Annotated in this window: 54 protein-coding genes and 1 riboswitch (1 of these 55 cut by a window edge); of the genes, 26 read left to right on the top strand and 28 right to left on the bottom strand. The window is 59.1% G+C overall.

The genetic code is table 11. From position 1 onward, the window contains the following. Both CHU70_RS03585 and CHU70_RS03580 read left to right on the top strand, forming a co-directional pair. Positions 1-568, top strand: the 3' portion of a protein-coding gene (locus tag CHU70_RS03585) for a DUF2993 domain-containing protein (RefSeq protein ID WP_016421385.1). It extends 290 nt beyond the left edge of the window; the window shows 568 of its 858 coding nt (coding positions 291-858); its start codon lies beyond the left edge, outside the window; it ends in the stop codon at positions 566-568. A gap of 101 nt (positions 569-669) precedes the next feature. Next, complete coding sequence (locus CHU70_RS03580) at positions 670-1350, top strand: FABP family protein (RefSeq protein ID WP_016421386.1); 681 nt, start codon at positions 670-672, stop codon at positions 1348-1350. A gap of 77 nt (positions 1351-1427) precedes the next feature. Here the strand turns inward: CHU70_RS03580 and CHU70_RS03575 are convergent, their stop codons facing one another. Next, positions 1428-2315 carry an aminodeoxychorismate lyase gene (locus CHU70_RS03575; protein WP_049190238.1) on the bottom strand — a complete coding sequence of 296 codons (888 nt, stop codon included), beginning with the start codon at positions 2313-2315 and terminating at the stop codon, positions 1428-1430. Between the two features lie 80 nt (positions 2316-2395). Here CHU70_RS03575 and CHU70_RS03570 point away from each other — a divergent pair, with 80 nt between their 5' ends. Together CHU70_RS03570 and CHU70_RS03565 are read left to right on the top strand one after the other, a co-directional pair. Then, on the top strand, positions 2396-3550 hold the full coding sequence (locus CHU70_RS03570; RefSeq protein WP_049173066.1) for a folate-binding protein YgfZ: 1155 nt from the start codon (positions 2396-2398) through the stop codon (positions 3548-3550). Between the two features lie 260 nt (positions 3551-3810). Next, complete coding sequence (locus tag CHU70_RS03565) at positions 3811-3993, top strand: DUF3073 domain-containing protein (protein WP_005511943.1); 183 nt, start codon at positions 3811-3813, stop codon at positions 3991-3993. Between the two features lie 311 nt (positions 3994-4304). Here the strand turns inward: CHU70_RS03565 and purM are convergent, their stop codons facing one another. The 3 genes from purM to CHU70_RS03550 all read right to left on the bottom strand — a co-directional run bounded on the left by purM (position 4305) and on the right by CHU70_RS03550 (position 7587). After that, on the bottom strand, positions 4305-5369 hold the full coding sequence (gene purM / locus CHU70_RS03560) for a phosphoribosylformylglycinamidine cyclo-ligase (RefSeq protein ID WP_016421389.1): 1065 nt from the start codon (positions 5367-5369) through the stop codon (positions 4305-4307). 158 nt (positions 5370-5527) lie between these two features. Beyond that, positions 5528-7096 (bottom strand): amidophosphoribosyltransferase, encoded by a 1569-nt coding sequence (gene purF / locus CHU70_RS03555; protein ID WP_049173068.1) that lies wholly within the window; start codon positions 7094-7096, stop codon positions 5528-5530. Between the two features lie 50 nt (positions 7097-7146). Then, on the bottom strand, positions 7147-7587 hold the full coding sequence (locus tag CHU70_RS03550; RefSeq protein ID WP_016421391.1) for a sterol carrier family protein: 441 nt from the start codon (positions 7585-7587) through the stop codon (positions 7147-7149). Between the two features lie 29 nt (positions 7588-7616). Here CHU70_RS03550 and CHU70_RS03545 point away from each other — a divergent pair, with 29 nt between their 5' ends. Beyond that, entirely contained in the window at positions 7617-8624 is a 1008-nt protein-coding gene (locus tag CHU70_RS03545; protein WP_016421392.1) for an acyl-CoA thioesterase, read from the top strand. Here CHU70_RS03545 and CHU70_RS03540 read toward each other — a convergent pair. Further along, positions 8621-9328, bottom strand: coding sequence for a hypothetical protein (locus CHU70_RS03540; protein WP_070546860.1), 708 nt, complete (start codon positions 9326-9328; stop codon positions 8621-8623). The two genes, CHU70_RS03545 and CHU70_RS03540, sit on opposite strands and share 4 nt — an antisense overlap. Positions 9329-9447: 119 nt before the next feature. Here CHU70_RS03540 and CHU70_RS03535 point away from each other — a divergent pair, with 119 nt between their 5' ends. Beyond that, positions 9448-10386 carry a hypothetical protein gene (locus tag CHU70_RS03535; RefSeq protein WP_224783816.1) on the top strand — a complete coding sequence of 313 codons (939 nt, stop codon included), beginning with the start codon at positions 9448-9450 and terminating at the stop codon, positions 10384-10386. Between the two features lie 6 nt (positions 10387-10392). On the opposite strand, the gene CHU70_RS03530 is transcribed toward CHU70_RS03535, so the two are convergent. The 5 genes from CHU70_RS03530 to CHU70_RS03510 form a co-directional block, all read right to left on the bottom strand. After that, the gene (locus CHU70_RS03530) at positions 10393-10884 is read right to left on the bottom strand and encodes a glutathione peroxidase (RefSeq protein WP_049173070.1); all 492 of its coding nucleotides are present in this window, start codon (positions 10882-10884) and stop codon (positions 10393-10395) included. Positions 10885-10930: 46 nt separating this feature from the next. Next, entirely contained in the window at positions 10931-11740 is an 810-nt protein-coding gene (locus CHU70_RS03525; protein WP_222865562.1) for a polysaccharide deacetylase family protein, read from the bottom strand. Between the two features lie 133 nt (positions 11741-11873). Beyond that, the gene (gene bluB, locus CHU70_RS03520) at positions 11874-12545 is read right to left on the bottom strand and encodes a 5,6-dimethylbenzimidazole synthase (protein ID WP_049173072.1); all 672 of its coding nucleotides are present in this window, start codon (positions 12543-12545) and stop codon (positions 11874-11876) included. Positions 12546-12549: 4 nt separating this feature from the next. Then, a complete protein-coding gene (locus CHU70_RS03515; RefSeq protein WP_370449653.1) occupies positions 12550-14781 on the bottom strand; it encodes a S9 family peptidase in 2232 nt (743 codons plus the stop codon). 5 nt (positions 14782-14786) lie between these two features. Next, positions 14787-15680 (bottom strand): phosphoribosylaminoimidazolesuccinocarboxamide synthase, encoded by an 894-nt coding sequence (locus tag CHU70_RS03510; protein ID WP_049173073.1) that lies wholly within the window; start codon positions 15678-15680, stop codon positions 14787-14789. A gap of 296 nt (positions 15681-15976) precedes the next feature. Here CHU70_RS03510 and CHU70_RS03505 point away from each other — a divergent pair, with 296 nt between their 5' ends. From CHU70_RS03505 to CHU70_RS03475, 7 genes are all read left to right on the top strand, one after another. Then, positions 15977-17299, top strand: a complete 1323-nt coding sequence (locus CHU70_RS03505; RefSeq protein WP_016421400.1) for an acetyl-CoA C-acetyltransferase — start codon at positions 15977-15979, stop codon at positions 17297-17299. A gap of 47 nt (positions 17300-17346) precedes the next feature. Further along, positions 17347-18705, top strand: a complete 1359-nt coding sequence (locus tag CHU70_RS03500) for a 3-oxoacyl-ACP reductase (RefSeq protein ID WP_126108185.1) — start codon at positions 17347-17349, stop codon at positions 18703-18705. A gap of 53 nt (positions 18706-18758) precedes the next feature. After that, on the top strand, positions 18759-19721 hold the full coding sequence (locus CHU70_RS03495) for a MaoC/PaaZ C-terminal domain-containing protein (RefSeq protein ID WP_147719480.1): 963 nt from the start codon (positions 18759-18761) through the stop codon (positions 19719-19721). A gap of 351 nt (positions 19722-20072) precedes the next feature. Further along, positions 20073-20537 (top strand): class Ib ribonucleoside-diphosphate reductase assembly flavoprotein NrdI, encoded by a 465-nt coding sequence (nrdI, locus tag CHU70_RS03490; RefSeq protein WP_080971522.1) that lies wholly within the window; start codon positions 20073-20075, stop codon positions 20535-20537. Further along, positions 20534-21538 (top strand): class 1b ribonucleoside-diphosphate reductase subunit beta, encoded by a 1005-nt coding sequence (gene nrdF / locus CHU70_RS03485; protein WP_076773175.1) that lies wholly within the window; start codon positions 20534-20536, stop codon positions 21536-21538. The genes nrdI and nrdF overlap by 4 nt, the downstream gene beginning before the upstream one ends. Positions 21539-21580: 42 nt before the next feature. Then, positions 21581-22156 carry an NADPH-dependent FMN reductase gene (locus CHU70_RS03480; RefSeq protein ID WP_016421405.1) on the top strand — a complete coding sequence of 192 codons (576 nt, stop codon included), beginning with the start codon at positions 21581-21583 and terminating at the stop codon, positions 22154-22156. Positions 22157-22276: 120 nt separating this feature from the next. Further along, positions 22277-22972, top strand: coding sequence for a VOC family protein (locus CHU70_RS03475; RefSeq protein WP_049173075.1), 696 nt, complete (start codon positions 22277-22279; stop codon positions 22970-22972). Between the two features lie 2 nt (positions 22973-22974). Here CHU70_RS03475 and CHU70_RS03470 read toward each other — a convergent pair whose 3' ends face one another. The 4 genes from CHU70_RS03470 to CHU70_RS03455 all read right to left on the bottom strand — a co-directional run bounded on the left by CHU70_RS03470 (position 22975) and on the right by CHU70_RS03455 (position 28317). Continuing rightward, positions 22975-24951: a VWA domain-containing protein gene (locus CHU70_RS03470; RefSeq protein ID WP_016421407.1), complete on the bottom strand. Its 1977-nt coding sequence runs from the start codon at positions 24949-24951 to the stop codon at positions 22975-22977. Between the two features lie 336 nt (positions 24952-25287). Then, positions 25288-26217: an alpha/beta fold hydrolase gene (locus CHU70_RS03465; protein WP_016421409.1), complete on the bottom strand. Its 930-nt coding sequence runs from the start codon at positions 26215-26217 to the stop codon at positions 25288-25290. Between the two features lie 185 nt (positions 26218-26402). After that, the gene (gene purB / locus CHU70_RS03460) at positions 26403-27833 is read right to left on the bottom strand and encodes an adenylosuccinate lyase (protein WP_069359129.1); all 1431 of its coding nucleotides are present in this window, start codon (positions 27831-27833) and stop codon (positions 26403-26405) included. Positions 27834-27867: 34 nt separating this feature from the next. After that, a complete protein-coding gene (locus tag CHU70_RS03455; RefSeq protein WP_049172172.1) occupies positions 27868-28317 on the bottom strand; it encodes a MarR family winged helix-turn-helix transcriptional regulator in 450 nt (149 codons plus the stop codon). A 259-nt stretch (positions 28318-28576) separates the two neighbouring features. Between CHU70_RS03455 and CHU70_RS03450 the strand changes: the two genes are divergently transcribed. From CHU70_RS03450 to CHU70_RS03430, 5 genes are all read left to right on the top strand, one after another. Then, positions 28577-29857, top strand: a complete 1281-nt coding sequence (locus CHU70_RS03450; RefSeq protein WP_147719479.1) for an MFS transporter — start codon at positions 28577-28579, stop codon at positions 29855-29857. 120 nt (positions 29858-29977) lie between these two features. Then, positions 29978-30706 (top strand): amino acid ABC transporter ATP-binding protein, encoded by a 729-nt coding sequence (locus CHU70_RS03445; RefSeq protein WP_042388208.1) that lies wholly within the window; start codon positions 29978-29980, stop codon positions 30704-30706. Between the two features lie 15 nt (positions 30707-30721). Beyond that, positions 30722-31663 (top strand): glutamate ABC transporter substrate-binding protein, encoded by a 942-nt coding sequence (locus CHU70_RS03440; RefSeq protein ID WP_070429293.1) that lies wholly within the window; start codon positions 30722-30724, stop codon positions 31661-31663. Positions 31664-31682: 19 nt separating this feature from the next. Continuing rightward, entirely contained in the window at positions 31683-32369 is a 687-nt protein-coding gene (locus tag CHU70_RS03435) for an amino acid ABC transporter permease (RefSeq protein WP_042388211.1), read from the top strand. After that, positions 32369-33307, top strand: coding sequence for an amino acid ABC transporter permease (locus tag CHU70_RS03430; protein WP_016421416.1), 939 nt, complete (start codon positions 32369-32371; stop codon positions 33305-33307). The genes CHU70_RS03435 and CHU70_RS03430 overlap by 1 nt, the downstream gene beginning before the upstream one ends. Positions 33308-33523: 216 nt before the next feature. On the opposite strand, the gene CHU70_RS03425 is transcribed toward CHU70_RS03430, so the two are convergent. Then, on the bottom strand, positions 33524-35335 hold the full coding sequence (locus tag CHU70_RS03425) for a BCCT family transporter (protein ID WP_147719478.1): 1812 nt from the start codon (positions 35333-35335) through the stop codon (positions 33524-33526). Positions 35336-35544: 209 nt separating this feature from the next. On the opposite strand from CHU70_RS03425, the gene CHU70_RS03420 reads away from it, so the two are divergent. Next, positions 35545-37131, top strand: a complete 1587-nt coding sequence (locus CHU70_RS03420; RefSeq protein WP_070595804.1) for an alkaline phosphatase — start codon at positions 35545-35547, stop codon at positions 37129-37131. Between the two features lie 36 nt (positions 37132-37167). Here CHU70_RS03420 and CHU70_RS03415 read toward each other — a convergent pair whose 3' ends face one another. From CHU70_RS03415 to thiO, 4 genes are read right to left on the bottom strand one after another with little or no spacing between them, the layout of a single operon-like run. Continuing rightward, the gene (locus CHU70_RS03415) at positions 37168-38367 is read right to left on the bottom strand and encodes a ThiF family adenylyltransferase (RefSeq protein ID WP_049172156.1); all 1200 of its coding nucleotides are present in this window, start codon (positions 38365-38367) and stop codon (positions 37168-37170) included. Then, positions 38367-39251, bottom strand: a complete 885-nt coding sequence (locus CHU70_RS03410) for a thiazole synthase (protein ID WP_197737677.1) — start codon at positions 39249-39251, stop codon at positions 38367-38369. Before CHU70_RS03410 ends, CHU70_RS03415 begins: the two co-directional genes overlap by 1 nt. 2 nt (positions 39252-39253) lie before the next feature. Further along, positions 39254-39487 carry a sulfur carrier protein ThiS gene (gene thiS / locus CHU70_RS03405; RefSeq protein ID WP_070560520.1) on the bottom strand — a complete coding sequence of 78 codons (234 nt, stop codon included), beginning with the start codon at positions 39485-39487 and terminating at the stop codon, positions 39254-39256. A gap of 13 nt (positions 39488-39500) precedes the next feature. Next, the gene (thiO, locus tag CHU70_RS03400; protein WP_222865563.1) at positions 39501-40664 is read right to left on the bottom strand and encodes a glycine oxidase ThiO; all 1164 of its coding nucleotides are present in this window, start codon (positions 40662-40664) and stop codon (positions 39501-39503) included. Between the two features lie 7 nt (positions 40665-40671). Then, positions 40672-40794, bottom strand: a riboswitch (TPP riboswitch). A gap of 70 nt (positions 40795-40864) precedes the next feature. On the opposite strand from thiO, the gene CHU70_RS03395 reads away from it, so the two are divergent. Further along, positions 40865-41623: a thiamine phosphate synthase gene (locus CHU70_RS03395; RefSeq protein ID WP_147739774.1), complete on the top strand. Its 759-nt coding sequence runs from the start codon at positions 40865-40867 to the stop codon at positions 41621-41623. A 270-nt stretch (positions 41624-41893) separates the two neighbouring features. On the opposite strand, the gene CHU70_RS03390 is transcribed toward CHU70_RS03395, so the two are convergent. Continuing rightward, positions 41894-42595, bottom strand: coding sequence for a TrkA family potassium uptake protein (locus CHU70_RS03390; protein ID WP_070833248.1), 702 nt, complete (start codon positions 42593-42595; stop codon positions 41894-41896). Continuing rightward, entirely contained in the window at positions 42588-44018 is a 1431-nt protein-coding gene (locus CHU70_RS03385) for a TrkH family potassium uptake protein (RefSeq protein ID WP_147719475.1), read from the bottom strand. Before CHU70_RS03385 ends, CHU70_RS03390 begins: the two co-directional genes overlap by 8 nt. Positions 44019-44440: 422 nt before the next feature. Between CHU70_RS03385 and trpB the strand changes: the two genes are divergently transcribed. Further along, positions 44441-45766: a tryptophan synthase subunit beta gene (gene trpB / locus CHU70_RS03380; protein WP_147739773.1), complete on the top strand. Its 1326-nt coding sequence runs from the start codon at positions 44441-44443 to the stop codon at positions 45764-45766. A 66-nt stretch (positions 45767-45832) separates the two neighbouring features. Here the strand turns inward: trpB and CHU70_RS11215 are convergent, their stop codons facing one another. From CHU70_RS11215 to purD, 3 genes are all read right to left on the bottom strand, one after another. After that, positions 45833-45988, bottom strand: a complete 156-nt coding sequence (locus CHU70_RS11215) for a hypothetical protein (protein ID WP_162837147.1) — start codon at positions 45986-45988, stop codon at positions 45833-45835. 813 nt (positions 45989-46801) lie between these two features. Further along, positions 46802-47929 carry a pyridoxal phosphate-dependent aminotransferase gene (locus CHU70_RS03375; RefSeq protein WP_147719482.1) on the bottom strand — a complete coding sequence of 376 codons (1128 nt, stop codon included), beginning with the start codon at positions 47927-47929 and terminating at the stop codon, positions 46802-46804. A 239-nt stretch (positions 47930-48168) separates the two neighbouring features. Continuing rightward, on the bottom strand, positions 48169-49443 hold the full coding sequence (gene purD / locus CHU70_RS03370; RefSeq protein ID WP_049172166.1) for a phosphoribosylamine--glycine ligase: 1275 nt from the start codon (positions 49441-49443) through the stop codon (positions 48169-48171). Between the two features lie 80 nt (positions 49444-49523). On the opposite strand from purD, the gene CHU70_RS03365 reads away from it, so the two are divergent. The 3 genes from CHU70_RS03365 to CHU70_RS03355 all read left to right on the top strand — a co-directional run bounded on the left by CHU70_RS03365 (position 49524) and on the right by CHU70_RS03355 (position 51599). Beyond that, the gene (locus CHU70_RS03365) at positions 49524-49946 is read left to right on the top strand and encodes an HIT family protein (protein ID WP_049172147.1); all 423 of its coding nucleotides are present in this window, start codon (positions 49524-49526) and stop codon (positions 49944-49946) included. A gap of 170 nt (positions 49947-50116) precedes the next feature. After that, entirely contained in the window at positions 50117-50836 is a 720-nt protein-coding gene (locus CHU70_RS03360) for a triacylglycerol lipase (protein ID WP_049172143.1), read from the top strand. Then, positions 50826-51599, top strand: a complete 774-nt coding sequence (locus tag CHU70_RS03355) for an alpha/beta fold hydrolase (protein ID WP_016421432.1) — start codon at positions 50826-50828, stop codon at positions 51597-51599. Before CHU70_RS03360 ends, CHU70_RS03355 begins: the two co-directional genes overlap by 11 nt. Positions 51600-51608: 9 nt before the next feature. Here the strand turns inward: CHU70_RS03355 and CHU70_RS03350 are convergent, their stop codons facing one another. Next, the gene (locus CHU70_RS03350; RefSeq protein WP_147739772.1) at positions 51609-52451 is read right to left on the bottom strand and encodes a PaaI family thioesterase; all 843 of its coding nucleotides are present in this window, start codon (positions 52449-52451) and stop codon (positions 51609-51611) included. 138 nt (positions 52452-52589) lie between these two features. Continuing rightward, positions 52590-52964, bottom strand: coding sequence for a hypothetical protein (locus CHU70_RS03345; RefSeq protein WP_016421434.1), 375 nt, complete (start codon positions 52962-52964; stop codon positions 52590-52592). 567 nt (positions 52965-53531) lie between these two features. Here CHU70_RS03345 and CHU70_RS03340 point away from each other — a divergent pair. Beyond that, positions 53532-55034 (top strand): hypothetical protein, encoded by a 1503-nt coding sequence (locus CHU70_RS03340; protein WP_016421435.1) that lies wholly within the window; start codon positions 53532-53534, stop codon positions 55032-55034. 812 nt (positions 55035-55846) lie between these two features. On the opposite strand, the gene CHU70_RS11350 is transcribed toward CHU70_RS03340, so the two are convergent. Further along, the gene (locus tag CHU70_RS11350) at positions 55847-56209 is read right to left on the bottom strand and encodes a DoxX family protein (protein WP_016421436.1); all 363 of its coding nucleotides are present in this window, start codon (positions 56207-56209) and stop codon (positions 55847-55849) included. Then, entirely contained in the window at positions 56209-56781 is a 573-nt protein-coding gene (locus tag CHU70_RS03330; protein WP_016421437.1) for a TetR/AcrR family transcriptional regulator, read from the bottom strand. Before CHU70_RS03330 ends, CHU70_RS11350 begins: the two co-directional genes overlap by 1 nt. A 353-nt stretch (positions 56782-57134) precedes the next feature. Here CHU70_RS03330 and CHU70_RS11210 point away from each other — a divergent pair, with 353 nt between their 5' ends. Continuing rightward, positions 57135-57368 carry a tyrosine-type recombinase/integrase gene (locus CHU70_RS11210; protein WP_350309398.1) on the top strand — a complete coding sequence of 78 codons (234 nt, stop codon included), beginning with the start codon at positions 57135-57137 and terminating at the stop codon, positions 57366-57368. The last annotated feature ends 38 nt before the right edge of the window (positions 57369-57406 follow it).

Genomic DNA, 57406 nt, shown 5'->3' with positions numbered 1-57406 from the left:
CCCGGCATCGGCGGTGCTCAGCGGTAATTTCCCAGAATCGCCGACGAAGCAGTACTTCACTAAGCTCTCGCTCGACGGTGTCTCTCTGGGAAACAAGCTGGGACTGACAGACTTGAGTATCCAGAGCCTGAAGGACTCCTCCCCCACCGGCGGCTGGGAGACCGAGGCTATCTTCGAGGCCACGCCAGCCGGATGGCAGGGAAAAACCCAGGTTACGGCGAAGTTGCGCATTGTCAGCCGCGACGTGGTCATTACGCCGATGGAGATTATTTCTGCGCCCTCGTCCCCAACGGATTCTAAAAGCCACATCAAACCTGAGCTGTCTGAGGCTGATACGCAGCACATCATGGACACCTTCGCTCTGACGCTGCGGGATTCAGAGATACCGATGGGCATGCCGGCGACTCGCGTGTACGTGTCGGGCGGTTCTATCACCATCGAAGGCGAACAGATTCTGTGCACCGTGTCGCCAACAAACTTCATGCCGCCGACATCCCAGCAGGATGCCGAGGCGTCAGCTCAATCCACGGAGAAGCTGCCGGAGAAGAACTGTCGGGTGCGTCGCTAAGGCCGTCGTCAAGCATCGCCGTTAAGCGTCGGTGCAGCGTTAGCACCATGCGACAACAGCCCATACATGGCCACAAGAGCTTCAGCGGTAGAGTGTGAAGCATGACCGAGAAGAATGGCAGCAACCAGACAGACGCCGCTGCACAGGAGCCTGCAGCTGCGGAAGCCCCTCGCCTCGACGGCAACGAGGCCATCAACCGCGCGGCCGAACAGGCCAAGAGCACCGCTACGCGCAACATCACTGAGCTTGAGGGGCTCCCGATCCCCGACGAGACCGCTAACCTGCGCTTCGGCCCGAATATTCACGACGGCCTGCTGGCACTACTGCCGCTGGTCGGCGTGTGGCGCGGTGAGGGGCAGGCGAACACTGTCGTCGACGGCGAGTACAACTTCGGCCAGCAGCTCATTTTCAGCCACGATGGCGAGAACTACCTGAAGTATGAGTCGCGCATCTGGAAGCTGGACGAAGAAGGCAAGCCGACCGGCCCTGACCAGCGCGAAACAGGATTTTGGCGCATTAACAACGAGGACGAGATTGAGTTCATCTGCGTCCACTCCACCGGCGTCACTGAGATTTACTACGGCAAGCCGGTCTCCGAGCGCGCATGGGAGCTGCAAGCAGCCTCCACAATGGTCACTGCTACCGGTCCTGCATCCCTTGGCCCGGGCAAGCGCCTCTACGGGCTGATGCCGAACAACGATCTCGGGTGGGTAGACGAGCGCCTGCGGGATGAGGAGTTCGCTCCCCGCATGTCCGCGCAGCTCAAGCGCTACGCGGGCTAGGTTCTCCCCGCTTTACGACGGGCGTTGTGTGGCCTTACTGCGGCGCCCAACTGCATCAAGCCCTACTGTTTGGGGCCCTACTGCGTCGCCAGCGCCTTGTCACACAGGTCGCGGAATTCCTTTTCCGCGATTGCATCCGGCTGCCGGATGGGTTCACCATCGATGGACTTAACCACGACCGCGATACGCACCGAAGACACTAGCCACACCGCATCGGCGGTGAATAGGTCCCCGGGCACCAGGACCGTCGGGGTGACTTTCCAGCCGCAGTTGGCGGCTGTTTCAAACAGCGCTGCCTGAGTTGTGCCCGGCAGCACTCCTTCACCGGGGTTGGGAGTCAGCAGCTCATTGCCGCGCTGAACGATGATGGTCGATGTTGGGCCTTCCAAGAGCTTGCCCTCTGCGGAGGTGAAGATGACATCGTCAAACCCCTTGGACTTGGCATAGCGCAAAGCGGCCATATTAGCTGCGTATGACAACGTTTTCGCGCCGATGAGCGCCCACGGTGCACGGGAGCCAAGGTCGAGCGAGAAACCGCGCTCTGCAAGCATGACCGATACCGGCTTCAGACGGTTTTCCGCCACCTTTTCCGCGGAGCTAGCCAAAACGTAGCCAGTCGGCTCTCCGGTGGACTCGCGACCACGCGAGTACACCCACCGCAACGTCGCATCCCCCTCAATTGACCTATCGCGCAACTCCTGTAGTGCGACCTCGGTAGCCGCCCGCCACTGCTGCAGATCTGGGGTTGGCAAATCCAGCATTAGCGCTGACGATGCGAATCGCTTCTCATGCCGGTCGGTATTACAGGTATGACCACCCCTGACCAGGAGTGTTTCAAAAACTCCGTCGCCGCGAATAGCTCCGAGATCATCCGCGTAGAGGAACGGCTGTCCTGCCTCGACAGCAATCGGGCCGCCGTCTGCGAAGACGTCGATAAGCACTAGAGAAGAAAGCGAATCCGTCATACACACAAGCTTAATCCATGCTTAATTTGAGGATTTCTGGTTAACATGAGGGAGTGAGTGTTGAGTATGTAAGTCCTTTGATGTCTCACGTGGCTGGCGCCGCTGCCCTCGAACTGGGCGGACAGATGGAAGGTTTGGAGAAGGCCTCAGAGAACGCCCCAGACGGAAACTCAGCGAAAAACGTTGAGCAAACCGCAGGGCAAGCTAGCGTGGCATGGCACTACGGCCGTCCGCTGGTAGAGCAACGTCATCTGCAGGAGGACTGCGGCGTAGTAGATCGCTCGTACTACCGCGTTATTGAGGTCACTGGCGAGGATCGCCTGACCTACCTCAACACACTTTTTTCGCAGAAGGTCGACGAAGCCGCTCCCGGCACTGTCACTGAAGCACTGAACCTGGATGCAAACGGTCACGTTCTCCATCACATGACGTTGACTGTTTTGGACGATTCCGTGCTTATCGACGTGCCCCCTGCTGGCTTCGACTCCCTGTTGAAGTACCTGAACATGATGGTGTTCTGGTCCAAGGTGGAAATTGCTGAAGTAGAACGGGCGATTATTTCCGTCATGGGGCCGAATGCCCCTGAGGTACTGGTAGCCGCTGGCCTCGCATTCCCGCAGGTGGGCAAAGCTACGACTGTGGGACATTCCTACGTCCGGCACCTGCCGTGGCCACGCGGCGGGCGTGTGGATGTGCTCGTGCGCCGACAGGATGTAGTCGGCGCTTGGGACGCGTTGGTAGCTGCTGGCGCTTCCCCCGTTGGTCTGATGGGCTGGGAGGCCGAACGCGTAGTCTCCTTGCGCCCAGAGCTGGGAATCGACGTAGACGAGAAGATGATTCCGCATGAGGCTCCGCGCTGGATCGCCTCTGAATTCGACACGGCTGCCGTGCACTTGGACAAGGGCTGCTATCGCGGCCAAGAGACGGTATCACGTGTCCACAATGTTGGTCGCTCCCCACGAGTTTTGGTGATGCTGCAGCTCGACGGCTCGGCCACGCTGCCGGAAACCGGCGATCCAGTGATGATGGGCAAGCGCGCCGTGGGCCGCGTGGGCACCGTCGTGCAACATGCCGATTACGGCCCGATTGCATTGGCGCTGCTTAAACGCTCAGCTCAGGAGCGCGAGGGCCTTGTGGTGGGTGACTGCGCCGTGGCCGTCGACCCCTCCTCCATCGACCGCGTTGAGCAGCTGCCGCCGGGCCGTGTGGCCATCAACCGCCTGCGAGGGAAATAGGTAACAGGAAATAGGTAAAGCCACCAGACAGAGTGGTGAAAAAATAACTTTTTCCATTCTTTTTCAGAAAGGATATTTCCCCAGGTCACTACACATATTGAGTTGCCTGAGCGCGAGGACACAACCCACTATGGGCCTCCCCGCGTAACCCCTTCGTCTAAAAATCGGCTATGGTGTCTTACAGGAATTAACGCAATAAGACATAAGTGGGTCGGCCGTATCCCCGTGCCGTCCCACGGATTACACAAGGGGGTCAGGCCATGGGTCGCGGCCGTGCGAAAGCAAAGCAGGCGAAGGTTGCCCGTCAGCTCAAGTACGATTCACCAGAAATGGATTTGGAACGTCTGCAGCGGGAACTCGTCGGCAAGTCGAACGAGTCCGATCGAGACGACTATTACTCTGACTGGGAGGAATGGGCCTCAGGCGCTGGTCGCGACAGCTAGCGCAAGCTAACCGCTGTCGTATTTTCCGCAAAGCGTTTCTATTTCAATAAAGCAAGCACCCACCAACGATTCCGTTGGTGGGTGCTTGCTTTTGCTTAGTCGACTGCGTTTATGTTCCGCCGATTATGTTCGGCGGTGGCGGATCAATCCGAGTTACTGACTGCGTTTATGACAAAAATCGCCCGAAAAACGGCTCGAAAGTGTCATAAACTCATACAGTTTCACATTTGCAGCCCGTGGTTTTCTGGGATCTCCGTTGTGCAACCCGCATCCCGGCCGCCCGTCGCAGTAAACCGACGGCCGGCCGACGCTTAGAAGCGCGGGTGGCTGCCGCGCAAAACAGCCCCGTCCTCGCCAGCCTCGCTCTTGCGGACAGTACCCAGCTCCCAAGCGTTGATGTGGCGGGCAGTCAGCAGAGCCAGGGCACGATCGCGGTCCTCTGCGGAAACAATCGCAACCATGCCAACACCCATGTTGAAGGTCTTCTCCATCTCCTCGCGGGAGACGTTGCCGAGCTCAGCAATGGTCTTGAAAATCGGACCCGGGGTCCAAGTTGCGCGGCTCATGTCGGCGGTCAGGCCTTCCGGCATGATGCGAACCATGTTGCCAGCCAATCCACCACCGGTGACGTGGCAGAAAGTGCGGACCTCGGCCTCGTTCATGAGAGCCAGGCAATCCTTCGCATAAATCTTGGTTGGCTCCAGCAGCTCCTCACCGAGGGTGCGCCCGAAATCCTCGACATAACCGTCGAGCTCCAGACCGGCCTTCTCCAGGAGAACGTAGCGAGCCAGCGAGTAGCCATTGGAGTGAAGTCCAGAGGACTCCATGGCGATAATGACATCGCCCTCACGCACGCGGTCCGGGCCGAGAAGCTTGTCCTCTTCCACGACACCGACGCCGGTAGCTGAGACATCGTACTCACCCGGTTCCATCACACCCGGGTGCTCTGCAGTCTCGCCACCCAGGAGCGCGCAACCCGCCTGGACACAACCCTCGGCGATGCCGGAAACGATCTCGGCGACGTGCTCCGGCACGACCTTGCCAATTGCAATGTAGTCCTGCAGGAACAGCGGCTCGGCACCGCACACGACCAGATCATCGACGACCATGGCGACCAGGTCCAGGCCAATGGTGTCGTGCTTGCCGACGGCCTGCGCCACGGCCAACTTGGTCCCCACACCATCGGAGGATGCGGCCAGCAGCGGCTTTTCGTAGTTGCCCAGTGCAAACAGGCCGGCAAAACCACCGAGCCCGCCACGGACCTCTGGGCGAGTGGCCTTCTTGGCAATCGGGGCGAATAGTTCAACAGCGCGGTCGCCGGCTTCGATGTCGACACCGGCTGCAGCGTAGGAAGCACCAGAAACGTTCTCGGTCATTAGAGGCTCTCGCTTTAAACTTTCTCCCCCGGGCGGCGTTACTGCCGTATCCGGGAGTATTGGCGGACCAGGAACAAAGCAACGGCTGCACTCCACGGCACCGCTTGCGCTTCGTTCTCGGTTCAGTTCTCGTAGTTCATTCTAAGGAGGTTTCGAGGCTAATTGCTCGTTGCGGCTTTGGCAGCCTGGGCTGCCTGCATCCTCTCCACAGCTGCCGCATTCGGATTGCCCTCCGGCAGCCCCAGTGGGTATTTGCCATCGAAGCAGGCACAGCACACTTCGCTCTTTGCCTGTTCGGAAGCGGCGACCATGCCATCGATGGAGACAAATCCCAGGCTGTCGGCGCCAATCGCGGTTGCGATACCGGCGACGATGTCATTCTCATCTACGCCGTTGGCCAACAGCTCGCCCGGAGAGGCGAAGTCAATGCCGTAGAAGCACGGCCATTTCACCGGCGGCGCGGCGATGCGCACGTGCACTTCCTTTGCACCGGCCTCACGCAGCATGCGAATCAGGGCACGCTGAGTGTTGCCGCGGACGATGGAGTCATCGACCACGACCAAGCGCTTACCGGCGATAACTTCCTTCAGCGGGTTCAGCTTCAGTCGGATGCCCAGCTGACGAATCGTCTGCGAAGGCTGAATGAAGGTACGCCCCACGTAGCCGTTTTTGGTCAGCCCCTGTCCAAACGGGATGCCCGATTCCTGGGCGTAGCCAACAGCGGCCGGGGTACCGGATTCCGGCACCGGCATCACCAGGTCACCGTCAGCCGGGAACTCGCGGGCCAACTGGCGGCCCAGCTCAAGACGCACCGCGTTGACGGAGCGACCACGGATGTTGGAGTCCGGGCGCGCCAGGTAGACGTACTCAAAAATGCATCCAGCGTGGGTGGTCTCGGCAAAACGCTGCGAACGCACACCGGAAGCATCAATGGTCACCATCTCGCCTGGCTCGATCTCGCGGACGAACGATGCACCGACGATATCCAGCGCGCAAGTCTCGGATGCGACTACCCAGCCACCGGACAGGCGCCCCAGGCACAGCGGGCGCACACCGTATGGGTCACGCGCGGCGTACAGCGTCTCGCCATCGGTGAAAGTAAGACAGAAAGCGCCCTTCAAACGCGGCAGCAGTGCCATCGCGGCCGCTTCTACATTGGTGCTGCAGCCGTAATCTTCGGGGTGGTCAATCTTGCCGGTTTCGTCGGCAAGCAAAGTGGTCATGATTGCGGAGTCACTGGGCAGCTCGCCCTCTTCACGCAGCAGGCCCTTGTCGACCGCCTCATGGAACAGCGTGAGGTGGTTGGTCAGGTTGCCGTTGTGCCCCAGCGCGATGTCCGTGCCGTCGGAGGCCATCTGGAACATCGGCTGTGCATTCTCCCACGCAGGAGCGCCAGCGGTGGTGTAGCGCGTGTGCCCCACCGCTACGTGCCCCTTCAGAGCGTCGAGCGTCTGCTCATCAAAAACCTGGGAAACAAGGCCCAGGTCCTTGAATACGAGAATTTGGTCGCCGTCGCCGACTGCGATACCGGCGGCTTCCTGGCCGCGATGCTGCAGGGCAAACAGGCCATAGTAGGTGAGTTTGGACACGTCTTCGCCAGGTGCCCAAACGCCAAAAACGCCACATTCTTCGCGCGGGGATGTCTCCCCCAAATCGTCGTATGGCGAAATTGGCAAAAGTTTGGTCTTTGGTGCACCTGAAATGTTGGTATCGGCCACGACATTCACACTAATAGCCCCACCCGCCTGGGCACCAATTCAGCATCCCCCCACGGGCTTTAAGAAATGCGCGCCACCGGCAGATGATTCCCAATTTCCGCCGCGCGCGTTCCCGACATATCGATGTGCGCCTGCACCTGCTCTAACGTGATCATTCCGCACGCGAGTCCCAGCCAAATCTCCGGCGACATCTCCACGACATTGGGCGGCGTACCGCGCGTGTGCCTGGGGCCCTCAATGCACTGGACCGCGACGAAGGGCGGCACGCGCACCTCGACGCTATGCCCCGGAGCCTCTTGGGCGAGCATCCGCACGGACAGACGTACCGCTTTGGCAAGGCTCGCACGGCTTAACGACGACCCCTGCGCCCCATCCGGCCCGATGAAGGAGGCAGCCTCTTGGTCAGATAGCAATTCGCGGCCGAGAAGCCGTTGCGCCGCCCAGGGTGCGGCGGTGGAAAGAGCGCTGCGAACGTCGAAAGGCGAGATTTTGGATACCATAACCTCATCCTAGAGTTATGCTTTCATATATGGATACGCAGTCAACTGAAAAAGCTGAACAGGTGCATGCTCCAGCGTCACCATCTCTTGTACTCCGTTTTATGGCATCGCCGACCGATGTCATTATGGCCGGAACCAATTCTGTCCACGGCGGCCGTGTGTTGCAGTGGATTGACAAGGCCGCTTACGCCTGCGCGACCGGCTGGTCGGGACGCTACTGCGTGACTGCGTACTTCGGTCACATTCACTTCACTCGCCCGATTCCCAGTGGCCACATTGTCGAGGTGCGCTCCAAGATTGCGCATACCGGCCGCAGTTCCATGCACATCGTCAACGAAGTGCTCTCGGCTGATCCGCGCGAGGGCAAGTTCACCCGCGCAGCTGACTGCCTGGTGATCTTCGTGGCCATGGATGAAAACGGTAAGTCGACTCCAGTGCCGAAGTGGGTGCCGCAAACGGAGGAAGAAGAGCGCGTTGAGAAGGCCGCTCTTTCCCGTTTTGAGCTTCGCCGCGACATCGAGGCCAGCATGCGCGCGCAGACCTACTCCGCGGACTCTTCCGCACCCGAACTGACCACTCGTTTCCTGGCAAAGCCGACCGATGTTAACTGGGGCGGAAACGTCCACGGCGGCACCGCCATGGAGTGGATCGACGAGGCTGCGACGGCAGTTACCACCAACTGGGCAGGGCGCCAGACCATTTCTGTCTACGCAGGTGGTATTCGCTTCTACAGCCCAATCCACATTGGCGACCTGGTTGAGGTGCGCGCACGCATCCTGCGTACAGGCACGACCTCGATGCACCTGTCGGTGCAGGTCTACTGCTGTGAGCCCCGCAAGGGTGTCGGTGGACTGCGCAAGGCACTGCACTCGACCATGACGTATGTCGCCATTGATGACGATTTCAACCCGCAGCCCGTACCGCACTTCCAGCCGACGACGGATGAGGACAAGCGCCTGCACGCTCACGATCTGTCACTGAAGGCGTTGCGTGACAAGTACAGCCCACTGCCGCTGATTGAGCGCGAACAGGACTAAGCCGCCTGGCTACCCGGCTTCCTGTTTTTCCACCAGATGGATAGGAACATCCAGCCAATCAGCGCGAAGGTGATGTAGGTGACGTACCGGTCAATCGTCTGCAGGGAGCCCTGGATGCTTGGGCCAAACTTCAGGCCCAAGTACAGGTAGAAGCACTTGAGCATCGCGGCACAGAGGAAGAGGTACACGCCTACTACCCAGCCGCGCACCTTCGCAATACCACCGATGGCCACGACAATCGTGGCCGGAATCGGCGAGAATGGCACAAACGATGCCAGCACACTCAGCCCGATGCGTTCATAGATGAAGTTCTCCATCTTCTTAAACCATCGCGGTGGGTGTCCGCCGAAACTCATCGTGATGAATTCCGTGCCCCACTTCTTGCCCATCCAGTAGAAGAACGGCATGAACTTGATTGTCGAAAGCGCCGCAATCACTACAACAGCGAAGAGGAGGAGCGGCCGGTCCTCGTTTTCCGACGCGAGAATCAGCACCGACAGATTCGATCCTGTCAGCCATGTGTGCAAGAACGTGTACTTGAGCAGCAAGACCGCACGGAACGGGATGATTGCAAAGCCGTACACGGCAACCAGCATCAGCGATGCATAGAGAAGCTTGTCTATTTTGTCCGGCTCACGCAGGAAGCTCGGCAGATCCTCACGAGGGTCGTGCTCGGCCTCGTTACGCATGTCGGGTGAAGTCATGAACCACAGTTTAACTGCACGCCCTCTTCCGCAGCAGGAGCCGCAGACTAGGCCATTACGTACGGCTCAGACGCACTCGCCAAGGACGAGCGCAGCGCCGCCTACTATCCTGAGAAGATATGACCACCGATTCACCCGCGCCTGTGCCCGCACAGCAGCCTCACGCAGCACGGTCTGAGTCTTCCTCACCATCGCTTGACGACGGCCAGGAGAACGCATCCTCACCGAGCATGCTGCAACGTGTTCGCGCCGCTATCCCGCCTGTTTCCATCCTGGTACTGACGGCGGTATTCCTCTTCGCCGGGTGGTTCACGCTCTTCGGTCCTATCAATGTTCTGGCGTGGCGTGGTGGCACGTTCCCCCGCACCGAGGCAGACCGCCCTTACTATCAGCAGGCTCTGAAGGATGTTGCGCGCTATCAGTACGAGGAGCAGCCCTCCCCTGAGGTTTACTTCGGCCTGGCGTGTGGCGCTACTGATGACGACATCCGCAGCGTTATCCCCAAGGTCGGCGAGCACCCGAATTCAGACGCAGACCCAACTGCTGATGCAGATGCCGTCGCCGCCGCTGCTGCCACCAGGCCGGGTTCTGCACCCACAGCTGCGAACCAGACCGCGAAGCTGAATCCAAACCTTGACGCATTCGGCAACACGGTCGACTGCTCCGGTTCCTGGACTGCGCCATTCTTGTCATTCCTGCTCGCGTCCGCGGGTGTTCCGGTCTTTGATACGCCCGAGGATTCGGCTGCCGCAGCCGAGAACCCATGGCTGGTTACGGATGTCGAACAGCTCATGGATGCCTACAAGGCACATGATGCTTTCGTCACCGACAAGGACTTCTCTCCTCAGGTGGGTGACATCATTTTCTACCGCTACCCCGCAGGCCTTGGGGTGCACGCCAACATGGTTGTCGCGGTTCAGGGTGACTGGGTCACCATCGGTGGCGATGAGCTTGGCAAGGTCGGTCTAGCTAGCATGACCCTGCGCAACCGAGGTGGCATCGTGGGCTACGGTGCCACGGGCTACTTCGAGCAGGCACCGCTGGACGCCACCAAATAGCCAAGTTTAAATAGGCAAGTTTTCCTCGATGAGGTCGCGCAGAGCATCGTCGTCAGGCGAGACCTTGGAGCGGAAACGGCCGATGACCTCACCCTCGGGCGAGACAACGAACTTTTCGAAGTTCCACTTCACATCCCCAGCCTCGCCGTCGGCGTCCGGGGTTTCCTTCAACAGCTTGTACAGTGGGTGCGCGCCATGGCCGTTGACCTTCGTCTTTTGGAAGAGCGGGAAGGTAACGCCGAATTCGCGCTGGCAGAACTGCTTGATTTCCTCGGCGTTGCCGGGCTCTTGCCCACCGAACTGATTGCAGGGGAAGCCGAGGACGAAGAAGCCACGGGGTGCGAATTCGTCGAAAAGTCCTTGCAGATCGTCGTACTGATCCGTGAAACCGCACTCCGAGGCGGTGTTGACGATAAGCAGAACGTGGCCTGCCCAGTCATTCATCGTTGCTTCGTTGCCGTCGATGGTGGTCACTGGGATGTCGAAGAGATTGCTCATAAACCCCACACTAGGGCAGTCCCCCGATAGCCGTCAGAGGTAGCGACTAGCCGACCTGCTCCATGCCTTCAAAGAGCTCGCGGCCCAGCGGCACCGAAGAGTGGTTGACCGGCTGCGCACCCCCATCGACCGCCTGGTCAATGATGCCGACAACATCCTGGCGCAGCTTGTGCTCCCGCAGTTTCGAAGCGTTAACGGAGATGCGCACCGCGCGGCCCTTCTCCAGCGAGCGCTGCACCGAGGAGCGCACCGCACGGCGCCACCAACCGGCGCCGCCGAAGCCCTCGCCGATAGCCAGCACGCGAGTCGGATCAACAGCACCAGTGGTCAGGTCGCGGACACCATTTCGGTCCGCTGCCACTCGGAAGCCCAGCTCCGGCAGCACGTTCATGGTCTCGGGCGACATGGTCCACTTCGGTGGTGCAAAGACGTCCGTCTCAAAACCCATCGCACGCATCTGGCGCGTTGCGGCGGTCAGGCGCAAACGCGCTTCATGTTCGCTTAACGACGCAAATTCCGCGCCTCGGCCTCGAACTGACTGATCGAACCCCGCGAGAACAATCTCGATGCCGTCATCGCTACGACGGCGGAGCCAATCCAGCACCGCCGGAGCTTCCCGCAACGACCAGTTTTTACCCGCATGCGGCGCTACCAGCAGAGACGGTGTAATACCGCGCTGTTCCATCGCTGCCACGAAACGAGCGACGTCGAGCAATGTGCCATCGCGCAAACCCGACACCGACACCAAAAGCGGCGAACCGACCACACCACCGTCAACAGTTACGAGCTCTTTGCCCGCTGGACGAATGACCTGGTCGGTCGTCCGAATCTGTTCTTGCACCCCACTGCCTGCCATGGATTCAACAAAAACAGGCGTATGTAAATTTTTGGTAACGGAGAGGACAAGGCTTGGAGAATACTCAGAAGCCTTTCAAATAAGAGTTCAAAAAGCGCCATCGCAGCACATCAATGTGCGTCTGCAGCGCGGATTATCCCCAATGCACAACCTCATCGAGAGCCAGTCCCTTGCGCCAACCGAACTTCTCCAAGTCACGCTCCTCGGCCAGGTGCGTTACTGGACCAATGCACAGCCAGGCCACCGGGCGCACGGGTGCCTCGACACCGACAAAGTCAGCCAGGAAATCCTCATGGTAGAAACTGACCCAGCCGACGCCGAGCCCCTCTGCCGTAGCAGCCAGCCACAGATTCTGAATAGCCAGCGCGACTGACATGAGGCCGGTGTCATCGACGGTGTCGCGGCCGAGAATGTTCTTGCCGCCACGGGTCGGGTCATAGGTGACGACGATGCCCGTTCCCGAGTCCACGATTCCTTCAATCTGAATCGGATTGAAGGTCTCACGCCGCTCGCCTTCGAGCTTGGCCGCGAATTCAGCGCGACGTCCGGCTACGTGGTCGGCAAACTGCTGCAGGCGGTCCGGATTCTGAATGATATGAAAGTCCCACGGTTGGGACAGCCCCACCGACGGGGCTGCATGGGCCGCCGCCAACACGCGCATCAATCGCTCCCTGTCCACCACTTCTCCGGCGAATTCGCGGCGCACATCCCGCCGCCGAAAAAGGGTGTGGTAGACGGCCAACTGATCGTCGGAAAGCGAATCGGTGTCAAAACCCTGCGCGGACAGCAGCGTGCGCATATCCATGCCGTTACTCCACCGCACCAGCAGTGTGGACAATCCAGGCGTACTCGAAGGCAGTCTGACGCCAGCGTTCGTAACGACCGGAAACACCACCATGACCTGCGGACATCTCGGTCTTGAGCAGGAACTGCCCCGGCTGACCTCCGACAACCTCGCGCAGCTTGGCGATCCACTTTGCCGGCTCCACGTAGAGCACGCGGGTGTCGTTCAAACTAGTAATCGCGAGAATCTTCGGGTACTTCGCATCGGCCGAGATGTTCTCGTACGGCGCGTAGGAGGCCATGTAGTCGTAGACCTCCGGGTCGTGGTAGGGATCGCCCCACTCATCCCACTCCACCACGGTCAGCGGCAGCTCTGGCATCAGCATGGATGTCAGGCAGTCGACAAACGGGACCACGGCCTGAATGCCCGCGAACCTATCGCCAGCAATGTTCGCGACCACGCCCATCAGCATGCCGCCCGCCGAACCGCCGAGTGCTACCAGCTGCTCGCGTGTGGTCCACCCAGAATCCAGCAGGTAGTCAGCGACGGCGACGAAGTCAGTGAATGTGTTCTTCTTCGTGGTTGCGCGACCGTTCTCCCACCAGCCGCGGCCCATTTCGCCACCACCGCGGACGTGTGCAATGACAAAAATCATCCCACGATCCAGCAGCGACAGTCGCGCGATGGAAAAGCCAGGATCCATCGAGGCTTCATAGGAACCGTAGCCGTAGAGCAGCGTCGGATTCGGCTTGCTCAGGTCCAGGTCCGCGCGGTGGATAATCGATACCGGAATCTGGGCACCGTCGGCTGCACTCACCCATTCACGCTTGGCGACGTAATCACCGCGATTAAACTTCCCGCGAATCTTCTGCTCCTTGAGCAGCACCCGCTTGCCCGAGGCAATATCAATCTGCCAAAGCTGCGACGGCGTGGTGAAGGAGCCGTAAGCGTAGCGCAACACCGGGGTGTCCCATTCAGCATTGCCGGTAGTGCCTGCAGAGTAGAGCTCTTCGTCGAAGTCGAGCTCGACGAAGTTCACAGCGGACGCTGGCACTGGAGCAGCAGCATGGCTTGTATCAGAGGCATCACCAGCGGAGCCAGCACCATCCTCATCCTGACCCAATACCGCCAGCGCCACACGGCCAATACCGCCACGACGGTAACCAAACGCGATGTGCCCAGCGAAGCAGTCGACGCCCTCAACGCGGACGTCATCGCGGTGCGGAACCAGCTCAGTGAGATCCGAAATGCTGTCGAAAGACCCCGCCGGCACCATGGCCAGTGCGAAGTTCGAACCAGTCATATTGTGTGTAATCAGCCACATATCCCGGCCGCTAATGACGGCGTGATCGATGTCGTATTCAACACCGGCCTCACGCGGGCGCACGCAGGTGAACTCACCGGTCGGGTCACTGGCGTCCAGGTACCAAACCTCGGAAGTAATCTTCGAGGAGCTCTCAATAATCAGGTACTTTTCGCTGCGTACCGTGCCGACTCCAACCCAGTAGGCCTCATCGGGCTCATGGAAGACACAGACATCATCCTCGGTGGAGGTGCCCACGCGGTGACGCCACACGGAATCCGGCCGCCAGGCTTCGTCGACCTTCTGGTAGAAGATCCACTCGGAGCCGACCCAGGTAGCACCTGCGGCGATGCCCGCAATTTCGTCATCAAGCAGTTCACCCGTGCGCAGATCCTTTACGCGCAGCGTGTAGCGTTCGTCGCCTGTGACGTCGGTGGAATAGGCCAGCAGATTGCCGTCCGCGGAGACGCTCGCTGCGCCGAGGGCGAAGAAATCATGGCCTTCGGCCAGCTCGTTGGCATCCAGGATGACCTGTTCTCCTGGTGCTGGGGCATCGTCGGCGATGGTCGGCGGCGTCCACGCGGCAAGACCGTCACCGGCCTCCGCACGCACGCGACAGCTCATCCCGTAGGACTTGCCCTCCTGCGTGCGCGAGTAGTACCACCAGCCGTTAAGGCGAGTTGGGACCGACATGTCGGTCTCCTGCACGCGCGACTTGATCTCCTTAAAAATCGCGTCCGCGGTGCCGTCAAGATCGGAGGTAAAAGCCTCCGTATAGGCATTTTCAGCCTCTAGGTAGTCGATAACCTCGGAGTTTTCCTTATCGCGGAGCCACTCGAAGTTATCGGTGAAGTCCCTTCCGTGGAAGGACCGAGTCACCGGCTTCCGTTGTGCACGGGGTGCGGGCAAATCCTTTTTTGCAGGCTTGCCGACGGATGCCGAGTCCAAGGTCACTTCGCTCACGCAGGTTCTCCAATCCAGTCCGAGAAGCGGCGGCCCGACAGTCGTTCGTAGGCCTCGACGTACCGCTCGCGAGTTGCTTCCACAACACTACCCGGCAGCGCCGGCGGCGGAGTGCCCTCGTCCTTCTTCCAGCCGGACTTGGAGCAGGTCAGCCAGTTTCGGACGTACTGCTTGTCGAAGCTCGGGTTAACCGAACCCTCCTGGTAGGAGTCGGCTGGCCAGTAGCGGGAGGAGTCCGGGGTGAGAACCTCGTCGGCCAGCACCAGGTTGCCGTCGGAGTCGAGGCCGAACTCAAACTTGGTGTCGGCCAGGATGATGCCGCGCTTAGCAGCCAGTTCAGCAGCCTGGGAGTAGATGCGCAGGGTGGCATCGCGAAGCTCTTCGGCGCGCTTCTGCCCCAGGGACTCCACAACGGCGTCGAAGGAGACATTCTCGTCGTGCTCGCCCAGCTCAGCCTTGGTGGCCGGGGTAAAAATCGGTTCTGGCAACTTGGAGCCCTCGACGAGGCCCTCTGGCAGCTCAATGCCACAGACAGTGCCGTTTTCCTTGTACTCGACCAGGCCAGAGCCTGTCAGGTAGCCACGTGCGACGCACTCGAATGGCAGCATGTCCAGCTTCTTGCACACCAGCGCACGACCTAGGCACTCCTCCGGAATGCGCTCATCGTCAGCCGGGCCAGCCATGTGGTTCGGGAAGTCAATCTCATCGAAGAAGAACACGCTCATCGCGGTGAGCACTCGACCCTTGTCAGGAATCGGGGTCTCCAGAATGTGGTCGAAGGCAGAAATACGGTCACTGACCACAAGCAGCAGAGTCTCAGGGTCAATCTCGTAGATTTCCCGGACCTTGCCCGCGGAAAGATGGTTATACGAGGAAAGTTCAGGTCGCATGGCGATAAAGTCTAAACCCCTATACGCCTTTGCACTCTATTGATACCTCCGGCCGCCACCCCAACTAGTGGGGATTGACGCAATTACCGTCGTCAAGCGGGAAAAATTTTGCGATTTCGGAGTGCTGTCTGCCGAACTTTTCACAGATAAATGACAGCGTTTACCCCTACCCTCCCCCACTCGGTAGATGACTGGGCAAAAATATTTCTAAAAACGTGACAGAAAACACCGATACCAGTATTGTCTAAATTTAGTAATTCACGTCACACTTCAAGGATTTTGAAGGGAACAATCACATGGCAGCTCAGGCCAACAATAACTCTCTGCGCCGCGCAGTCGTCGTCGGCGGTAACCGCATTCCGTTCGCTCGTTCTAATAAGGAATACGCTAACGAGTCGAACCAGGACATGCTGACCGCTGCAATCGACGGTCTCGTCGCCCGCTTCGGTATCGGCGGCGAACGCCTCGGTGCAGTCTCCGCCGGCGCTGTGCTGAAGCACTCCCGTGACTTTAACCTCACCCGTGAGTGTGTCCTCGGCTCCGCACTGGCGCCGGACACCCCGGCTTTCGACATTCAGATGGCATGTGCCACCGGCATGGAGGCCCTCAACTCTGTCTCCAACATGATTAAGCTGGGTCAGATTGACTCCGCTATCGCCGGCGGTGTGGACACCACCTCCGACGCTCCTATTGCTGTCAACGACCGTCTGCGCAAGATCCTGCTGGAGGCCAGCCGCCAGAAGTCCACTCTGGACATGGCAAAGGTCTTCCTGAAGGCTCGTCCGTCCGACCTGGCTCCGGACACTCCGTCGACCGGCGAGCCGCGCACTGGCCTGTCCATGGGTGAGCACCAGGCCATCACCACCGCCAAGTGGGGCGTTACCCGAGCTGAGCAGGATGAGCTCGCCGCCGCTTCCCACCAAAACATGGCAAACGCTTACGACGAGGGCTTCTTCACTGACCTCGTCACCCCGTACAAGGGCGTTTCCCGTGACACCAACATGCGCCCGGACTCCACCCCGGAGAAGCTGGCCAAGCTCAAGCCGGTCTTCGGCCGCGGCCTGGAAGCAGAGCCGACCATGACCGCCGGTAACTCCACTCCGCTTACCGACGGCGCCTCTGCCGTCCTCGTCTCCACCCCGGAGTGGGCCGCTGAGCGCGGTCTGCCGGTGCTTGCCGACGTCGTCGATTCCGAGGCAGCCGCAGTTGACTTTGTCCACGGCGACGAGGGTCTGCTGATGGCTCCGGCTTACGCCACCCCGCGCCTGCTGGCCCGCAACGGCTGGACCTTCGACGACTTCGACTTCTTCGAGATCCACGAGGCTTTCGCCGGCACCGTCCTGTCCACCATGAAGGCATGGGAGGACGAGGAGTTCTGCCGCACCAAGCTTGGGCTGGAAGGCCCGCTGGGCTCCATCCCGCGCGAGAAGCTCAACGTCAAGGGCTCTTCCCTGGCAGCCGGCCACCCATTCGCCGCTACCGGCGGCCGCATTGTGGCAGCCCTCGCCAAGATGCTGCGCCAGAAGGCAGACGAGACCGGCAAGACCACTCGCGGCCTGATCTCCGTCTGTGCCGCGGGCGGCCAGGGTGTTGTCGCAGTTCTCGAGGCTCGCGTCTAAAAGCGCACCACCGATAAAGACACTTTTACTTTCAAGGAGAATTTTCCATGACCGATAAGTACCAGGAACTCGTCAACGGTGGTCCGCTCACTGGACTGGCTAAAGCCGCTGGCCTGCCACAGCCACCGTTCCTGCGCCGCCACAAGCCGGGCGGTCCGCTGCTGAACAACGACAAGGTGCTCGTCACCGGCGAGGGTGCAGATGCAGACGCAGTTGCAGCTCAGCTGACAGAGTGGGGCCTGCAAGTTCGTCGTGGCAACGCCGCTGACGACAAGATTGGTGCCATTGTCCTCGTCGCCACCGAGGCTAAGCGCCCGTCAGAGCTGCAGGGCCCAGTGCTCGCTGCTGCAAAGCACATGCGCAAGCTGGACAAGGGTGGCCGCATCGTCACCGTCTCCCGCGCCAAGGATGCTCACCACAACGCAACTCCGGCCGAGATTGCTGAGAACGCTGTCGCCGGTGGTATCGAGGGCCTGATTCGCTCCCTCGGCCACGAGGTTCGTGGCGGCTCCACCGCTAACGGCATCCTCGTTGCTCCGGGTGTCTCGGTCACCGCCCCGTCCGTGATTTCCTCCCTGCACTTCTTCCTCTCCGGCCGCTCGGCCTTCATCGACGGCCAGTTCCTCCGCGTCACCTCCGACGCTGGTGAGATTCCGGCCGACTGGGATAAGCCGCTGGCTGGCAAGGTTGCCGCTGTCACCGGTTCCGCCCGTGGTATCGGCGCCGCTATCGCTCGTCAGCTCAAGGCTGACGGCGCAGAGGTCATCGTCATCGACGTTCCGCAGGCTGGCGAGGCGCTGTCCAAGGTTGCCAACGAGCTCGGTGGCCTGGCTCTGCAGCAGGACATCACTGCCGACGACGCCGGCAACGCCATTGCCGATGCTGCTGTGGCCCGCTACGGCCGCCTGGACATCGTCATCCACAACGCAGGTATCACCCGCGACAAGATGTTCGCCAACATGGACGACGCCAAGTGGGGCTCGGTCATCGCCGTCAACATCGAGGCTCAGCTGAAGATGAACGAGCAGCTGCTGAACCACAAGGCCTTCGAGAAGGCTCCGCGTATTGCCACCATGGCTTCCACCTCCGGTATCGCAGGTAACCGCGGTCAGACCAACTACGCCACCTCCAAGGCCGGTGTTATCGCAATGGTCGAGGCTTACGCTGAGGAGTTCGCTAAGCGCGGCGGCAACATCAACGCTGTTGCTCCGGGCTTCATCGAGACCGACATGACCGCTGCTATTCCGTTCGTCAACCGCCAGGTTGCTCGACGCGTGAACTCGCTGCAGCAGGGTGGCCAGCCGGGCGATGTCGCCCAGGCAATCGCCTTCCTGGTCTCCGACCGCGCTCTCGGCGTCAATGGTCACGTCCTGCGCGTCTGCGGTCAGAACATCGTCGGCGCCTAAGCGAAGTCGCGGCTTCCGCATAGGCTCCCGATAAGGAGGAAAGAGGAAAACTTATGGCTAAGACCCTGGATGCCATTCCCAATCTGGTTCCGCTCTACGCCAAGGCAGCTGCTGGTTCGGCGAAGAAACGCCCGAACTCCACCGAAATCAAGGTCGATGAACTAGTGGTCAAGGGCGTCACTGTCGATGCCGACCGTGACCAGGACTTCCGCGACGTCGTTGGCGCCCCGAAGTCTGAACAGGCTTTCTTCGGCCACATCCACGCCCTAATCATGCCCATCCAGATGGAGCTAATGGCTGCGGATGATTTCCCGCTGCCGATGATGGGCCTGGTCCACACCGAGAACACCTACCGCGAAATCTCGCCTGTCACACTCGGTGGCAAAGTTGATATCGCGGTGAAGGTTGCCGCATTCCGCGCTCACCGCTCGGGCACTGAGGTTGTTCTGGAGTCAACTGTTACATCGTCCGCATCCGGCGCCACCTTGGTCGAGGAGCAGTCGGTGTATCTGGCCAAGGGCGTTCGCCTGAAGGATGCCGAGGGCTTCGAAGAGGTCCAGGCACAGCGTGAGGCCATCAAGTCCGGCGCCGAGACCATCAAACGCGAGCAGTTCAAGGTTCCCTTCCCCACCGCTCAGTGGAAGCTGGCTGGCAACACCGGCCGCAAGTGGGCCAAGGTTTCCGGTGACTGGAACCCGATTCACATCACCTCTGTCTCCGCGAAGGCTCTGGGCATGCCAGCAGCGATTGCACACGGCATGTACACCGCCTCCCGCGCGCTGGCTGAGGCACAGGTTCTGCCGGGTCAGTCGTACGAGTTCCAGATTTCCTTCGGTGCGCCGGTCGTTCTGCCGACCACCATCAATGTCGCACTCACCCACACCGGTGACGGTGCAGGTGCTGCTCACAACCTGACTGAGGGCAGCTCCAACATCGGCCGCGCAGTCAACATTGTCGCGTGGGATCGCAAGAAGAAGCGTCCGCACTTCACCGGAAGTGTTCGTCCGCTGAAGTAGTTGATGCGAAAGCGCTGTAGAAAACGCCGCGCTTTGGAAAACCAGTCTCCTCATCGACTGGGCCTTTCCAAAGCGCGGCGGTTTTGTTTCCCTGTTGTGCTTTTGCCCGGGGCACGACTGGAGCCCCCTCCGAGAGACACCACCTCCTCCCTCTCCCCCCGGCCGGCAACCCCGCCACTTTCCCGCCTTGAAGATCAGCTGCTGGGTTTTTCCGCCGTTAATGAAGAGTCGCGGCTTTACTTCGCAATTGCGTGACTAAGCACTTTTCAACCGCATGTAGGCAACGCCTTGTTGACACCCCATTCACTCCTCTATTTTATGTTCAATCCATTGAACATAGGAGGTAATCGAGTGTCTTCATCATCGAAGACGCCGCTGACTTTCACGGAACTCCCACCGGAGGAGTCACCCCGAATCGTGTACTTCTCCAGTGCTTCTGAAAACACTCACCGGTTCGTCCAAAAGCTGGCTCAACCAGCAGCACGCATCCCGTTACATCCGCGAAAAGACGGAATGATTCGCGTTTGCAGCCCATTTGTCCTGATCACACCGACTTATGGTGGCGGATGTCGGCGCCGCGCGGTACCTAAGCAAGTCATCGCTTTTCTCAACGACGAAACCAACAGGAGTTTCATCCGCGGTGTCATCACCTCGGGCAACACAAATTTCGGCACCGACTTTTGCATAGCCGGAGCCATCATTTCTGCAAAATGCCAGGTCCCGGAGCTATACCACTACGAGTTACTGGGGACAGACCACGATGTGGAAAACGTCAAAGAGGGCCTGGAAAAATTCTGGAGGAGCGCTACTTCTTGAACATCTACAGCTATTCAACTACGCCACCGTCTTTTCGCAAGGACCCAGCTGCCCGCCTTCGGCCAATCAACTGGAACCGAGTGCACGATGACAAAGATCTCGAAGTGTGGAATCGCCTAACAGCAAATTTTTGGCTGCCCGAAAAAGTCCCACTGTCCAATGACCTTGCAGACTGGCGACGCCTCACCGATCTAGAACGCGAGCTGACCATGAAGGTCTTCACCGGACTGACCATGCTCGACACAGTCCAGGCGTCTGTCGGAGAGATTTCCCAAATTCAAGATGCCCGCACAGAACATGAAGAGGCCGTCTACACGAATATCGCTTTCATGCAAGCAGTGCATGCAAAGTCCTATTCTTCAGTATTTTCCACGCTGTCCAATACCCCTGACATCGACGCTGCCTACCAATGGGCAGTCGCCAATGACATCCTGCAGGCTCGGTCAAAAGCTGTGCTCAAACACTATTATGGCGACGTTCCGCTCAAGCGAAAGGCGGCAGCAACGCTTCTTTCGTCCTTCTCGCTCTACGCCGGCTTCTACCTCCCGCTGCACTTCGCATCACGAGGCATCCTGACCAACACCGCCGACATGGTGCGCCTGATTCTGCGCGACAAAGCTGTTCACGGCTATTACTCCGGCTACAAGTTCCAGCGAGGCGTAGAAACCTACGACAGCGCCACGCAAGCGCAGATGAAGGCTTTCGTCTTCGAGCTTCTCGACGAGCTATACCAGCTCGAACTAAGGTACTCCGAAGCCCTATACCAACCACTCGGGCTTTACGACGACGTTGCCAACTTCATTCGATACAACGCCAACAAAGCGCTCATGAACTTGGGTTACCCGCAGCGGTTTAACCATGATGAGACCGCATTCAAGCCCGAGATTCTCGCCGCCCTCACCCCGGGGTCAGATGAAAACCACGACTTTTTCTCCGGTTCTGGCTCCGCATATGTCATCGGAAAAGCCGAAGACACCGCAGATGAAGACTGGGATTTCTAAATCCACGTCTTTCCCCATACATCCTAAGAAAGGAACATTCGCATGACTGCACAGATTTCTATCCTGGTAGGAAGCTTGCGTCGAGCCTCCTATGCACGAAAGATTGCACTCAAGGCAGCCACGTACTTCCCCGATGACTTCAAAGTCGACATCGTCGAGATTCGTGACCTCCCTCTCTACAACTTCGACTACGACGACCCCGCAGTGTCCGATATTGCGACTCCCGCGGAATACACCAGTTTCCGGGAAACCATTAAAGCCAGCGATGGCATCCTATTTGTCACCCCAGAAAACAACCGCACAATTCCTGCAGCTCTGAAGAATGCCGTTGACATCGGATCTAAGCCCAACGGTGATGTGGCATGGAAGAACCTGCCCGCGGGAATTATCAGCCACTCCGTCGGCCGTATGGGCGGTTATAGCTCTCAGAAGAACTTGCGACTCGCGCTGTCGTACTTCGACATGCCGATGCTCGGTCAGCCAGAGGTCTTCCTGGGACAATCGCCAACACTCATTGACGAACAAGGAGAATTCACGTCGTCAAGCACTGAGGACTTTGTTCGCGACTACATCAACAGATTTGCAGACCTAGTTCGCGAGCAGAGCCCACGCCACTAACTGAAATCCCCTAATCAGCGCAGCGTTACTGGGGATATCGCCGTATGAAGATTCTTCACTGACTAGGATCAAACGCTGCGTTCTCTGCGCGGTTAGGCGCTCGTCGTTAGGCTCATTTTCATGACTGTTTCTATCTCGGCCGTGATCGCGCTTAACGACGACCCCCGCGCCGCTGCGCGGTTTTACGCCGAAGGTTTTCACTCCAACATCAAGCCCAACTCCACCACGCTCACCATCGGCGGGATGGACTTTGAACTCATTGAGAACGGGAACCGCCGATTAACCCCCGCTGTGTCTTTTATGGTGCGATTTGCCCCTGGTCAGGAAAACCAGCTGCGCAGACTGTGGGAGCATCTGATGGCGGGTGATGAAACCATCAGCGGTGGTGCTACGCTCATGCCCCTGACCAGCTACGATTTCTCGCCGCTCTTTGGCTGGTTGGTCGACGGCAATGGGGTCAACTGGCAACTGATGATTGATTCCTTAACCAGCGGGGCTGCAAGCACGGACGCTGCCGCAAAGACAGCGAATCCCGCCGTTATTCCCTACTTCATGTGGACAGGCGACGAACCACAGGCTGCCGCCGCCACCGAGGTATACAACCGGCTTTTCGGGTCAGGGAATTTCATGACGCTCGACTCGCCGGGCATGCACAATTTCACCTTCGGCGACGGTGTGGCGATGCGCCTCTCCAGCGATTCGGCCGAAGAGGTCGAAAGCGCCTGCCAAGCGCTTGGCCTAACAGGCGCTGAGGTTGCCGAGGGCACGGAAGCCGTCGTCAAGCCTGACCGATTCGGCGTGTACTGGACGCTCTAGCGTTACTTACGGGTCAACGCGATTGCCGCGCCGACGACGGCTAACAGAACTGCACCAATAGAGAACCACATCATGTTGGAAGAGCCGTCATCCTCGTTTTCTTCGGTGCCCTTCGGATTCTGCTGGCTACTAGTCGGGGCCTCGCTACTTGGCGACTTGTGCGCGACCTGTTCAAAAGCTGGGCCCGGAATCTTCTCGCCGACCAACTCCGTGGTCAGCTGGTAAGTCACCGGGACGTTTTGAACACCCGCGACATCGTGGGATTGACCGGCACCCCAGCTGTTGTTGAAGAAGACAACGATGTACTGGTCGCCATCCAACCAGGCTCTTTCAGCCTCGTAATCGCCCGACTTTTCACTATCTTCGCCGATCCGATTGCGATAGTTAATCCGGGCCGAGTTACCAAATGTAGTCTCTTCACCGATCTGGTGTTCATTGGCCGGACGGTTTTCCTCGCTGCCGGCGAGCTGGCGTGCCGAGTTCAGCGTCTTGATATCCAGGCCGGAGATCTGTGCAAGCTTGTCCGCTTCTGGGGCGTCAATGAGTTTGACGGCGCCGCGGAGCTGCTGCCCATACTCGGACTTGATCTTGTACACGTGCGTCTCACCAGGAACAATGTCGGCCGTGACGCTGCTGATGTTGTCGGCAGTAAGTTCCGTGGCGTCATCGAACCACGAACCTGGGGTGACCTTCTTAGCCTGATCTGCTTCCGGTGTCGCGGGCGGAGGGTTCAAGCTCTCCTTGTCGGACGGGAACGCCTCCGGCACATCAATCAGGTTTTCGTTGGCGAAACGCTTGATGGTTACTTCTGCAGGAATGTCCTGGCCCTCGAAGGAGCCGCCTTTCCGAGCCACGGAGAACACCACATTGCCCGGCTTACAGTCCCCCTCAGCTCCCCCGGACTGCTTGGTTGTTATCGATGCGAAAAAGGGGCCATTGGAGTCGATGATGCCATTGCCGAAATCATTGGCCAGGAAGCAACTGCTGTCATCCAAATGCATAGTGAGCGCGAAGTTACGAACATCTAGGTCCATCAACGTCGCGCCTGACGACGCTCCCGGCACGGTAGCCGCACTAATTGCAAGCCGCTCTCCCTCAGCAACCGGGACGGAGAAGTACTCAGCACCGTCGCCTTCCTGATTACCGATGCTGCGCTCGGACTCAGGAGTCTTTTCCCGCAGCTTGGTCGAGAACGTTTCCACGTCGGCAGGCACCTTGGTAGCGCTCGTAGGAGCGTCGCCGCCCTGTATCTCTTGCGCGCTGGACTGCGCGGTGCGTGCGGTGCGGGTCGCCAGCGTCTTCATGGACTCAGCCAGCGAATCGGAGTCCTGGGCGTCCAGGTACTCACCGCCAGTGGCCTCAGCAATGCACTCCAGTTCAGCACGTGCACCTGCATCAACAAGGAAACCAACTGTGTTGATGACCAGGTCAATGCCCTGCTGCTTGAGTTCCTTGGCTACCTCGCACACCGGTGGCGGAGCACAGGTGTCCTCACCATCGGAGACCAACACAATCGAACGTTGCCCTTCTTTCGGCAACTCATCGGCAGCCTGACGCAGCGCAGGCCCCATCGGGGTGTGGCCGGAGGCTTGGACCTTTCCTACTTCAGCAGGAATCTTCGCCGAGTTACCCGCCTGCACGGGCAGCAGCGTGGTGATGTCCTGACAGCCAGCTTCCCGCTCCTCCGGCGAATTGCCAACTTCCGTGCCGTAGACCATGAACCCAATTTCGGAGTCCTCTGACACCGATCCCGCGAACTTACTCGTGGCAGTCTTCGCTGCCTCCATTCGGGTCTGGCCGCCCGCGTCGTCGGCAAGCATTGACCCTGAAGCATCCAGGATCACCATGGTTGGCGAGATAGTACTCGCGGCCTCTTGCGCCTGTGCACGCCCTGTTGTGATTCCCGCAAAAGAGCCTACGAGCACCAGCAGCATGGAGATGGTGAGCACGACCGCTGAGAGTTGTCTTCTTCTGATCATGTGGTCGGTTCCTTTTCTTCAAGCGTAAATCTTCAAGCGTAAAAAGAACGTTACATGACAAAAGTATGTCTGATTCTCAAGATAATGACTGGGCAGACCCCAAAAATTACGGGCGCCAAATATGATTACGGGCTGCAAATGTGAAACTGTATGAGTTTATGACACTTTCAGGCAATTTTTCAGGCCATTTTTGTCATAAACGCAGTCAGTAACTTGCATCGCCCTGCCGCCGCTGACATAAACGCAGTCAGTAACTCGCATTGGGATAAGTAGCAAAAGATGCCCACCGGTCGACCCGCCGAACGGGCATACTTTTTGTCTATTAACCAGCTCCCCCTAGCGGGACTCCAACCACGCCACAATGTCGGAGTAGACCTCTTCCTTATTCAACTCGTTGAGAATCTCATGGCGACCATCCGGATAGACCTTAAAGCGCACGTCCTTCTTGCCCGCGTTCAGGTATTTGCCCACGACCTCAGTCACACAGGCAGCGCCACCCGCCGGATCAACGGCACCGGAAACCACGAAAAGCGGCAGCTCATCAGGCGCTTTCTCATAGACTTCAGGCGAGTTCGCGTAGTGCGTGCCGACGAGAAGGTCGCGGAAAAAGGCATTGGTGGGAACGAAACCACACTTGTCGTCCGCAATATAAGCATCGACAATCTTGTGGTCGCGGGTGAGCCAATCAAACTTAGTGCGGCGCTCAAAGTCCTTGTTGTAATCAGCAAAGGTGAGAGTGTTGAGCAGCTTGCCCGGCGCGGTAGGACGAATCTTAGCCAGCAGGTTTGCCACCTTCATTCCCGCGTCGCCCTTAGCCCCTGGCCACGACACAGTGCCCATGATAATGACACCGGTGAGCCCCTCGCCGTACTTGGCGATGTAGTTACGAGTCAGAAGCGACCCCATGGAGTGGCCGAGAATATAGTGCTTGCTACCTGGGAATTCTGCATCAACGTACTGGCGCACCGCGTGGAGGTCTTCGAGAATCAGGTTCCAGCCACCGTAGTCAGCGAAGAAGCCCGGGATGCCAGCATCCGTCTTGGTCATACCGTGGCCGCGATGGTCGTGCGCGACGACGGCATAACCCTGGGATACGAGGTACTCGGCGAACTTGGCGTAGCGGTTGGCGTACTCGACCATGCCGTGGACAATCTGCACCACTCCCTTAGGAGTAATGGGCGCGCCCTTGTCATTTTCTGGAACCCAGCGCAGCACATTCAATGTGGCACCTGGGCGAGAAAGCGAAGTCCTAACAGCCGATGTCACGTCGGGCACCTTTCGAGTAGAGGTTTCGATGCTTATCGCTCATCGTACCGAGGAACTTGGCTGCTCACTGGTGCTTTCGTCAACAAACAAAGAAAAACTCTGCCACCAACGTGACAGAGTTTTTCAAGGGACCTTACGTCTTTACGTTTTTTCGTTTACGTGTTTCGCGCGTGACGCTCGCGAAGCTACAGAATCTCGCCCGGCTTGTAGGCCGCGGCCTCTGGGTACTTGTCCACGACAGCCTGCACACGTGCAACTACGCGGTCAACCTGGGATTCCGCGGCACCGATGAACGCATGGCGGTTCGCCAGAGCGTCGGCAAGCCCTGCGGCATCCAGCGGGAAACGCTCATCTGCAGCGAGACGTTCAGTGAGATTCTGCTCAGCACCCTTTTCGCGCATATCCAGTGCGGTGGCGACGGCGTGCTCCTTGATGATCTCGTGGGCTTCCTCGCGGCCCATACCAGCGCGAACGGCTGCCATGAGGATCTTGGTGGAAGCCAGGAACGGCAGGTAGCGCTCCAGCTCACGGTCGATCATGGCCGGGAATGCACCGAACTCGGACAGGACGGTGAGGAAGGTTTCGAACATGCCGTCCATGGCGAAGAAAGCATCCGGCAGTGCAACGCGGCGAACCACGGAGCAGGAAACGTCGCCTTCGTTCCACTGAGTACCGGCGTATTCGGAGAGCATGGTCATGTAACCACGCAGGATGACCTGGAAACCGTGGACGCGCTCACAGGAGCGGGCGTTCATCTTGTGCGGCATGGCGGAAGAGCCGACCTGGCCTTCCTTGAAGCCCTCGGTGACGGTCTCATTACCGGCCATCAGGCGGATGGTGGTGGCCAGCGACGCCGGGCCTGCGCCCAGCTCGACCAGTGCGGACAGAGCGTCGAAGTCGAGGGTGCGCGGGTAGACCTGACCAACGGAGTCAAAGACGCGGTCGAAGCCGAGGCCTTCAGCGATTTCGTTTTCGAGGGAGGCCAGTGCGGACTCATCACCGTCAAGCAGATCCAGCATGTCCTGGGCGGTACCCATCGGGCCCTTGATGCCACGCAGTGGGTAGCGGGAAATCAGGTCTTCTACGCGCTCGATGCCCAGCAGCATCTCGTCCGCAGCAGAGGCGAAGCGCTTACCCAGGGTTGTTGCCTGTGCGGCGACGTTGTGGGAGCGACCTGCCATCACCAGCGACTGGTACTCGGAGGCCTTTTCCGCAGTGCGGGCGGCAACGGCAACGGCCTTGTCGCGCACGACCTTCAGCGACTGCAGAACCTGCAGCTGCTCAACGTTTTCGGTCAGGTCACGCGAGGTCATACCCTTGTGAATGTGCTCGGTGCCAGCCAGGTCGCAGAACTCTTCAATGCGAGCCTTCACATCGTGGCGAGTAATACGCTCACGGGCGGCAATGGAGTCGAGGTCAACCTGGTCGATGACCTTCTCATACGCCTCGATAGTGCCCTCCGGCACCTCAATTCCGCGAGCGACCTGAGCCTTCAGAACGGCAATCCAGAGCTTGCGCTCGAGGATGATCTTGTACTCAGGGCTCCACAACTCAGCCAGAGTCGCAGAGGCGTATCGGTTAGCAAGGACGTTTGCGATCTTCTTTTTCTCAGCCACGCCCTCAAGTATTCCATGACCACTGCATCCGCGGTTATCTAGGCCATGGATGACCACGCATTTCTTCCACGCCCTCGTTGAATTTGCGCATCAATCGCACGAACTCCGCGAGCTCCGAGTCTTCCCAGCCATGCGTAATGTCATCGACGGTATTCTTACGCGCCTCAATCTCCCGGTGCAGCAGCTCTAGCCCCTTGTCGGTCGCGCTATGCACCTTCGCGCTTGACGACGGCGCGGACCTCTTCGCGATATACCCCTGCCGCATGGCGGCGGCCAGCTGGCGATGCACTGTAGAAATGTCCAGCCCTAGTGCATCGGAGAGCTCGGCGACCGTCATATCCGGCTGTGCTTCCAGCCTAGCCAGCAGTGCTGCGGCGGAGCGATCCAACAGGATGTCCTTACGATGTGGTCGGTAGCCGCTGGAGCTCACCCGGGATAGCAGCATGTTCTCGTAAACGAGCGCGGCCAGGTCGTCGTTTCGCACGGTGGCAGTCAATCCTCTTGTCGCCTTTATGTCGGCCCTTTAATGGGCCTGCGGGATGTATCTGTTTGCTGAACAGCCCCTATTCTAGCGCGCCACGGATGCGGTTAAGGCCGAAAAAGCACATTTGCATCATACAAACCAATTGTTATAATTCGAGCCCTAACTGCATTTTTGCATGATACAAATGCCGGAAAGCAGTTTCGCCAAAGCACTAATTCCACGATCGTTTTCAAACGAGAAAAGAGACCGCATCTTCAGCATGACAACGCATACGACCACACAGAACAGGCACAAACAGAACGAGCAGGACGAGCAGCACGGGCAGGACAAGCTCTTCTCCCCCGCGTTCATCATCAGCTGGCTGATTAACTTCAGCATGTACCTGGTGTTCTACCTTTCAATCACGGTCATGGCGCTCTACGCCGTCCAGCGCTTCTCCGCCTCCGATGCCGCCGGTGGCTTCGCCGCCAGTTCTTTCGTGGTCGGCGCCACCATCGCTCGTCTCTTTTCCGGCTACTTGGTGGACACCTTCGGTGGTCGCAGAATCATGCTTGGCTCGCTCGCTGTCATCGTGGCGGCCTGCGCCGCCTACATGTGGGCCGCATCCCTGCCGGTCTTGATTGCAATCCGCATCATCCACGGCCTGACCTACGCATTCGCCTCCACCGCCGTGATGGCCGCCGCCCAGACCGCTATTCCGGCTTCGCGCCGCGCAGAGGGTACTGGCTATATCTCGCTCGGCACCACCCTGGCCACAGCGATTGGCCCAGCTCTCGGCCTGGCCCTTATTGGCTCAGTCGGCTACAGCGTCCTCTTTGCCACAGCCCTCGGCCTGTCCATTGTCGGACTGGTGCTGGCACTCTTTCTGCCACAACACAACGGGCCCGCCACTGCGGAAACCAAGGCCGAGGCCACCGAGGATTCGTCGGCAAGCGAGACGAAGCGCACATTTTCCTTCGATGACATCATGACGCCGAGAGTGGTGCCGATTGGCCTGTTCATGCTGCTCATCGGCCTGGCGTATGCGGGCGTGATTACGTTTTTGAACCGATACTCGCAGCTGGGCGGCCTGACTAGGGGCGCCAGCTTCTTCTTCATCGCCTATGCGGTGGCGATGATGGCGGCACGTTTCTCACTGGGACGCCTGCAGGATCGCCGCGGCGACAACCCCGTCATCGCCATCGGCCTGGTGTGCTTCACCATCTCACTGCTTGTTCTGGCTTTCGCAACCGCTGACTGGCACGTTATCGCCGCCGGTGCGCTCTGCGGCCTGGGCTACGGCACGCTGATGCCGGCCTGCCAGACCATCTCTGTGCACCTGGCCCCGGCACACAAGTTGGGCACGGGCATCTCGACGCTGCTCTTGCTTGTCGACGCGGGCATCGGCCTCGGCCCAATCGTGCTTGGTTCGGTAGCCGCCACTATGGGCTTCGACAAGATGTACGCAGGCCTGGCGGTTGTGGTGGTTCTCGCGGCCGTCTTCTACTGGTTCGTGCATGGCCGCAAGCCTGTTGCGAGGCGCCATCGCGTGGATCTTTAGAACTAATTGGTGTGCAGTCACTTTTTACAGGTGAATATCGGACAAGGAACACCGATAGCAGTTATGTGTCGTGAGTCACCTATACTTTCCCCCATGACTGAATCATCCACACCACAGAGCATGATTTCGATTGCCGAGGTGAACAAGCACTACGGCGATTACCACGCTTTGCGCGACATCAACCTGGAAATCCCAGCTGGCCAGGTCGTAGTTATCCTCGGCCCCTCCGGCTCTGGTAAATCCACACTGTGCCGAACCATCAACCGCCTGGAAACCATCGACAGCGGCGAAATTCGCATCAACGGCAAGCTCCTTCCCGAAGAAGGTAAGGAACTCACCCGCCTGCGCGCTGAGGTCGGCATGGTCTTCCAGCAGTTCAACCTCTTCAGCCACATGACCATTCGCGACAATGTCACGTTGGCCCCACTGAAGGTCCGCAAGATCTCCAAAGCCGAGGCCCGCGAGCGTGCGGACAAGCTGCTCGCCCGTGTCGGCATTGCGGAACAGGCTGACAAGTACCCGGCGCAGCTCTCCGGCGGTCAGCAGCAGCGCGTCGCCATCGCACGCGCCCTGGCCATGGACCCGAAGGTCATGCTTTTCGACGAGCCCACCTCCGCGCTCGACCCGGAAATGATCAACGAGGTCCTCGATGTCATGACCGACCTGGCCAAGGGCGGCATGACCATGGTCTGTGTCACCCACGAGATGAGCTTCGCCCGCCGCGTGGCCGACCGCATCCTGTTCATGGCCGACGGTGCGATTGTCGAAGACACCGACCCGGAGACCTTCTTCACCAACCCGCAGAGCGATCGCGCCAAGGACTTCTTGGCCAAGATCGTCGGACACTAGGCGGGGCTGGTCACCATGAAGCTTTCACTATTACGAGGAGGCCGGGGACGCAGTCGCAACCAGGGCCGCCGAGGTGTCGTCGGCAAGCGAGTTGCGGCGGCTGTCGTAGCTGTTGCCACGACGATGAGCCTCGCGGCCTGCGGTAGCAGCGGACCCCGAAACCTGCTGGCCGATATCGAAGCCGGGCACGTGACACTGGGTACGAAGTTTGACCAGCCGGGTCTCGGCGAGCGCACCCCGGACCGTGAGTTCGCGGGCGTCGACAACGATGTTTCCCGCTACGTCATTGAGTACATCGCCAACAAGAACGGTTGGGATGTGCCCGAGATGGAGTGGCGCGAGACCCCGTCCGCTCAGCGCGAGACGCTGATTAACAACGGCGAGGTCAACATGATCGCCGCCACCTACTCCATCAACGCTGGCCGCCTGGCTGCCGTCGACTTCGCCGGCCCGTACCTGGTCACGCACCAGGCACTGTTGGTGCGCGGTTCCGAGGGTATCCAGGGGCTTGACGACGTCGCCCCGGGCACTCGCCTGTGTTCTGTATCCGGCTCCACCCCAGCGCAGAAAGTCAAGGACGCTCTACCGGAGGTGCAGCTGCAGGAGTTCGATACCTACGCCGCGTGCGCGGAAGGTGTGAAGCAGGGTGTCGTCGATGCCCTGACTACCGATGCAACTATTCTCGCGGGCTTCGCCCAGCGCTACAAGGAGCGCTTCGGCGACGACTTCCGCGTGGTCGAGCTGCGCAACCCCGATGGTTCCTACTGGACCAATGAGTACTACGGCATCGGCCTGCCCAAGGGTGATGATGCCAGCCGTGAGGCCATCAATGAGGCGCTGGAGTCGCTGTACGACACCGGTGAGCTTCAGAAGATCCTGAAGAAGCATTTGGGCGACAAGTTCGAGCTCGACGACAAGCCGGCAATCGGCGATCTGTCGTTCGTAGAGAAGAAGTAGGAAGGGGTGCGAGCAAACAATGAATCCAGAACTATGGAGTGAAATGGGGCCGGAACTGCTTCCGGCTTTCTGGGTAACCATCAAACTGACGATTGCTTCGGCAATTGGTTCCCTGATTTTTGGCACGCTTCTCACCGCTATGCGCGTGAGCCCCGTGGGAATCCTACGTACCCTGTCGACCTGGTACATCAGCATTGTCCGCAATACCCCGCTGACGTTGATTGTGCTGCTGGCCTCGATGGGTCTCTACTACAACTTGGGGCTGCTGCTGGCTGCGGAGAATGACTCCTTCATTGTCAAGCAGAACTTCCGTCTCGCGGTGTTGGCGTTTGTTGCCTACACCTCGTGCTTCGTTGCGGAGTCCCTGCGCGCCGGTATTAATACTGTGCCGTTCGGTCAGGCCGAAGCCGCCCGCTCCCTGGGGCTTAGCTTCGGCCAGAGCTTCCGCTACATCATCTTCCCGCAGGCGTTCCGTGGCGCTATCGTGCCGCTCGGCAACACCCTGATCGCGCTGACCAAGAACACCACGATTGCCTCGGTAATCGGTGTGGCTGAAGCGTCGCTGCTGATGAAGACCATGACCGAAAACTACGCCAGCGATATCCTGATTATCTTCGGCATCATCGCTGTCGGCTTTATTATTCTGACTCTGCCGACCGGCCTGTTCTTCGGCTGGGCTGGCAAGCGATGGGCGGTGAAGCGCTAATGGCTACTCGCGCAACAGTTCTTTACGACGCGCCGGGCCCCAAGGCTCAGCGCTTCAACCGAACCCTCACCTGGATCGTGGCCGCAATCACCGTTGCGATTCTCGCCTGGGTGGGAATGAAGCTGGCCGACAAGGGCCAGTTCGAGGCCAATAAATGGTCGTTCTTCCTCGAATCCACAACCTGGACCACATACATTCTGCCCGGTCTGGTCAGCACCATTGTCGCGGCTGTCGTCTCTATTGTGTTGGCACTGGTTATTGGCGCTCTCCTGGGCGTCGGCAGGCTGAGCCCGGTCGCACCGGTGCGCTGGCTGTGCTCGGTGATTGTCGAGTTCTTCCGCGCCATTCCGGTGCTGGTGCTCATGCTGTTTGCCTACTCGGTGTTCGCGCTTTGGCAGCTGTTTCCGTCGAACTACCTCGGCTTTGCCGCCGTTGTGTTTGGCCTGACCATGTACAACGGCTCCGTCATTGGCGAGACACTGCGCTCCGGCATCGAGTCGCTGCCGAAGGGCCAGCGTGAGGCCGCGATTGCGCTGGGTCTCTCCCACCGCCAGACGATGGTCACTATTTTGCTGCCGCAGGCAGTCGCCGCCATGCTGCCGGCGATTATCTCGCAGATGGTCATTGCGCTGAAGGACTCCGCGCTGGGTTACATGATTGGCTACGTCGAGGTTGTCCGCTCTGGCCGCCAGCTTGGCGAGTACTACGGCGCCATGATTCCATCGCTGGTCGTCGTGGCGATCATTCTCATTGCCATCAACTTCGGCCTGGCCAACCTTGCCGAGCGTATCGAAAGCCAGCTCCGCGCCGGCCGCGCCCGCCGCAACATCATTGCGAAGGTCCCGCATCAGCCTGACGTCGGTGTCACCACCAAGGACCAGGCCAACGTGGATTGGCACGATGAGGACTACAAGGACCTCCGAGGCACCTACGAGTAGAGCTAATCACGGCTTAACGCCACACTTGCTTTACGACGAACACAGCGACGCCGCCCACGGAAACTGCTAAAGGTTTCCGCTGGGCGGCGTTTTTATTTGGCTACAGCCTTTGCCTTCGCTCTTATCGATGAGCTACTCACTGATGGACAGGCTCCAGTGCATCGATAGGTGAATAGCGTGGCCACAAGTGCCGGGCACTACTGCGACCGTGCTCTACTACGACTCAGACTTCGTCCCCGACTCCTCTAATTCCTCCGATTCCGACTTTTCGCCAGACTCAAACTCACCTTCAACGACCACATCGGACTGAATAACCAGACGTCCCTCTTCATCGTGGGTGTACTCAAAGCGCGGCAGCTCATTGCCCTCTTCGTCGTAGCCCGGCGCGGGTGCGGCTTCGTGCTTCTCCAACTTCTCCGGAGTATCGGTCTTCTCCCACTGGCGGGTAACCGGCTTGCGCACTGCCATGTGGTCATCACTCATGCCTTTGACCAAGGAGTACATCATCACAAAGTGGAGGAAGAAGAACGGTACACCGATAACAATCACGGCAGACTGCAGCGCTTCCAGTGCGGTTTCACCAGAAATCAGCAGCAGAGAAGCTGCCACAGCACCAATCATGACGCCCCACAGCACGCGGTAGAAGGTCGGAGCCTTGTTTTCCTCACCGGTGGACATCATGTCCATCACCATCGAAGCGGAGTCAATGGAGGTGACGAAGAAGATCATAATCACAAAGAGCGCAAACACACTGACAAGGGTTGCCAGTGGGTACTGCTCCAGCAGGATAAATAGAGCCGGCGAGGGATCCCCTCCTTCGACGACTGGTTCCGTCAGAATGCCCGGCTGCTCATTTTCCAGTTCGAAGCCAGCGCGGCCGAAGATAGAGAACCACATGATTGACACGATTGTCGGCAGTGCAATCACACCGGCAATGAACTGACGCACAGTACGGCCGCGGGAAATACGGGCGACGAACATGCCCACAAATGGCGACCAGCAGATTGTCCAGGCCCAGTAGAAGACCGTCCAGGCGCCCTGTTTCCAATTCGGGTTGACGTCGTAGGAGTCAGTCCAGAACATGATGCGAGGCAGCGCATCCAAGTAGACACCCGCCGTATCGACGGTCTGGCGCAGCAGCGTCAATGTCGGGCCCATGAGCAGCACGAAGACCATCAATGCCATGGCGGCCCAAATGTTCGCATTGGACAACACCTTAATACCTTTGTCCAGACCGCGGGCCACGGAAATCGAGGCAATCACAATAATGATGGCAATCAGAATGAGCTGCACCATCGAGCTTTCCGGGGTACCGATTACACGTGCAGCACCGGAGTTAATCTGCAGCGCACCCATGCCCACCGATACCGCGATACCGACGACGGTACCGATGATGGCGACGGCGTCGATAAGCTTGCCCGGCCATGAGTAGATGCGGGTACCGAGCAGCGGCGCGAAGATGGAGGAGACGCGCGGCGGCAGGTGACGCTTGTAAATGAAGTACCCCAGCGCGAGCCCCGGCAGCGCCATGATGACCCACATGTGAATACCCAGGTGGTAGATGGTAAATGCCATCGCAGTGTTCTGAGCTTCGCGGCTCATCGGCTCTTGACCGAACGGCGGGTTGTAAGCGTGGTTGAGCGGTTCAGCCACGCCCCAGAACATCAGCATGGAGCCAGTACCACCGGCGAAGAGCATGCCGAACCACTCGGCGATGGTGTATTCGGGCTCTTCGTCATCATCGCCAAGCTGGATGCGTCCGTAGCGGGACACAAACAAGCCGATGAGGAAGATAAAGCTTGCCGAGACACCACCGATGAACAGCCAGCCCATGTTAGACGTAACCCAATCGGAAGCGGCCGAGTAGGCATCCCGAGCGGTATCCCCCAGCGCTATGGTCACTGCCACAAAGAGGACAATGAAACCCATCGCCGTCGTGAAGATCAACGGGTCGGTCGGCAGGTTCTTAAGAAAACCGCCCGACTTCTTTTCTTGCGTTTTTACTTGTGGCGTTTGTGTAGATCCCATTATCGGGGTCAGCGCCTTTCACTTCTAGATTGTTTGTCTCAGAAAAGACAGCTCGGAAGACACATTCCTCCCAAGTCGGTTATCTACGTTACAAAAGGAAGCCCAGTCATTCTCAATAACTAAGCCTTTGTTCTGTAATTGCGACTTTTTCCTTCGAGTTCACGCTGGTTTAACTGAACGTCAAAGTGGAAAACCTATCGTTCGACTCCATGCAGCTTTCCCGTCGCAGCGCTCTACGTTTAGGCGCATCCACCGCACTTGCCACTTCAGTCACGCTCGCTCATGCCTCTAGAGCTGCGGCTTCAGCTACACCGGGTTCGCCGTCACTGGCCTCCCCAGGGTTACTGCGTTCTCGGCCACAGCTCACCCACGGCGTTGCAAGTGGCGATATCCGCGGCGACGGCGCATTAATTTGGGCTCGCTCAGACCGCCCCGCCCACATGGTGGTTGAAACTGCTGCAACTGAGAGCTTCCAGAATGCCAAGGTATTCCGCAGTAACTCTCTGTTAACTCCAGACACTGACGGCACCGGACGTCTACGTGTCGTCGGTCTCGAACCGGGGCAGGAAATCTTCTATCGCGTCACGCTCGAAGAGGCAGATACTGGAATCTGCTCTGATCCCGTTATCGGCACCTTCCGTACTGCCCCCAACCGCGCATCCAACATCCGCCTGCACTGGTCCGGCGATGTCGCAGGACAGGGTTGGGGAATTAACGACGAGATCGGTGGCTACACCGGCTTTTCCACCATGCTGGAGCGCAATCCAGACCTATTCATTCACTCAGGCGACACCTGCTACGCCGACGGTCCGCTGGAGGAATCCGTCACGCTTTCCGACGGCACTGTGTGGCACAACCATGTCACTCCGGCCAAATCCAAAGTTGCTGAAACCCTCGAGGATTATCGCGGCCAGTACTCCTACAACCTCATGGACAAGAACTACTTGGCCTTCAATGCGCAGGTTCCGCAGCTGGTCCAGTGGGATGACCACGAAACAGTCAACAACTGGTACCCCAACGAAGTCCTAGACGATGATCGCTATACCGAGCGCGATGTCAACACCCTGGCCAAGCGCGCCTACCAGGCTTTCCATGAGTGGCAGCCACTTGATCAGCAAATGGCTGTTGATGGGCGCGTATACCGCAAGGTTTCCTACGGCCCTTTGCTAGACATCTTCATCCTGGATATGCGCAGCTACAAGGGAGAAAACACTTCCAATAATCCGCGCTCGACAACCGAAGAACCAATCCTTGGCGAAAAGCAGACAAACTGGTTAATCGACTCCCTCAAGGACTCCCGCGCGACGTGGAAGATTATTGCCAATGACCTACCGCTTGGAATCATTGTCCCCGACGGCGACGATGGTGACCAAGAAAGCGTATCCAATGGTGCCGCCGGTACGCCTGCAGGCCGTGAGCGTGAAATCGCTCGCCTGCTCAGCGCCATTAAAGATGTTTCAAATGTCGTTTGGCTCACCGCCGATGTGCACTACACCGCGGCTCACCACTACAGCCCCGAGCGCGCACAGTTCACTGACTTCGCGCCCTTCTGGGAATTCGTCTCCGGTCCTCTCCACGCGGGCGCTTTCGGCCCCAACGAAATGGATCCGACCTTCGGGCCGAAGGTGGAATACGTCCACGCTCCGGGTAAGGACAACGCCAACGCCGACCCCACGCAGGATTTCCAACACTTCGGTGAAGTCGACATTGACGGCGACTCGCGTGAGATGACTGTCCGTTTGCTCACCACCCGTGGCACCGAGTTGTGGTCGACGACACTGAAGCCACAGGCGTAAGCACACTGTTCAACTGGGCATGGCGGTAGCTGCTAATTAGTGCGTTCCACCACGCTTTACGACGGTCTCCTGCCCCGCAGCCTGCCAGGCCACAATACCTCCGTCCAAGTTGATGAGCTCCGGCGTGGCACCATCAGTCTCGACCTCACCAGCCAGCAGCTCAATTGCCTGCTGCGAACGGGCACCCGAGTGGCAGTGAATGACAACTCGTGGGGAGTTCGGCTGGAGGTTCCGCTCAGCCCACGCTTCGCGAATCGCAGCCCACCTACGGCTGCGAATTTCGCCGAGCGGTACAAGCACCGATCCGGCAATGGCGGCCTCTGCATACTCTTCGGGCTCGCGTACATCGATAAGAGGCACGCCCTCGGCGAGAAGCTCACGCACTGCATGAGGACCAACGCTGCGCACATTCTGCTCCGCGCCGTCTTCATTTTCCGACCACGATGCTGCGCACACCTGCGCAATTTCGGTCAGGTCGGAAACGGGTTCGCGCTCCGGGTCGGTTGCAAAGGACAGTGTGCGGGTGGTTGCCTCCAAAGCGTCGATAAGCACGAGCTTGCCGACGGCGGCCTTGCCGACACCGGTGAGCACCTTGATTGCTTCGACGACCATCATGGAACCAATCTGACCGACCATTGCGCCGAGAACCCCACCTGCGGCGCACGACGGCACGGAGCCGGGGTCGGGGATGTCGGGGTAGAGATCGCGAAGCATGGGACCGCAGCCCGGCCAGAACACAGACAGTTGCCCTGCAAACTGCAGGATTGTGGCCCAGACCAGCGGGGTTCCGGTCAGCTCCGCAGCATCGGAAGACAGATAGCGGGTGGCGAAATTGTCCGCGCCGTCGAGCACTACATCGTGAGTGGCGAAGAGCTCCTCAGCATTGTCGACGCTTAACCTGCCGACGATTGCGGTCACCGATGCCTCGGAGTCAAGGCGCCGCACGGCATCCGCGGCAGATTCGGCCTTCGGGCGACCAATGTCGGACTCACGGTGAATGACCTGGCGCTGAAGATTGGACTCGTCGACCACGTCATCGTCAATGATGGTGATGTGCCCGACCCCTGCCCCGGCCAGGTACAACAGCGCAGGCGATCCCAAGCCACCAGCTCCGATGACGAGGACGCGGGAGGCTCGCAAAGTTCGCTGCCCCTCGGCACCAAAGCCCGGAAGTGTTAGGTGCCGGGCGTACCGGCGCAGGTCGCGGTCCGAAAGATTGACCCCCTGCTCAGCCATTACAGAGAATCCTGCTCGCGTGCGCCGCTGACGCGCTCAGTGATGATGCCCTCAAACGACGAGCTCGCCTGGGCTAGTCGACGCCGTGGAATGCGGCCGGACTCGCGAGCAGTCAGTCCTGCCTCAACGCCGAAGCGCATCGCCGTGGCCATGCCCACCGGATCATGTGCACGGGTCACTGCGGATGCCAACAGCACTGCATCGCAGCCAAGCTCCATCGCCTGAGCTGCCTCAGACGCGGTACCGATGCCCGCATCCAGGATGATGGGCACATTCGCGCGGTCCACAATCAGCTCGATGTTGTGTGGGTTAAGAATGCCCAGACCAGTGCCAATCGGCGAGCCCGCCGGCATGACAGCTGCACAGCCCAGATCCTCCAGCCGCTTGGCCAGCGCCGGATCGTCGTTGGTGTAGGCGAAAACGACGAAGTCGTCAGCTACCAACTGCTCCGCTGCCGCAACCAGCTCGACCGGGTCCGGCAGCAGCGTGTCCTCGTCGGCGATGACCTCGAGCTTTAGCAGATTGGTCTCCAGCGCCTCGCGGGCCAACTGCGCAGTCAGCACCGCGTCACGAGCGGTATAGCACCCCGCAGTATTCGGCAGCGCCGCAATATTGTTGCGCTGCAGAATCTCAAAAACGTTCTGCTTCGTGCCGGGCGTAAAGCGGCGCATCGCCACCGTAGTCAGCTCGGTGCCCGAAGCCACCAGCGCGCGCTCCAGCGTATCCATGCTGGTCGCACCGCCAGTTCCCATAATCAGACGGGAGTTCAATTCCAACCCGCCAATGCGCAGCGGTTCCCGTGTAAGTTCGCGCGTCAGTTCGCTCGCCGCCCCGGTTTCGTTTTCCTGTGCGGACATATTTTCCTGTGCGGACTTCTCAGTCATCTCTAGCCTCCCTGAACTGCTGTCACGATGTCGATTGCACCTGCCACGGGCGTGGTCGCCCACTTGGCACGCGGAATCACCGCACCATCCACGGCTACTGCAATCCCCAGGCGGGTACCGTCCGCGGCGGTGCCGTCGTCGTTAAGCGCGTGCCCCGTGTGCTGTGCGACGAGATCTGCAACCATCTCCCCCGCAGCCGGTGTGTAGCCTTCGCCATTGAGTGTTGTGGTGGACATAAGCGAGCCTCCTCTAGTCACTGAAGCGGAATGGATTGACGGCGGAAAGGAGCGCCGGGTCGTTATCATTTTCTCGACCGGCGACGACATCGGCGGTGAGCTTGGAACCGATAGCCGTAAGCAGAATGCCGTGGCGGAAGTAGCCGGTGGACACGGTCAGTCCTGGAGCCACGCGGCCAATCATGGGGACATCGTCCGGGGAACCCGGCCGGGCGCGGGCGGTCATCTCGTAGATTTCGCAGTCGAGAATGCCGGGCACCAGGCGGTATGCGTCGCGGAGTAGCTGGTGGACTCCTTCGGCGGAGACGCCGGTCAGGTCATCTTCGCGCGAGGTGGCGCCGAGCACGACGGTGCCGTCAGCACGCGGGACGATATAAACCGGACGCCCCTGAACCACACCGCGAATAGTGCGGTTGACCAGCGGCTGCAGGCGCTCCGGTACACGCAGACGCAGCACATCCCCATAGACCGGGCGCAGTGGCAGATTCAGATTCTCCGGCAGACCGGTGATATCGGCGGTGTTCAACCCCGCAGCCAGAACGACCTCATCGGCGAGGTAATCATTTCCGTCCGCACCGCGCAGACCGATGGCGCGGTCGGAAGCGTAGATAACCTCTTGCGCGCGGGTGCGGATGACACGGTCTCCCAGAATGCTCAGCAACGCCTCGGCGAGCAGACGCGGATTGACCTGGTGATCGCCTGGAATATCCACCGCACCAACACAGCCCGGCCCCAGTGCCGGTTCTGCCCGGCGCGCCTCGGTTGCCGTGATGCGGTTGATTTCCATACCTATGTCATGCTGCAACTCAACGAGCTCGCTAAGGGTCTGCCGGTCGGCGGCATCACCCGCACAAACGAACGTGGAATTCTCGATGTAGCCGACATCGTGGCCTGATTCCTCAGCGATGTTCTGAGCAAAGTCGCGGTAGAGCTTGCCCGACTCCACCATCAGCGGATACAGCGTCGGCTGATCCCACACAACTTCGGCCACCGGCGCCAGCATGCCCGCTGCGGCGAAAGTTGCGCCGGAAACGGGCTCGGCATCGAGGACGGTCACACCGAATCCCTGGCGGAGTAGTCTCCATGCCGTCGCCAAGCCAATAATGCCCGCGCCTGCGATAACAACGCTTGACGACGTATCCCCTGTGCCACCCTCACTTGTCGAGGCAGCACCCATAGCGGCAGCATTCACTGCCATTCCTCCCTCCGGCGGCATAACCCGCATCAGGTAAAAGCGGTCGGCGTTATTCGCCCTCTCAGCCAGCGGTGTCTCATCGATACCGGGCACGGCTCCCGCGGAACGTGGTACTCCCCCATCATATGACTTTGGGCTCTCCGCCACGACACCGCATCCTCAACCTCGCCTAACATGGGGACATGAACGCCTCATCAGCTGCCACTCGCACAACACGACGCGCCCTGCTTGCCGACGCCCGCCTGTACCTCTGCACCGACTCGCGCGCATCCCGCGGTGATTTGCGCGAATTTCTGCACGCCTGTTACGAAGGCGGCACCGACATCATCCAGCTGCGCGACAAGAAAGTCGACACTCGCGACGAGATTGCCGCCGTGGAGATCCTCGCCGAGGTCGCCGCTGAACACGGCAAGCTCTTCGCCGTCAATGACCGCGCCGACATTGCCGCGCTGACCGGCGCAGACATTCTGCATGTGGGCCAGGAAGACCTCACGACCGAGCAGGCCCGCCAGATCGTTGGCCCCGAGGTTCTCATCGGCCGGTCCAACCGAAATCTGGACATGTTCGCCGCCTCACTTGCCGACGATGGCATCGATTACGCGGTAATCGGTCCGGTTTATGCCACCCCGACGAAGCCCGACCGTCAGCCCGTCGGAGTCGAGATGGTCAGTGAGGCTGCGGCACTGGTGCGGAGAGTGCGGGCACAGGGATCAGCGGAGTCCCACCAGGATTCCGTGGCCGATATTGTGCGCCCACACGACCGCGGCGCAAGTGACCCCGTCAAGCCATGGTGGGCAATCGGCGGTATCAACGCCGAGACCGCTGGTGAAGTTATCGCCGCTGGTGCGGAGCGCATTGTGGTGGTTCGCGCACTGACCGAGGCAGAAAATCCGGAAGAGGCAGCGCGTGCTTTGCGCGCTGTGGTTGCGGGCGGTCGCTGAGTTTCATGGGTTAATAGACAAAAGTGTGTCCGCTCGGCGTGTCGCTGGGTGGGCACCATTTGCTATTTAGCCCTACTTCGCCCCAATGCGAGTTAGTGACTGCGTTTATGACAAAATTGGCCTGACCCTACCGGCCTGAAAGCGTCATAAACTCGCACAGTTTCACATGTGCAGCCCGTTGAGCTGGGCGTGGACCCCGCCTTTCCACACTGTTGGTTGTTGATTTCCATCGCGACGGAGCCCCGCGTGCACGGACTCCGTCGCTTCCTGTTACTCTCCGGCGAATGTCTCCAACTGCCGAATAGCGCCGGAGACAATCAACAGGTCACCTGCGGAAATGCGGTCGTCGGCAAGCGCAGGGCGGAAGCGCTGACCGCGCTTTTGTACGGCGACAACCGTAATCGGTGCGCTCTGGTTAATCTCCGCCACCGTCTTATCCAGGCAGTGGATTGGCGGCGCGACCTTGCCTACTGCGTAATCGCGGTCGAACTCCAGGAAGTCCTGGACCTTGCCGCCGATGAGGTGCGCGATACGACGACCGGTGTCGGCCTCCGGGCGAATGACGTGGTGCACACCAATCTGGCCCAGGATTTTGGCGTGGGCCTGGTTATCGGCCTTTGCCCAAATCATGGGCACCCCCATATCTACCAGCGCAGACGCGGTCAGTAGCGATGCCTCGATGTCACTGCCGATGGCGATAACAACACGTTCGGCTTCATCGACACCGAGCTGCTTCAGTACCTCCGGCATGGTGGTGTCGGCGGTGACCACGTGGTCGAAGGTCGAAGACAGCTCCTGAACCACCTTTTCGCGATGGTCTACGCAGAGAACCTCGATACCGCCAGCGACCAGCTCCTCGCCGAGTGCCTGGCCGAAACGCCCCATGCCGAGTATGACAACAGGCGAAGAGCTGGCCTGGTTGGAGAAATGCTCCGCGAAACCTGCGAACGGATTGAATTTCGAGTTAGCCAATGAAGGGCCTTTCTTCCGGATATTCATAGACGCGCTGGCGTGGGCGGGCGGCCAAGGCCGTCGCCAAGGCGATTGGGCCAACACGACCGGTGAACATCAGCACGATGAAGATTGCCTGTGCCGCCACCGGTAGGTCAGCGGTGATACCTGTGGAAAGGCCTACCGTGGCGAAGGCACTGACTACTTCAAAAAGGATTTGGTCAGTAGAAAACTGTGGCGCTATGAAACTGACGGCGATTACTGCCAGGAATACCTGGCCAATACCGAAGGCAAGGACGACGAGGGCCTGACGCAGCACCTTTGGATTGAGGCGCCGCCGAGCCACGGACACGGAGGTGTCACCGCGAATTTCCGCGAGAACGGCGGCGAGAATGACGGCCGACGTCGTGATTTTCACGCCACCTGCGGTACCACCGGTGCCGCCGCCAATGAACATGAGGAAGTCCGTGCCCAGCAGTGTCGACGGGTGAAAGTCTGCGTAATCGAGTGCGTTGAACCCCGCGGTACGCGGGCTCACACCAGCGAAGAATGAGTTGAGTATCTTCTCCCCCGTGGTGAATCCAGACATGGCATTGGACCACTCACCAAATGCCACCATGAGCGTGCCCAAGGCAATCAGCAGGATGGTGCCTTTAATGGTGAAGCGAGTAGTCAATGACCAGCGCTTAGGCAGCTGTCCTCGAGTGCGAACGCTGAGCCACGTCTTCAGGTGCCGCCAAGCCTCAAGCAAAACCGGAAAACCCAGACCACCCACAATGAGGGCGAAGGCCAGGGGCAATAGCACCCAGGTATCACTGAAAAATCCCATGACATTGTCGGTATACAGAGCGAAGCCGGCGTTGTTAAAGCCGGAGATGGCATGGAACAAGCCTTCCCACACAGCTCTTCCCCAGCTGTACTCATAACCGAAGTGGAACCGCAGCATAAGTGCCACTGCGACCACAAACTCCACCAACAGAGTGAAGCTAACGGCAGCACGGACAACCCACGAAATCTCGCCCATATCCATACCGCGGCCTTCAACGCGGGCACCGGCACGGCGGTTCAGGCCGAGCCTTCCTGCTACGAAGAGGCCGAAGAGTGAAGCCAAGGTCATGAACCCGAGACCACCCAGCTGAATTAGCAGCATGATGACGACCTTGCCGAAGGTTGACCAATGGGTGGCCGTATCTACGGTGATCAGGCCGGTCAGGCTTGTTGCTGAGGTGGCTGTGAACAGCGCATCAGACAGCGCCGTGGGCAAACACATATCCCCAGGGCTCGGGGCGCACTGCCCCGTGGGATGGCTATTGACTGCCGAAATCGGCAGCATTAACAAAACCGTGCCAGCGGTTATCAGGGCGACATAACACCACACCACCAACGTCGTGGGACGAACTCCCCGACGTGATTTAGTGGCGTGCCGCGACAGCGTAATCACCATCGGAACGTTAGTCCTCGTGGCCAGCGATGTCGAGGGGAATGCTGATATTCCGCCTCTGCATATGCCGGGACTTAGCGGGGAGCTGCTTTACGACCCCAGACACCGTTGCGATATCCCGTACACATTTCGCGCCCCATCCCCGCCCCCACACCCCACCCCGCTTTGGCTACTGCGGAAACCTTGAGTTATGGTCAGGTTCATGATGACACCCCTGATGAACACACCCGCGCCGTGCGGCGCACAGTGGTGGTGGCTCGCTTAAGTCCGCGAGCAACGTCACGTCATCTCATTAATGTCGACGGCAAACCCGTCAAGTACGAGCTCGCAAGAAGATAAATCTGGCGGGCTCTTTTCTTTTATCGGTTCGGCGAAGAGAACCAGGGCCCGCTGAAATAAACAACAGCAACGAAAGGCTCTCTTCAATGACTGATTACAACCCCAGCGCGGATGCCATCGCTAAGGCTTCAGCACCGACTGCAACCAGGGTGCCGTCGGCAAGCGTTAACGGCGCGGGCGAGGTGCGCGAAACCCTCTTGCCTGCATTTTTCGGTCGCTTCGGTGGACAGGAAGTGCCGGAGTTCCTGCTGCCAGCACTCGATGAGCTGGAAGCGGCTTACATCGAGGCGATGAGCGATCCGGAGTTCCAGCGCGAGCTGGAAGAACTGCGTCGCGATTTCCTCGGCCGCGCAACCCCGCTGTTCGAATGCCGACGTCTATCCACGCCGAACACGACGATTGTGCTCAAGCGCGAGGACTTGAACCACGGCGGCGCGCACAAGGGCAACAACGTGGTCAGCCAGGCGCTGCTGGCAAAGCGCATGGGAAAAACCCGTCTCATTGCTGAGACGGGCGCAGGCCAGCACGGCACGGCCACCGCGATGGCCGCAGCGCTGCTGGGACTTGAGTGCGAGATTTACATGGGCGCGCACGATGTCGCCCGCCAGCACCCCAATGTCGAGCGCATGGAGCTCATGGGCGCGAAGGTCGTTCCCGTCACCACCGGCGAGGCCGGTTTGAAGGATGCTATTGACGAGGCACTGGTCGAGTGGAGCAAGACTCTCGACTCCACTTTCTACCTGCTGGGCACAGCCGCCGGGCCGCACCCATTCCCCACTATCGTGCGTGAATTCCAGCAGGTCATCTCGGAGGAGTCACGCAGTCAGATGGTCGAGCGTTACGGCAAGCTTCCCGACGCTGTCATCGCAGCCGTCGGTGGCGGCTCCAACGCCATTGGCGCATTTGCTAACTACATCGACGACTCCGATGTCGCCCTCATTGGCGTCGAGCCTGCAGGTGAGGGACTCGACACCGACCGCCATGGCGCGCCCATCAATGGGGGCAAGACTGGTGTCCTTCACGGCATGCGCTCATTTGTCATGCTTTCCGACGACGGCGAGGTGTTGCCATCGCACTCCATCTCGGCGGGCTTGGATTACCCGTCCGTTGGCCCGGAGCACGGCATGCTGAAGGAGAATGGCCGCGCCAGCTATGTCGGAATTACCGACGAGGAGGCGCTGGAAGCGTTCCAGTTGCTCAGCCGCATGGAGGGCATTATTCCGGCGATGGAATCCTCGCATGCGCTGGCGCAGGCCATTAAGATTGCGCGGCTCCGTGAAACCAACCCTGCCGCTGGTAGCGAGCTCGGGCTGCCGGTTCACGAAGGCGATGAGCCTTTGCTGTTGCTCGTGAACCTGTCGGGTCGCGGTGATAAGGATATGGAGCAGGTCCGGGAGTTCCTGAACCAGTAGGAATAACCAGTAGGGATTGCTTCCCCACTAGCTGCCTAGCAGGAATCGGACCAAAGCTAATTCTTGTTAGGCAGCACGGCGATCGTCGGCGGCGATGCCCTGCTTCGGGTTCGCCTCCACGATGGCTTCGGCAAGCAGCGATGCCAGCGCATCCTGCTTGGATTCCTTGCCGTCCTGGAAAATCGGGGACACAGTATCCATAATCTCGTTGAATGCGTTCATCAGAGGTCACCTCTCTTAAGATCTCTTTGATCTTTATTGTTGGACTTATCCAACCGATTCTTTGCGATTCCGCAGTTGAAACAATGTTTCATCGAACCGTTTGGAACTTATGACTTGCAACCGTAGACGACAACACAAGACCTGGCAAGCACTAAACTCTATTTTTAGTTAACCTTTTGTTAACTTTTGGACGCTTTTTAGCTCAGGCACTGAGCCACAAACAGCGCCCCAACGCCACCCCATGCCTCGCTTTACCGCTCCCGACAGCGGCTTCAAAAATCGCGCTTTTACACAGCCAAAAACAGGGCGCGGAAGCATCTTTCGGTCGGACATAAACTATCCCCACTAAAAGCGCTTGCAACCATCGTTGAACATGAGTTACACACCGCGCTCAATCGTCACCCCGTGCGGGGATAGCCGTCAACTCCTCAGAGGTCAACCCCATCGGCAATTAAAGAAAAAGGGTCCCCCTGCCAGCGGAAATAGACCACCGACAGAGCTGCCGGCTGTCAAAGATGCTGCCACGAAGCCCACCCCACTCCACTATCGCCCCAACCCCAGCCTCACTTGATGTGACTGCAGCCACAGAGCCCTCAATCTGAGGCAGTTTTTCCGCCTTTAGAGCGAACGGGCGATCAAGAAAACAGAGGCCCAACGGCTCCTTCCAGGAATGCCCCAACATCGGCCCTACCAGTGGCCGCCGGTAGAGGATTTAAAGCAGCGATTCGCCCGTCGAGCTCCCTATCTCGACCGGCTGAAAAACACCCCTGAAAGGGTGAGGTAAATCACACCGTGAGCGCCACTAAAGCCGCTTTAACGACGACCAGTGAACACCCCAATACGCCGAATAGCCTCTTCCATCTCGGAAGTCTCACCGGCGAAGCAGAGGCGAACCCACTCATGGCCGTTCTCTGTGTCGAAGTCGATTCCAGGGGCAACGGCCACGCCCGTTGCAGCCAACAGTTCCCGAGCCCATGTCATGGAGTCGACGGAGTTCGGGTCGTCGTAAAGCCCTGCAATATTGGCATAGATATAGAAACCGCCGTCGGGCGGGGCGATATTACCGAAACCGACGCGGGGCAGCCCCTCGAGCAAAACGTCGCGGTTGCGCGCGTAACGCGTCACGTGCGAATTGAGCTCGGCAATGGACTCGGCGCTGAACGCCTCTACCGCCGCTTCCTGCGAAATTGCCGGTGGGCAGACAGTGAGGTTGGCTTCGAGACGATCCAGGGGCGCACGCAGCCACTCTGGAACGATGAGCCAGCCGACGCGCCAGCCGGTCATCGAGAAGTATTTACTGACACTGCCGACTACGACCGCCGCATCAGAAAACTCGCGTGCTGACGCACACTGTCGGCCATAGGTAATGCCGTGATAAATCTCGTCGGAGATGAGCAGGCAATCGTGCTGCTCGCACCACTTCGCAATGGCACGCAGCTCGTTGGCATCGATAATGGTGCCAGTGGGATTGTCCGGACTGGTGACGATCACGGCCTTGGGCACGCGCGGAAGTTCCTGCAGGTGCTGGGCGGTGAGTTGGAAACGAGTCTCAGGACCACAGTCAATCTCGACAATGTTGGCGCCGAGCGCCTGCAGCGTATTGCGGTATGCGGGATAGCCCGGGCGCGCGAGCACGATGTCGTCGCCAACATCGAGGGCTGCGAGGAAGAGCGCTACGAAACCGCCGGAAGAACCGGTAGTGATGACAACATCAGCGGCTTCCGTGGCCGTGCCGTAGTTTTCACGATGCCAGGCGGCGATGGTTGCACGCAGCTCAGGCGTGCCGACGGCCGCTGTGTAGCCCAGAACCTGATTTTCTAAATCAGCACGCGCACGGGCAATCGCGGCAGCCGGGGCCGCGGTCGCGGGCTGTCCCACGCAGAGGAATAGAGCGTCACCGTGAGTGCGCTGACGCTCCTGTGCGAGCGCGAGAACATCCATCACATGGAAGGGTGCGACCTCACAACGGCGGGATGCTAGGTCGCGCTGGGGCTGGGATGCCTGCGGTGACTGCGAGGAGTTTAACGGCTGCGGTGACTGCGACGACTTTGGCGACTGCGGAGATTCGGCGTGCATACCTTCATCTTTGCAGCCGCCGAGGCCACCCGGGAAATCCAGTTCATCCCGGGTGGGTGCACCAGTGAGGCATCCGAGTGCAGCCGGACCACCTCAAGCATTATTTAGATGGAAATACGGCCCTCAACTGCAGGTAGTGCAATGTCGGTGCGGTAGTGCGAGCCCTCGAGCTTAATGGTCTTGATGGTCTCGTACGCCTTGTCGCGGGCCTCTTCCAGCGTGTCACCAACGCCGATGACGTTGAGCACACGGCCACCAGCGGAGACCAGCTCACCCGCAGCATTGCGGGCAGTACCTGCGTGGAGAATGCCATCTGCCTCACGGCCAGGCTCTGCACCTTCAATGACATCACCCGTGCGCGTCGACACCGGGTAGCCTTCAGCGGCCAGCACAACAGTCAGAGCGTAACCATCACGCCAAGACAGCGGACCGAAGTCCGCCAATGTTCCGGTAGCAGCGGCGTTGAGCAGCTGCGCCACCGGGGACTCCAGCAGCGCCAGCACGGCCTGGGTCTCCGGGTCACCGAAACGGCAGTTGAACTCAATGACAGCCGGGCCGTCCTCGCCCCAGGCCAGACCTGCGTACAGCAGACCCTGGAACGGGCAACCGCGAGCGGCCATCTCACGAGCGACCGGCTCGCAGACCTCGGTGACAATGCGCTCAGTTGCGCCTTCCGGCAGCCAGGACAGCGGGCTGTAAGCACCCATGCCACCGGTGTTCGGCCCCTCGTCGTTATTACCGACGCGCTTGTGGTCCTGAGCCGGCAACAGCGGGACGACGATTTCGCCGTCGACCAGGCAGAACAGGGAAACTTCCGGGCCGTCCAGGAAGGACTCCAGCAGCACCGGGTTACCGGCGGCCAGAACAGCCTTTGCGTGTTCGAGAGCTTCAGCGCGGTCCTTAGTGACCACGACTCCCTTGCCAGCAGCCAGACCGTCATCCTTCACGACCCAGTTCGGGCCAAAGCGGTCAATGGCGGCCTCGATGTCTTCGTCGGAGGCCTCCGGCTGGATGGCCTCTGCCGAGGCGGTCTTTACCCCAGCTGCCTTCATGACGTCCTTAGCGAAAGCCTTGGACCCCTCAATCCGAGCTGCGTCAGCGTTCGGTCCGAAGACTGCGAAACCAGCGTCGCGCAGCGCGTCTGCCACACCCGCGACCAGCGGAACCTCAGGGCCAATAACAACCAAATCGGCCCCAATTTCCTTGGCCAGCGCAACAGCGCCAGCGGGGTCATCCACGACCAGTGGATGCATGGTTGCAATTTCACTCATACCCGCATTACCAGGGGCTACGTGAAGATCAGTAGCCTGCGGGTCCTTACTCATTGCGTACAACAGGGCGTGCTCACGGGCACCGGAGCCAATTACGAGGATGCGCATAGCAATCATCTTACTAATCAGCCCGGATAACTCTCATCGCACCCAACCCCTCAATCCGCTATTCGGGTTACCCTTGGCACATGAGCACAGTATTTACCAAAATCATCAACGGTGAACTCCCCGGTCGTTTTGTCTACCGCGATGACAAGGTCGTCGCATTTTTGACCATCGAGCCAATTGCGCCTGGTCATACGCTGGTCGTCCCTGTTGAAGAGGTGGACAAGTGGACGGACGCCTCGCCTGAGCTATGGGCCCACCTCAATGAGGTTGCCCAGAAGGTTGGTCAGGCTGTTGTCTCCGCTTTTGACGCTCCGCGTGCTGGCTACCTCATCGCCGGCTTCGAGGTTCCGCACACGCACATTCATATCTTCCCTGCCCACGATATGTCCGGGTACAACCTACAGTCGGTAGATCGCAATCCTTCCGCAGAGTCCATGGATGAGGCCGCCGCCAAGCTACGGAAGGCCCTCGGGACTGACGAAGACGGAAAGTTGGTGCGCTAATCGCCGCTTCAAACGAGGATTTTCGGGAAGAACAACTTCCGGTAGTCCCTGCCCCTGAAGCGCAGGAACCGGAGGCGCAACAACCGGCTGCAGCTGAAGGATCAGCATCGCTCCCCTATGCCATCTTCCGTCCGCTGCGCGGTGTTTTCGAAGATAACTGGGGAGCCAAAGTGTCCAAATCCCGGCCGTGGCCGGTCATCCTCCTGCATGGAACAGGCCAGGTCAAGGGCATTTGGGAGACCCTCGGCGGTCAGTTACGGGAGGATGGCTGGGCTGTCTTCGCGCCAGATTTTGGGCACCGTGCAACAGACCCCATCAATCAGTCCATCGACATGCTCGTGCCTTACATCAAGGCTGTCCTGCACGCCACTGACGCAAAGCACGCCGTTATCGTGGGGCACTCGCAAGGCGGCTTAATTGCCACCCTGCTTTCTCTGCGCATTTCCAAGTACATCAAGCATGTTGTCTGCCTTGCCGCGCCCAATCACGGCACCAATCTGGGCGGCATCGCTTCCAGTATCACTAAGATCCCCGGCACAAAGTCGCTGATGAGCAACTTTGTGCAGAGCTATTGGGGCGTTTCCGGTTTGGAACAGCTCACGGGTTCAAAGATGGTTTTGAACTCCAATTCCCACGATATCCTCGGTCCCGGTGTTACTTACACCTGCATTGCCACCAAGTATGACCAGCTCATTTCCCCTCCACAGTCCTGTTTCTTGGATGATGGTGACACAGGCATGGTCACCAATCTCTATGTGCAGGACACGTTCCCTCAAGCCATCGTTTTGCATGAGCAGATGGCGCACGATTGGCGCCCCCGCGCGCTTACTCGCGAGGCACTATTCAAGCTGGTAGGCGAGGATTTTGACCCAATCGAGCATGCGGAATAGACCGCTCCTAACGCGGATTTTCCCACCGACAGCCGCACATCCGTCCCTGCCAAATCCAAGTCCAGCGTCGGGGGACCTCAGAGACCCCGTTCCGGTTATCGCACTTCATGGCACGCTCGATAGTCCCGGCGCGTGGGCACCGCTTGCCGACGGACTCCGTGCCCGCGGCCGCCGAGTCTATGTACCGGCCTACGGAGACCGTGGCACTGCTGCCCTCGTAGATTCTGTCGCCGAAGTCGAGGCCTATATCAACGGAGTCTGCACTGAAACGAACTCGGACACGGTCGATATTGTGGCTCACTCGCAGGGTGGGCTACTGGCTTTCCTGCTGTTTACGCGTCTTGCAAACCATGAATGCGAGCGTTTTTCGTTTCGACGTGTCATCAGTGTGTCGGGCTCTGTCGGCGGTGTAAATCTGACTGAGATCTCCCGCATTTTGGGCTGGTGGAATGGGGCTCCTGCCCGCTGGCTAATGGGACAGGCTTTAGCCGATCAAATTGCGGTAGCGGCAGGACAATATGAACTTCCTGCAGCCAACACTGCCCCACACCTCCGAAGGCGCAAGGCAGCCACACCTGACTGGATTAATGTCATCAGCCACCATGACAACCTGGTCATTCCGTGGTCCGATACCGCGCAGAGCTTCCTGCCGGACAGTCGAGCTGTTTTGCTCGAAACCGAGCTGGAGGGCAGGTCTGTTGCGCATTGGAAGCAGCAAACAGACCCCGAAGTGATCGAACTGATCACTCGGCTATTGGCGTAGAGCTTCGACCTAGAACTTGGTCAGCGACTCGCGCGCGGTGACGACATCCGCAAGCAGCTGCTGCGCGGCTGGCGAGGGGTTATCGGAGGTGAGGGCCTCGATGACGACGTCGGGAAGCCCTGCGGCGCGGTAGTCGTCGACAGTGACATCGCCGTACTCGAGGACCCCGTGGAGCCATGCGACTGCACGCGACTCTGGTGAAATGCAGCGTCGTGCGGTGCGTTCCTGCTGGACGAGCACATCACGGTTTTCCACCCCGCGCATCCCCAGCCGTGCAAGAGTGCGAGCAGCAGAGATGAGGTTCTCACCGGCAACACAATCCTGCTGGTTCGGATTGGCCGGCGGCTTCTTACGACCACGACGGCGCACGTAGAGCTCCTGCTGACCAATACCGACCAGGGAGCCATCGCGGTTTCGGATTACAGAGGTGTATGGAACGACCGTCGAATAGCCACCTTCAGTTTCGGCCTTAAGCTTTTCGACCATCTCATCCGGCACCTCTACCTCAAGGTACGCACCATTCTTACCCGGCCGGATAAATTCAAACGACCCAGTTCGCGTCCACGCCTCGTACTTCTTGACATCCAGACGCTGCATAACCAGCGTGCCAAACAGCACATCCGTCATCGAAAACAGTGCACCGCCAAATGCCGCGCCATGCATATTCGCAGTCAGAGCGTTTAGGCGCAGCTCCAATCGCCCCTCAGCCCAGTCATCCGCAATCTCAGTGATACGGATGCCGGTGCCAAACAGCGGCGGCCAAATGTTCAGCAAGAACTTTGCCTTAGCCGGGGACATCTCTTTCTCAGCAAGTTTGTACAGGGTGCGTCGCAGCGATGGACCAATAGACATAACTACTTACATTAGGTGTTGACCGGGCGAACGCGGGCATTATTGTCAGAAAACAAAAGTGTGTCAGCTTCAGCACATGCTTTACGACGGTTCCCGCGCCCCACCTTTTATTAAGACAGCGACTATTTCAGCGACTATTTAGGCAGCAAACCGTTCCGCCAGCGTATTGACGCGCAGAGTGAAGAAATCCCGCAATTCCGCGTAGCGGGAATAACCATAAATCCCGCGGTCAGCTGGGTCATCATATTCCCAGCGCTCAGTCTCTACATCTGGCGCGATGTAGTCCGAAACGTCGATTTTCCCCACAACAATGACCACATCCGCACTGTCTGCGAGAGACGGCGTGAGTTGATGAGGATCGCCATCGCACCGTGCCCCCACCTCACAGAGCGCACGCCGCGCGTCTTCATCCAGACCGCGGTCATCATCATCGATGCTGATACCTGCTGACAACACTGTCAGGCCTGGGGCAGCTTGCCGCAGCAGCCCTTCTAGTACGCGTGAGAGTCCCATGTTTGAACTACTGACAAAGAGCACCTCTGACATGGCTCTATCGTAGAATATTTTTCTCGGAGAAATCACCCCAGCTTGTGGGGTTTTCTGGAAGGTTTTGCAGAAAAATGCCAAAAGCGCCCATAGCGCAGGCCCTTCCCCGAGACCAGCCCTATCGACGCTTATGACTTAAGAACAAAGTCCACTTTACATGCGCATGTAACCCCTGTGAAGCATGGGGCTAGAGTTGCAGATGTGAAAGCTCCGTGGCCTGTGATTTTCCGGCTGTCGGCGTTGCGCTGTCCTGCTGTCGGTGTTGCGCTGTCCTGCTGGCGGCGTTGCGCTGTCCTATCGATGCAATATTCACCTATCGATACGCAGCAGCGTGGCCATAAGTGAATAGCTCATCCATATGTTGACCGGGACTTCCGACAACGTGCGCATAAGTGAAAGAAAATTCCCCCGCCCCAGCCCCCGACAGGCATTTGCCCTTTAATCAGTCTTCAAACGCACCCTTTGTTCCCCGCCCGACCTCCTTAAACCGGATAAAATTGGCGGGGCCGATCGCTCGCGAATAGGAGAATCACCGTGACCGACTCTCGCGATATTAAACCTTTTGCATCCAACCGCGGCCCCAAAGTGACCTCCATCGGTGCCATCATCGGCGCAGCAGCAGTGGGCGGCCTGCTTCTCGGAGGTGTCGGTGCGGGCACCTGCTTGGCGGTCTTTGATTCGCCCGAGCGCTCTGACTACGTCATGCAGCCCGCGCAGCGTGAGGTGCAGGCTGACATCATGGACTCAGACGATGTGCTCACCCCGGAGGAAGAACAGCGCATGCTTCGCGATGTCTCCCGGATCGCCGCCCCTGACGTGGTCCAAGGGCTGCACTACATGGTCTTTGCCGAGAACAAGGAAAACGTTAATGACTCCGTAGAGGAGTACCTGCGCGATAACCACCAGGAGCTCATCGGCAAGGATAAGTTTGCTGATGGCCAGGTCTTCGTCGGCGTGGGCCTTGATCCGCGCCAAGCCTTCGTCTTCGCGGGTGAGGACGTGGCTGCTCAAATGAAGCTACGCAAGAATGACAGCCATCTGAAACAGTCCATCGAAGCAATTAAGCCGGGCGTGCGGGATGACAACATTCCTGCTGGCCTCTTTGCTGGCGCAGCGGCTGCAATCGACGTAGACCGTGCTGCGGATACTCAGTACGAGGGCGCAAAAGAGGACCGGATGGCGGCGGCCGTTGGCCTCGGGGTGGCGGGCCTGAGCGTTGGCGGCGCTGGTGTCGGCCTCGCCGGCGGTGTACGCCGCAGCCGGCAGAAGAAGACACAGCAGGCACGCGAGGACTGGGACTACGTGTCGCAGACCTACACCGATGTGGCGCAACGGCTAAGGGAGATTGATATTCGAGCGCACTCGCTCCAATCAGGGCTGGTGGATGAGCGCCTGCGCCAGGACTGGGAGGGTTTGCGCGATGACTTCCTAGCAATCGATAGCCAGGTTGGTTTCCTCATGTCGATTCCGGCGGATGCGCCAGATGAGCAATTCCGCTCACACTCCGAGCTCATCGCCAACGCGCGCCAACTGTGCGAGCGCGTGGAAACCGCTGAGGCCAATATTGAAAAGCTGCACCGCATTGAGAACGCTGATGCGGATGCTCGCCGCTATGAACTCTACGAGCTGGAGAAGGATCTGGCACAGGCAGGCTACTTGGCCGCAAGCATCGACTCGGCGCTTGAGCGCCACGCGAAGGAGTTGGAAGATGCCGCCACTGAATTATCCAAGGAACCACACCATCCGCAGTTCATGGAGCGCTACCTAGAACTCTTGGATCGCTCCGCGCTCTTGTCGGAGCACGTGCAGTCCCAGCTGCAGAAGCGCAATGAGGCCGACGAGCGCCCCGAGCGCACGCGCATCTACGACTCTGATTTCTTCGCTGGCTCTGGCTACCACGGCTACGTGCCCTTCTATGTCGTGAGCACCTGGGATAGCGATGCCACCACTGCCCGCGACAGCTCTTCCAGTAGCGGTGGCGTCAACAGCGGGTTTAGCTCAGGGTTTTCCGGTTCAGGCGGTTCTTCCAGCTTCTAAGCCGACTTACGGGACAGAGGGGATGCGGACGTTCTGTTAGACGATTTCACCCCTCACGCTACTTAACCCCTACATTTTCCCCTTTAAACCAAAGAACCCCAGGCCGGAAAACTTCCTGACCTGGAGTTTTGGAGCCGGAAACGGGACTCGAACCCGTAACCTACCGTTAGGGTACCCTGTAAAGGTTTGACCTATAATGCCATTTATGCCTGTCAAAGCCGTTTCTCGCGCCACACAGGGACACCTCCCCTACTAATTTTTGAGGAAAGTCTTTGGGGAAGTGCGGAGTTTTCCGAAGTAGACCCGCAGCTGGACATACGCCACAGCCTGAGTACAAGACTTAACCGGCGGTGGCTACACGGTGTCGACTAGGGGCCACACACCCCTTGCCCCAGCAACCCCTGCCCGTCGCACCCCTACCCCCCACGCATAAAAATGGACTGGGATTGCCCCCAACCCCTCAATTCCGGTTACTGCTCCTGCCACCCCACGTCGTCGGGTGTGACATCCCGGCGCGGGCCCAGTCGCGCAGCGCTCGCCACTGGTATCTCGGATGCAGTACCGCAGATACCCGTCGAAGAGCTGGACGCCTATCTACCAGTCCCGCAGCAGCCCGCCACTCTGCAAATCCCACAACCCCGACCCATCAGCTAGGGCTTTGTCATGCCTTCTGCACCGAGGCAGACGCTCATACCCTTCGACAGGCCGGCGAGGCGGTAGGCGGCTAGCGGGTCCCAGGCACCCGCGGCAAGCCGCCCGGCGCGGGCAACGGCGCCCCTCAATGGGCGAACACAATTGGTAAATTGGTCGTTTCAGGCTATCAATAGTGTCGCAATGAGAGCGCCTAGTGAAATAGCGAGCATCCCTAAGCAATTGACCCAAAACTCGCTACCTAGAAACTTGGCTCGGATATGTGCGATTGCTGCGGTGCAGAAGTAGGCAATGACTCCAACCATCGTCGCTATTCCAATGCCTGGTATCCAGAGCCCAATAATGAGTCCACTTGCTGCTAGGCACTTGATAACGATAAGAGCCCACCACCACTCTGTAGGAAGTCGTACTCCTCTGAGGCAGGCCTCGATGAATGCTACGGGTTTGAGCGAGAGTACCGCGTCTCCGAACAAAATGGCTGCAAGAATGATGGAGGGCCAAGCAGGCGAAGATTCGAGAATCATTATTTTACTCCGTACGCGATTTTAAGACGGGAGATGGAACTGTTCGCGTGAATGGATAGTTCGTCGGTGTCGTATGCACCGGCAGCCCAGCCAAGAAGCAACCCAAGATAAATGTTGTAAAGGATTGTCGCGAACTCTTTAGCGTCATCTTTAGGGAGCATATTGCCTAGGCGCAACACGATTTCATCTACCAAGAGAGTTCGAAGCTCGTTGAGAATCTCTCCGTTGTCTCCCTGTGTGATTAGGGCAGCGCCATACGCTTTCGATAATTCTTCCTGCCCAGTAAACATTTTCAGGAAAGGAGCGAGAACGTCGAGAAGGTTGTCTGATTGTCCACGGAGCTCATCGTGCATGACGGTGATTCGATGTCCGATGGTCTGAATCAACAGCGACTGCTTGCTCCCGACGTTCATAACGGTTCCAACGCTGACGTTAGCTTTCTGCGCGATGGCACGCACATTTGTATCCGCGTACCCGACTGACACAAAAAGGGCATAGGCGGTATCCAAGACTTTATTGCGCGTCGCCTCCTTTTGAGTAGCACGACTTGATTGAACTTGTTCACTGAACATGTTCAAATCGTATCGCTACATCAATCTACGGTCAAGTAGCGATGTGGTTATCCAAGTACATTGCTGTCATGAGAGGCGAGCGGGTTTCCTGCTTACAAGGAGGAAAGTTATAGCTGATCGTCACACACCTACATGTTTTTGCCAGACCAGCTTCTCGGGCCAATAGACTCAAGGATTGCCGAGCGCTTGGCCGATAAGCCTACGAGCTTGTTCCACGGCCAACGCACGACAGGGGCACCGACGACGCGGGTACTGCCTATGCGTGACGACCCATCCGGCACATACCCCCACCCTGGCAAAACTCTGGCCGGGCTCTAACATGGGCAGGCTTGCCGCACCTCGCCGGCGACGATGTGGCGCAGGCCGACCGGGAGCTGCTGCCTGCGGTGATTTCCTATCACGACCTCCGTCACACGGTAGCGACCGCCATGGCTGCAACGGGCAACGCGGCGCTGGCCACCTTGCAACTGGGCCATGCCTCCGCCTCGACTACGGAGGCCGCCTACATCAACCGCGCGGGAGATGTTGACAACTCCGCAATCATTGAAGCGTTCGCTGCCGACGCGCTGGCAATTTTCGGCGGCTAGTCGCTGCCCTCCTGCCGCCGCCCCTGCGCCCTCTTGGC

Source organism: Corynebacterium sp. LK10, from assembly GCF_008042455.1.
GTDB classification, from domain to species: domain Bacteria; phylum Actinomycetota; class Actinomycetes; order Mycobacteriales; family Mycobacteriaceae; genus Corynebacterium; species Corynebacterium jeikeium_D.
This window is presented reverse-complemented; position numbering and strand designations above follow the sequence as displayed.

Excerpts from the sequence above, each read along its gene's own strand:
- CHU70_RS03580 (WP_016421386.1), top strand. The coding sequence starts at position 670 with ATGACCGAGAAGAATGGCAGCAACCAGACAGACGCCGCTGCACAGGAG.
- CHU70_RS03575 (WP_049190238.1), bottom strand. The coding sequence starts at position 2,315 with ATGACGGATTCGCTTTCTTCTCTAGTGCTTATCGACGTCTTCGCAGAC.
- CHU70_RS03570 (WP_049173066.1), top strand. The coding sequence starts at position 2,396 with ATGTCTCACGTGGCTGGCGCCGCTGCCCTCGAACTGGGCGGACAGATG.
- CHU70_RS03565 (WP_005511943.1), top strand. The coding sequence starts at position 3,811 with ATGGGTCGCGGCCGTGCGAAAGCAAAGCAGGCGAAGGTTGCCCGTCAG.
- purM (WP_016421389.1), bottom strand. The coding sequence starts at position 5,369 with ATGACCGAGAACGTTTCTGGTGCTTCCTACGCTGCAGCCGGTGTCGAC.
- CHU70_RS03550 (WP_016421391.1), bottom strand. The coding sequence starts at position 7,587 with ATGGTATCCAAAATCTCGCCTTTCGACGTTCGCAGCGCTCTTTCCACC.
- CHU70_RS03545 (WP_016421392.1), top strand. The coding sequence starts at position 7,617 with ATGGATACGCAGTCAACTGAAAAAGCTGAACAGGTGCATGCTCCAGCG.
- CHU70_RS03540 (WP_070546860.1), bottom strand. The coding sequence starts at position 9,328 with ATGACTTCACCCGACATGCGTAACGAGGCCGAGCACGACCCTCGTGAG.
- CHU70_RS03535 (WP_224783816.1), top strand. The coding sequence starts at position 9,448 with ATGACCACCGATTCACCCGCGCCTGTGCCCGCACAGCAGCCTCACGCA.
- CHU70_RS03530 (WP_049173070.1), bottom strand. The coding sequence starts at position 10,884 with ATGAGCAATCTCTTCGACATCCCAGTGACCACCATCGACGGCAACGAA.
- CHU70_RS03525 (WP_222865562.1), bottom strand. The coding sequence starts at position 11,740 with ATGGCAGGCAGTGGGGTGCAAGAACAGATTCGGACGACCGACCAGGTC.
- bluB (WP_049173072.1), bottom strand. The coding sequence starts at position 12,545 with ATGGATATGCGCACGCTGCTGTCCGCGCAGGGTTTTGACACCGATTCG.
- CHU70_RS03510 (WP_049173073.1), bottom strand. The coding sequence starts at position 15,680 with ATGCGACCTGAACTTTCCTCGTATAACCATCTTTCCGCGGGCAAGGTC.
- CHU70_RS03505 (WP_016421400.1), top strand. The coding sequence starts at position 15,977 with ATGGCAGCTCAGGCCAACAATAACTCTCTGCGCCGCGCAGTCGTCGTC.
- CHU70_RS03500 (WP_126108185.1), top strand. The coding sequence starts at position 17,347 with ATGACCGATAAGTACCAGGAACTCGTCAACGGTGGTCCGCTCACTGGA.
- CHU70_RS03495 (WP_147719480.1), top strand. The coding sequence starts at position 18,759 with ATGGCTAAGACCCTGGATGCCATTCCCAATCTGGTTCCGCTCTACGCC.
- CHU70_RS03480 (WP_016421405.1), top strand. The coding sequence starts at position 21,581 with ATGACTGCACAGATTTCTATCCTGGTAGGAAGCTTGCGTCGAGCCTCC.
- CHU70_RS03475 (WP_049173075.1), top strand. The coding sequence starts at position 22,277 with ATGACTGTTTCTATCTCGGCCGTGATCGCGCTTAACGACGACCCCCGC.
- CHU70_RS03470 (WP_016421407.1), bottom strand. The coding sequence starts at position 24,951 with ATGATCAGAAGAAGACAACTCTCAGCGGTCGTGCTCACCATCTCCATG.
- CHU70_RS03450 (WP_147719479.1), top strand. The coding sequence starts at position 28,577 with ATGACAACGCATACGACCACACAGAACAGGCACAAACAGAACGAGCAG.
- CHU70_RS03445 (WP_042388208.1), top strand. The coding sequence starts at position 29,978 with ATGATTTCGATTGCCGAGGTGAACAAGCACTACGGCGATTACCACGCT.
- CHU70_RS03440 (WP_070429293.1), top strand. The coding sequence starts at position 30,722 with ATGAAGCTTTCACTATTACGAGGAGGCCGGGGACGCAGTCGCAACCAG.
- CHU70_RS03435 (WP_042388211.1), top strand. The coding sequence starts at position 31,683 with ATGAATCCAGAACTATGGAGTGAAATGGGGCCGGAACTGCTTCCGGCT.
- CHU70_RS03430 (WP_016421416.1), top strand. The coding sequence starts at position 32,369 with ATGGCTACTCGCGCAACAGTTCTTTACGACGCGCCGGGCCCCAAGGCT.
- CHU70_RS03425 (WP_147719478.1), bottom strand. The coding sequence starts at position 35,335 with ATGGGATCTACACAAACGCCACAAGTAAAAACGCAAGAAAAGAAGTCG.
- CHU70_RS03420 (WP_070595804.1), top strand. The coding sequence starts at position 35,545 with ATGCAGCTTTCCCGTCGCAGCGCTCTACGTTTAGGCGCATCCACCGCA.
- CHU70_RS03415 (WP_049172156.1), bottom strand. The coding sequence starts at position 38,367 with ATGGCTGAGCAGGGGGTCAATCTTTCGGACCGCGACCTGCGCCGGTAC.
- CHU70_RS03410 (WP_197737677.1), bottom strand. The coding sequence starts at position 39,251 with ATGACTGAGAAGTCCGCACAGGAAAATATGTCCGCACAGGAAAACGAA.
- thiS (WP_070560520.1), bottom strand. The coding sequence starts at position 39,487 with ATGTCCACCACAACACTCAATGGCGAAGGCTACACACCGGCTGCGGGG.
- thiO (WP_222865563.1), bottom strand. The coding sequence starts at position 40,664 with ATGGGTGCTGCCTCGACAAGTGAGGGTGGCACAGGGGATACGTCGTCA.
- CHU70_RS03395 (WP_147739774.1), top strand. The coding sequence starts at position 40,865 with ATGAACGCCTCATCAGCTGCCACTCGCACAACACGACGCGCCCTGCTT.
- CHU70_RS03385 (WP_147719475.1), bottom strand. The coding sequence starts at position 44,018 with ATGGTGATTACGCTGTCGCGGCACGCCACTAAATCACGTCGGGGAGTT.
- trpB (WP_147739773.1), top strand. The coding sequence starts at position 44,441 with ATGACTGATTACAACCCCAGCGCGGATGCCATCGCTAAGGCTTCAGCA.
- CHU70_RS11215 (WP_162837147.1), bottom strand. The coding sequence starts at position 45,988 with ATGAACGCATTCAACGAGATTATGGATACTGTGTCCCCGATTTTCCAG.
- CHU70_RS03375 (WP_147719482.1), bottom strand. The coding sequence starts at position 47,929 with ATGGATGTTCTCGCGCTCGCACAGGAGCGTCAGCGCACTCACGGTGAC.
- purD (WP_049172166.1), bottom strand. The coding sequence starts at position 49,443 with ATGCGCATCCTCGTAATTGGCTCCGGTGCCCGTGAGCACGCCCTGTTG.
- CHU70_RS03365 (WP_049172147.1), top strand. The coding sequence starts at position 49,524 with ATGAGCACAGTATTTACCAAAATCATCAACGGTGAACTCCCCGGTCGT.
- CHU70_RS03355 (WP_016421432.1), top strand. The coding sequence starts at position 50,826 with ATGCGGAATAGACCGCTCCTAACGCGGATTTTCCCACCGACAGCCGCA.
- CHU70_RS03350 (WP_147739772.1), bottom strand. The coding sequence starts at position 52,451 with ATGTCTATTGGTCCATCGCTGCGACGCACCCTGTACAAACTTGCTGAG.
- CHU70_RS03345 (WP_016421434.1), bottom strand. The coding sequence starts at position 52,964 with ATGGGACTCTCACGCGTACTAGAAGGGCTGCTGCGGCAAGCTGCCCCA.
- CHU70_RS11350 (WP_016421436.1), bottom strand. The coding sequence starts at position 56,209 with ATGATTCTCGAATCTTCGCCTGCTTGGCCCTCCATCATTCTTGCAGCC.
- CHU70_RS03330 (WP_016421437.1), bottom strand. The coding sequence starts at position 56,781 with ATGTTCAGTGAACAAGTTCAATCAAGTCGTGCTACTCAAAAGGAGGCG.